Annotated in this window: 52 protein-coding genes and 1 tRNA gene (1 of these 53 cut by a window edge); 18 read left to right on the forward strand and 35 right to left on the reverse strand. The window is 58.7% G+C overall.

Features of this window, described 5'->3' with window-relative positions; all coding sequences use genetic code 11:
* Positions 1-87 precede the first annotated feature (87 nt).
* The 7 genes from DY251_RS10415 to cpdR all read right to left on the reverse strand — a co-directional run bounded on the left by DY251_RS10415 (position 88) and on the right by cpdR (position 3,815).
* Positions 88-582 (reverse strand): iron chelate uptake ABC transporter family permease subunit, encoded by a 495-nt coding sequence (locus tag DY251_RS10415; protein WP_342633561.1) that lies wholly within the window; start codon positions 580-582, stop codon positions 88-90.
* The gene (locus DY251_RS10420; protein WP_116623848.1) at positions 477-722 is read right to left on the reverse strand and encodes a hypothetical protein; all 246 of its coding nucleotides are present in this window, start codon (positions 720-722) and stop codon (positions 477-479) included. The genes DY251_RS10415 and DY251_RS10420 overlap by 106 nt, the downstream gene beginning before the upstream one ends.
* Before the next feature lie 243 nt (positions 723-965).
* Complete coding sequence (locus DY251_RS10425) at positions 966-1,526, reverse strand: thioredoxin domain-containing protein (RefSeq protein ID WP_342633562.1); 561 nt, start codon at positions 1,524-1,526, stop codon at positions 966-968.
* Positions 1,527-1,714: 188 nt separating this feature from the next.
* The gene (locus tag DY251_RS10430) at positions 1,715-2,434 is read right to left on the reverse strand and encodes a hypothetical protein (RefSeq protein ID WP_116623849.1); all 720 of its coding nucleotides are present in this window, start codon (positions 2,432-2,434) and stop codon (positions 1,715-1,717) included.
* A gap of 19 nt (positions 2,435-2,453) precedes the next feature.
* The gene (locus DY251_RS10435) at positions 2,454-3,122 is read right to left on the reverse strand and encodes a MarR family winged helix-turn-helix transcriptional regulator (RefSeq protein ID WP_116623850.1); all 669 of its coding nucleotides are present in this window, start codon (positions 3,120-3,122) and stop codon (positions 2,454-2,456) included.
* A gap of 163 nt (positions 3,123-3,285) precedes the next feature.
* Positions 3,286-3,360: transfer RNA gene (locus tag DY251_RS10440), tRNA-Val, on the reverse strand.
* A gap of 92 nt (positions 3,361-3,452) precedes the next feature.
* On the reverse strand, positions 3,453-3,815 hold the full coding sequence (gene cpdR / locus DY251_RS10445) for a cell cycle two-component system response regulator CpdR (protein ID WP_116623851.1): 363 nt from the start codon (positions 3,813-3,815) through the stop codon (positions 3,453-3,455).
* A gap of 196 nt (positions 3,816-4,011) precedes the next feature.
* Here cpdR and DY251_RS10450 point away from each other — a divergent pair, with 196 nt between their 5' ends.
* From DY251_RS10450 to DY251_RS10460, 3 genes are all read left to right on the forward strand, one after another.
* Entirely contained in the window at positions 4,012-4,902 is an 891-nt protein-coding gene (locus DY251_RS10450) for an N-formylglutamate amidohydrolase (protein ID WP_116623852.1), read from the forward strand.
* Between the two features lie 203 nt (positions 4,903-5,105).
* The gene (gene hisN, locus DY251_RS10455) at positions 5,106-5,879 is read left to right on the forward strand and encodes a histidinol-phosphatase (RefSeq protein WP_116623853.1); all 774 of its coding nucleotides are present in this window, start codon (positions 5,106-5,108) and stop codon (positions 5,877-5,879) included.
* 13 nt (positions 5,880-5,892) lie between these two features.
* Complete coding sequence (locus tag DY251_RS10460; protein ID WP_116623854.1) at positions 5,893-6,942, forward strand: threonine aldolase family protein; 1,050 nt, start codon at positions 5,893-5,895, stop codon at positions 6,940-6,942.
* Positions 6,943-7,009: 67 nt separating this feature from the next.
* On the opposite strand, the gene DY251_RS10465 is transcribed toward DY251_RS10460, so the two are convergent.
* The 3 genes from DY251_RS10465 to DY251_RS10475 all read right to left on the reverse strand — a co-directional run bounded on the left by DY251_RS10465 (position 7,010) and on the right by DY251_RS10475 (position 14,478).
* The gene (locus DY251_RS10465) at positions 7,010-8,464 is read right to left on the reverse strand and encodes a glutamate synthase subunit beta (protein ID WP_116623855.1); all 1,455 of its coding nucleotides are present in this window, start codon (positions 8,462-8,464) and stop codon (positions 7,010-7,012) included.
* Positions 8,465-8,533: 69 nt separating this feature from the next.
* On the reverse strand, positions 8,534-13,258 hold the full coding sequence (gene gltB, locus DY251_RS10470) for a glutamate synthase large subunit (RefSeq protein ID WP_116624042.1): 4,725 nt from the start codon (positions 13,256-13,258) through the stop codon (positions 8,534-8,536).
* A gap of 275 nt (positions 13,259-13,533) precedes the next feature.
* Complete coding sequence (locus DY251_RS10475) at positions 13,534-14,478, reverse strand: alpha/beta fold hydrolase (protein WP_116623856.1); 945 nt, start codon at positions 14,476-14,478, stop codon at positions 13,534-13,536.
* Between the two features lie 240 nt (positions 14,479-14,718).
* Between DY251_RS10475 and DY251_RS10480 the strand changes: the two genes are divergently transcribed.
* On the forward strand, positions 14,719-14,943 hold the full coding sequence (locus tag DY251_RS10480) for a hypothetical protein (protein WP_116623857.1): 225 nt from the start codon (positions 14,719-14,721) through the stop codon (positions 14,941-14,943).
* Complete coding sequence (locus DY251_RS10485) at positions 14,930-15,400, forward strand: Hsp20 family protein (RefSeq protein WP_116623858.1); 471 nt, start codon at positions 14,930-14,932, stop codon at positions 15,398-15,400. The genes DY251_RS10480 and DY251_RS10485 overlap by 14 nt, the downstream gene beginning before the upstream one ends.
* Before the next feature lie 85 nt (positions 15,401-15,485).
* On the opposite strand, the gene DY251_RS10490 is transcribed toward DY251_RS10485, so the two are convergent.
* The 3 genes from DY251_RS10490 to DY251_RS10500 form a co-directional block, all read right to left on the reverse strand.
* A complete protein-coding gene (locus DY251_RS10490; RefSeq protein WP_116623859.1) occupies positions 15,486-16,679 on the reverse strand; it encodes an SGNH/GDSL hydrolase family protein in 1,194 nt (397 codons plus the stop codon).
* A 13-nt stretch (positions 16,680-16,692) separates the two neighbouring features.
* On the reverse strand, positions 16,693-17,913 hold the full coding sequence (locus DY251_RS10495) for a lytic murein transglycosylase (protein ID WP_116624043.1): 1,221 nt from the start codon (positions 17,911-17,913) through the stop codon (positions 16,693-16,695).
* A 144-nt stretch (positions 17,914-18,057) separates the two neighbouring features.
* Positions 18,058-19,482 carry an outer membrane beta-barrel protein gene (locus DY251_RS10500; RefSeq protein WP_116623860.1) on the reverse strand — a complete coding sequence of 475 codons (1,425 nt, stop codon included), beginning with the start codon at positions 19,480-19,482 and terminating at the stop codon, positions 18,058-18,060.
* A gap of 136 nt (positions 19,483-19,618) precedes the next feature.
* Between DY251_RS10500 and DY251_RS10505 the strand changes: the two genes are divergently transcribed.
* Positions 19,619-20,608, forward strand: coding sequence for a KpsF/GutQ family sugar-phosphate isomerase (locus tag DY251_RS10505; protein ID WP_116623861.1), 990 nt, complete (start codon positions 19,619-19,621; stop codon positions 20,606-20,608).
* Here the strand turns inward: DY251_RS10505 and DY251_RS10510 are convergent.
* The 11 genes from DY251_RS10510 to DY251_RS10560 form a co-directional block, all read right to left on the reverse strand.
* On the reverse strand, positions 20,605-21,069 hold the full coding sequence (locus DY251_RS10510; protein ID WP_116623862.1) for an NfeD family protein: 465 nt from the start codon (positions 21,067-21,069) through the stop codon (positions 20,605-20,607). The genes DY251_RS10505 and DY251_RS10510 overlap by 4 nt on opposite strands.
* A gap of 12 nt (positions 21,070-21,081) precedes the next feature.
* The gene (locus DY251_RS10515; RefSeq protein ID WP_116623863.1) at positions 21,082-22,026 is read right to left on the reverse strand and encodes an SPFH domain-containing protein; all 945 of its coding nucleotides are present in this window, start codon (positions 22,024-22,026) and stop codon (positions 21,082-21,084) included.
* 83 nt (positions 22,027-22,109) lie between these two features.
* Positions 22,110-23,321, reverse strand: a complete 1,212-nt coding sequence (locus tag DY251_RS10520) for an NAD(P)/FAD-dependent oxidoreductase (protein ID WP_116623864.1) — start codon at positions 23,319-23,321, stop codon at positions 22,110-22,112.
* Positions 23,322-24,362 carry a ferrochelatase gene (gene hemH, locus DY251_RS10525; RefSeq protein WP_116623865.1) on the reverse strand — a complete coding sequence of 347 codons (1,041 nt, stop codon included), beginning with the start codon at positions 24,360-24,362 and terminating at the stop codon, positions 23,322-23,324.
* A 129-nt stretch (positions 24,363-24,491) separates the two neighbouring features.
* A complete protein-coding gene (locus tag DY251_RS10530) occupies positions 24,492-26,498 on the reverse strand; it encodes a 5'-nucleotidase C-terminal domain-containing protein (RefSeq protein ID WP_116623866.1) in 2,007 nt (668 codons plus the stop codon).
* Positions 26,499-26,605: 107 nt separating this feature from the next.
* A complete protein-coding gene (locus DY251_RS10535) occupies positions 26,606-27,853 on the reverse strand; it encodes a phenylacetate--CoA ligase family protein (protein ID WP_116623867.1) in 1,248 nt (415 codons plus the stop codon).
* Positions 27,854-28,002: 149 nt separating this feature from the next.
* On the reverse strand, positions 28,003-28,389 hold the full coding sequence (gene omp10 / locus DY251_RS10540; RefSeq protein WP_116624044.1) for an outer membrane lipoprotein Omp10: 387 nt from the start codon (positions 28,387-28,389) through the stop codon (positions 28,003-28,005).
* 93 nt (positions 28,390-28,482) lie between these two features.
* Positions 28,483-29,928, reverse strand: coding sequence for a homospermidine synthase (locus tag DY251_RS10545; protein ID WP_116623868.1), 1,446 nt, complete (start codon positions 29,926-29,928; stop codon positions 28,483-28,485).
* A 77-nt stretch (positions 29,929-30,005) separates the two neighbouring features.
* Positions 30,006-30,674 (reverse strand): aminotransferase class IV family protein, encoded by a 669-nt coding sequence (locus DY251_RS10550; protein WP_116623869.1) that lies wholly within the window; start codon positions 30,672-30,674, stop codon positions 30,006-30,008.
* Entirely contained in the window at positions 30,623-31,780 is a 1,158-nt protein-coding gene (locus tag DY251_RS10555; RefSeq protein WP_116623870.1) for an aminodeoxychorismate synthase component I, read from the reverse strand. Before DY251_RS10555 ends, DY251_RS10550 begins: the two co-directional genes overlap by 52 nt.
* A gap of 5 nt (positions 31,781-31,785) precedes the next feature.
* Positions 31,786-33,630 (reverse strand): M3 family oligoendopeptidase, encoded by a 1,845-nt coding sequence (locus tag DY251_RS10560; protein ID WP_116623871.1) that lies wholly within the window; start codon positions 33,628-33,630, stop codon positions 31,786-31,788.
* A 137-nt stretch (positions 33,631-33,767) separates the two neighbouring features.
* Here DY251_RS10560 and DY251_RS10565 point away from each other — a divergent pair, with 137 nt between their 5' ends.
* The 3 genes from DY251_RS10565 (at position 33,768) to DY251_RS10575 (ending at position 38,198) form a co-directional block, all read left to right on the forward strand.
* Positions 33,768-35,261 (forward strand): sigma-54-dependent transcriptional regulator, encoded by a 1,494-nt coding sequence (locus DY251_RS10565; RefSeq protein ID WP_116623872.1) that lies wholly within the window; start codon positions 33,768-33,770, stop codon positions 35,259-35,261.
* Between the two features lie 240 nt (positions 35,262-35,501).
* A complete protein-coding gene (locus DY251_RS10570; RefSeq protein ID WP_245415921.1) occupies positions 35,502-37,322 on the forward strand; it encodes a peptidoglycan L,D-endopeptidase MepK in 1,821 nt (606 codons plus the stop codon).
* Between the two features lie 144 nt (positions 37,323-37,466).
* Positions 37,467-38,198, forward strand: coding sequence for a Crp/Fnr family transcriptional regulator (locus DY251_RS10575; RefSeq protein WP_137113554.1), 732 nt, complete (start codon positions 37,467-37,469; stop codon positions 38,196-38,198).
* A 42-nt stretch (positions 38,199-38,240) separates the two neighbouring features.
* Here DY251_RS10575 and choX read toward each other — a convergent pair whose 3' ends face one another.
* Together choX and betC are read right to left on the reverse strand one after the other, a co-directional pair.
* Entirely contained in the window at positions 38,241-39,176 is a 936-nt protein-coding gene (choX, locus tag DY251_RS10580; RefSeq protein ID WP_116623874.1) for a choline ABC transporter substrate-binding protein, read from the reverse strand.
* A gap of 34 nt (positions 39,177-39,210) precedes the next feature.
* A complete protein-coding gene (gene betC, locus DY251_RS10585; protein WP_116623875.1) occupies positions 39,211-40,725 on the reverse strand; it encodes a choline-sulfatase in 1,515 nt (504 codons plus the stop codon).
* A gap of 118 nt (positions 40,726-40,843) precedes the next feature.
* Here betC and DY251_RS10590 point away from each other — a divergent pair, with 118 nt between their 5' ends.
* Positions 40,844-41,749: a choline sulfate utilization transcriptional regulator gene (locus DY251_RS10590; protein ID WP_116623876.1), complete on the forward strand. Its 906-nt coding sequence runs from the start codon at positions 40,844-40,846 to the stop codon at positions 41,747-41,749.
* 370 nt (positions 41,750-42,119) lie between these two features.
* Here DY251_RS10590 and DY251_RS10595 read toward each other — a convergent pair whose 3' ends face one another.
* Complete coding sequence (locus DY251_RS10595) at positions 42,120-42,764, reverse strand: 2-dehydro-3-deoxy-phosphogluconate aldolase (protein WP_116624046.1); 645 nt, start codon at positions 42,762-42,764, stop codon at positions 42,120-42,122.
* An 82-nt stretch (positions 42,765-42,846) separates the two neighbouring features.
* Positions 42,847-43,725 carry an N-acetylmuramidase domain-containing protein gene (locus tag DY251_RS10600; protein ID WP_116623877.1) on the reverse strand — a complete coding sequence of 293 codons (879 nt, stop codon included), beginning with the start codon at positions 43,723-43,725 and terminating at the stop codon, positions 42,847-42,849.
* 116 nt (positions 43,726-43,841) lie between these two features.
* On the opposite strand from DY251_RS10600, the gene trhO reads away from it, so the two are divergent.
* The 3 genes from trhO to DY251_RS10615 all read left to right on the forward strand — a co-directional run bounded on the left by trhO (position 43,842) and on the right by DY251_RS10615 (position 46,350).
* Positions 43,842-44,762, forward strand: a complete 921-nt coding sequence (gene trhO, locus DY251_RS10605; protein ID WP_116623878.1) for an oxygen-dependent tRNA uridine(34) hydroxylase TrhO — start codon at positions 43,842-43,844, stop codon at positions 44,760-44,762.
* Between the two features lie 88 nt (positions 44,763-44,850).
* The gene (locus tag DY251_RS10610) at positions 44,851-45,594 is read left to right on the forward strand and encodes a tellurite resistance TerB family protein (protein ID WP_116623879.1); all 744 of its coding nucleotides are present in this window, start codon (positions 44,851-44,853) and stop codon (positions 45,592-45,594) included.
* Positions 45,595-45,603: 9 nt separating this feature from the next.
* Positions 45,604-46,350 (forward strand): SDR family oxidoreductase, encoded by a 747-nt coding sequence (locus DY251_RS10615; protein ID WP_116623880.1) that lies wholly within the window; start codon positions 45,604-45,606, stop codon positions 46,348-46,350.
* Positions 46,351-46,410: 60 nt separating this feature from the next.
* Here DY251_RS10615 and DY251_RS10620 read toward each other — a convergent pair whose 3' ends face one another.
* Positions 46,411-47,595 carry a pyridoxal phosphate-dependent aminotransferase gene (locus DY251_RS10620; RefSeq protein WP_116623881.1) on the reverse strand — a complete coding sequence of 395 codons (1,185 nt, stop codon included), beginning with the start codon at positions 47,593-47,595 and terminating at the stop codon, positions 46,411-46,413.
* 83 nt (positions 47,596-47,678) lie between these two features.
* Here DY251_RS10620 and DY251_RS10625 point away from each other — a divergent pair, with 83 nt between their 5' ends.
* From DY251_RS10625 to DY251_RS10635, 3 genes are read left to right on the forward strand one after another with little or no spacing between them, the layout of a single operon-like run.
* Positions 47,679-48,365, forward strand: a complete 687-nt coding sequence (locus DY251_RS10625; protein WP_116623882.1) for a GNAT family N-acetyltransferase — start codon at positions 47,679-47,681, stop codon at positions 48,363-48,365.
* Positions 48,366-48,382: 17 nt separating this feature from the next.
* Positions 48,383-49,393: a cation diffusion facilitator family transporter gene (locus DY251_RS10630; RefSeq protein WP_116623883.1), complete on the forward strand. Its 1,011-nt coding sequence runs from the start codon at positions 48,383-48,385 to the stop codon at positions 49,391-49,393.
* 17 nt (positions 49,394-49,410) lie between these two features.
* On the forward strand, positions 49,411-49,608 hold the full coding sequence (locus DY251_RS10635; RefSeq protein ID WP_116623884.1) for a hypothetical protein: 198 nt from the start codon (positions 49,411-49,413) through the stop codon (positions 49,606-49,608).
* 10 nt (positions 49,609-49,618) lie between these two features.
* Here the strand turns inward: DY251_RS10635 and DY251_RS10640 are convergent, their stop codons facing one another.
* The 3 genes from DY251_RS10640 to DY251_RS10650 all read right to left on the reverse strand — a co-directional run bounded on the left by DY251_RS10640 (position 49,619) and on the right by DY251_RS10650 (position 52,237).
* Complete coding sequence (locus DY251_RS10640) at positions 49,619-50,629, reverse strand: nickel/cobalt transporter (protein ID WP_116623885.1); 1,011 nt, start codon at positions 50,627-50,629, stop codon at positions 49,619-49,621.
* Positions 50,611-51,267, reverse strand: coding sequence for a DUF1007 family protein (locus tag DY251_RS10645; RefSeq protein ID WP_116623886.1), 657 nt, complete (start codon positions 51,265-51,267; stop codon positions 50,611-50,613). Before DY251_RS10645 ends, DY251_RS10640 begins: the two co-directional genes overlap by 19 nt.
* A gap of 70 nt (positions 51,268-51,337) precedes the next feature.
* The gene (locus DY251_RS10650; protein WP_116623887.1) at positions 51,338-52,237 is read right to left on the reverse strand and encodes a LysR family transcriptional regulator; all 900 of its coding nucleotides are present in this window, start codon (positions 52,235-52,237) and stop codon (positions 51,338-51,340) included.
* Positions 52,238-52,782: 545 nt separating this feature from the next.
* Here DY251_RS10650 and odc2 point away from each other — a divergent pair.
* Entirely contained in the window at positions 52,783-53,919 is a 1,137-nt protein-coding gene (odc2, locus tag DY251_RS10655; RefSeq protein ID WP_116623888.1) for an ornithine/lysine decarboxylase, read from the forward strand.
* A gap of 99 nt (positions 53,920-54,018) precedes the next feature.
* A complete protein-coding gene (locus tag DY251_RS10660) occupies positions 54,019-54,570 on the forward strand; it encodes a GNAT family N-acetyltransferase (RefSeq protein ID WP_425373295.1) in 552 nt (183 codons plus the stop codon).
* A 165-nt stretch (positions 54,571-54,735) separates the two neighbouring features.
* On the opposite strand, the gene DY251_RS10665 is transcribed toward DY251_RS10660, so the two are convergent.
* The 3 genes from DY251_RS10665 to DY251_RS10675 all read right to left on the reverse strand — a co-directional run.
* Positions 54,736-56,208, reverse strand: coding sequence for a M20 family peptidase (locus DY251_RS10665; protein ID WP_116624047.1), 1,473 nt, complete (start codon positions 56,206-56,208; stop codon positions 54,736-54,738).
* 101 nt (positions 56,209-56,309) lie between these two features.
* A complete protein-coding gene (locus tag DY251_RS10670; RefSeq protein WP_116623890.1) occupies positions 56,310-56,591 on the reverse strand; it encodes an SCP2 sterol-binding domain-containing protein in 282 nt (93 codons plus the stop codon).
* Positions 56,592-56,862: 271 nt separating this feature from the next.
* Positions 56,863-57,406, reverse strand: the 3' portion of a protein-coding gene (locus DY251_RS10675; RefSeq protein WP_116624048.1) for an alpha-hydroxy acid oxidase. It continues 629 nt past the right edge of the window; only the last 544 of its 1,173 coding nucleotides appear in the window; its start codon lies beyond the right edge, outside the window; its stop codon occupies positions 56,863-56,865.

The following is a 57,406-nucleotide window of genomic DNA, read 5'->3' on the forward strand; positions in this document are numbered from 1 at the left end:
CCGCCGCTCACCGCTTTGGGGAAAGGTTCACATGGCTCAATTCTCAGTGGAAATTAGACGCCTACCCGGCTCACTTCTGGGTGGAAATCAACACATCACCGCCAGTGAGGCGCCGAAACCTGCTCCGGCCGAAACCCCCAATATATCTGGTGATACGATCGGGTTGCGGAACAGGTTCTGGTAGGCTGCGCCGGCCGCGGCCAGAGCTGCCCCAACCATAATCGCCGCGCCAATGCGCGGCAGCCTGACATTCAGGACGATGAGTTCCTCGCTCGAGGTCCAGTAAGGCTCGATAGGAAAGACCTTGGACGCCAGGATTGCCACAACGCGATCGGGCGGGATAGACACCCTGCCCATTCCGATAGATAGCACGGCCAGGGCTGCAAGCAGCAGGAGTAGCGCTGGTAGAACTGCGTGGTCGCGAGCGGCGGCCGGCAGGCTTCTTCTGCTCTCCAGACCTCGATCAGCAGTCCGGTCTAGCATTTGTCGACGTGGCTGACGTCGACTCCGTTTTCGGCGAAGAATGTTTCGAGGCGGGCGTTGGATTCGGCGTAGCTGCCCTTCTTCCAAACCATGCGCCATTCGCCAGCGCCATCGTCGTAGGCCGCTGTTGGAAACGCCTTCTGGAAGCGCTCAGCGAGGTCCCCATTGCGCGGCATGTCGATGCCATGCAATTCGCACATCTTGGTCAGCGTTACGGGGTTCGAGATAACGGTGTTCATGGGCAATCCCTCCACGTTATATTTGAAAGAATATAGCGAAGTGGATTTATACACGGCGTGTTGCGACTGACAAGCCGAAAACACTTGCGCGATCTATAGTGATCGAAAAGCCTGGTTGTGACCACCGAACGGGGTCAGTTTTCAGGTTTGCGCGGTCTTGAGGCGTGTTGCCGAATTGACCGTCACCCGCGATCAGGCCAAGCCTGAAGTGCCGTTTGAATGTGCGTGCAGGATGCGTTGCTCTTACCGTGTGCTCGTTGGAGCCTCACATCGGTCGTCGGTGCAACCTTCTTGATTTTCCGGTTCGCCGCCAGCCGCAATATGAGGGAAGGGGGCGGAGAGAGCCAGAGCAATGCGTGCACCGACTGCGATGTCGTCTTCGATCCCGAAGCTCTGATATCCGATCGAACCGTCGCGGCCGATGAGGACAGATGAGGGCGTGCCGCGCAGGCTGAATCTTCTCATCGTTACCGGCATATCGGAGGTGTCATCTGCGAGGTCGACACCAACCGGGTGCGAGATGCGATATTCATGCAGAAAGGCACGAAGGGTCACCGGCGTCATCGCCGCGTGGTGTTCAAACACGGTGTGGATGCCGATCACCTGAAGATCGGTATGACTGAAAATACGTTCGATACGCTGAACCTGCGGGATCGAACCCGTCACGCAGCCGGGACAGAGCAGCTGGAACGTATGGATGTAGACAGGCCGCCCGCGCAGCGCTGCCAGCGACATCGGGGCCGCAGTGTTGAACCACTCGCTGATTGCGAGTTCTGGTGCGAGGGTTAGAGCCGTATTAGGCATTGTGTCTCCTTACAGGGAAAGGCGGGGCGGAAAGCCGCCCACTCGGATCAGCGTACATTGGCGGCGCGTGTCCGGTCTATTGCCTGTGCCCGGTCGATAGGGGTAATTCTGCCCTCGTTCTTTCTCTCTGTTAGCCTGGAGGGTGAGGACATGCGGGCCCGACGATGGCTGTCGGCGGGCCCGCGCTTTCATTTCGAGGAGGTGACCTTGCCGGGAAGGCTGAGATCCCCCGAGGCGATCTTGAAAACGTCGCTCACACAAAGGAGCGGTGCGTGGAGGTTGCCGTTTACCTTCAGTCCCGCCGTCACGCCGTCATACGAGGCGCCGGCGATGCCGCCGATCAACGACAAGGGGATGGTGACGGCCACGGCGTCCGCCTTCAACGTGGTGGGGTAGTCAGGGCTGTCGATCAGCAGGGGAACGCCGGGCCAGGTCGGTGGAAGTTTGGGCTTTGTGCCGTCCGGAATGTCCATGACCTTAAGACCGCCACCACAGGCCTCGTCTTTCGCCAGCACCACCCAGTGCGGATGCCAGACATCCCGGTTTTTGCCACCCTTGGCCGCGTCGTCAAAATCCGGATGGAAAGTGACTGCCAGAGCGACGATGCCCTGATCGTTGTCGAAGCCGATTTCGCCGCTGTTCAGTGAGGTCGGCCAGACATAGGCGAAAATGCCAGAGCCCTCGAACTTGCCGATGGCCTCGGGTTTTTTCGAGCCTGCCTCGCCTCGGACGCGTGTTGTGAAAACCGCGGTGTCGTTGTTTGTCGTGATGGTCGTCTCGACAATGTCGAAGGAAGCCTGCACGGCTTCCTTTGGTTCAGACTTGATCGAATGCGCGGTCGCGCCGCCGGTAAGGCAAAGTGATATCATTCCGGCGAGAAGCCCGTCGGCTGCAAATCTACCAGTCATGATGGTTCGTCTCCTTCTCTCAACTGCCTGGAGGGCTTGACGCCGATCCTTGTCGAAAAGCGTCCCAGTTGGCTGACTGGAGCGCAGGATCGGCTGTTTCGTGGTCGTGGCAATCGATGCGAATGTCTCGTTGGCCGAATGCCGCGTCCACGAAATTGCAGTGATGCGGTCGCTCCGCATCGGTATGAGCGAATGGCACGAAATAGCAGCAGTTCACGCACATGCGTTGAATGGGGATGGCTTCGATCTCCTGGAGGTGCCTGATCATCTTGGCCAACATGAGCAGCATGTTCTCCTGTTCACCAGCGGCCAAGGCTGCGGCAGCCTGTTCGGCGACGCTGAGCGGAGCGTTATCCTTTTGAAGGGCGGATAACCCATCGTCGGTCAAGGTTATGTTCACCGCCCGTCGGTCGGCTGTTGAGCTGGTTTTGGTGATCAGGCCCTTTCGCTCCAGCGCAATAATCGAGTCGGTCGCGGTCGGTTGCGAAACGCCCAGGTGAGCGGCAATATCCTTCACGCTCATCCCATCTGAACGACCCTCGATTAGTTCCAGGATCGATAATTGCGTCGGATTCAGGCCAGCGGCCTTTGCTCGCTGCCAGTCATCGATTCGCATCGTCGTTGCCAGTCGCGACAGACCCTCGCGAATGCGACGATTGATGGATGATGGATTTCTGTGTGACGCCATAATGCAATAGTACATAGGAATCCTATGTATGCAAGTATCAGCCGGATTAACGCCCGGCAGAGACACAGGCGATCCCCAAATGGAGAAGCGCGCAGGCTAAGCGTCGGAAAGGTCGCCACTATTCAGCGTGGATGTGAAAATCGAAATTTAGCTGAGGTACGAATGGTGGGCGTGACAGGGATTGAACCTGTGACCCCTACGATGTCAACGTAGTGCTCTCCCGCTGAGCTACACGCCCATTCGCGCCGCGCATACAACACTTTTGTTTCGGCCCGTCAATAGCGATTGGCGGGGAAATCAGCGTGAATTGGCGATTGCGGCGTTGAGACCTTATGCGGCCTGCAACATCTTCTCAACTTCCGTAACCAGTTCGCGGAGATGGAACGGTTTTGAGAGGATCTTCGCATCACGCGGAGCCTTCGAATCAGGGTTCAGCGCGACCGCAGCGAAGCCGGTGATGAACATCACCTTGAGGTCGGGATCGATTTCCGTCGCGCGCCGCGCAAGTTCGATTCCGTCCATCTCGGGCATTACGATGTCCGTCAACAGCAGCGAGAAGGGCTCTTCACGAAGCCTTTCAAAGGCGCTGGCGCCATTGTCGAAGTCAATTACCTGATAGCCCGCGCGCTCCAAGGCTTTCACCAGAAAGCGGCGCATATCTTCATCATCTTCTGCAAGCAGAATGCGCGTCATTGCAATTATGTCCGTCCAGCTTCGATATTGGCGAAGCGTTCCCAAAATTAACCATCATTCATATGGCTGTGGGATGGTAAACATCAAGTGAATTTGGCCTAAAGCTCTTGCGGATATCGCAGATCGATCTCGCTGGACACCAGACAGCGCAAGTGGCAGTTTGAGCTATGTTTACAGCGACTTTTGGAGTTTTGGCGTGAGCGTTTCGGAAGATTTTTCTCCTTCCAGGGCGTTTGCGGTCAGCCGTGCAGCAGAACAGCGTGTTCCCTTTGTTTTCAATTCGCCCCATAGCGGGCGGCATTATCCGGCGCGTTTTCTGGAAATGTCGCGGCTGGATCCGATAGCGATTCGCCGCTCGGAAGATTGCTATGTGGATGAGCTTTTCAGTAGCGTCACCGCGCTTGGCGCGCCGCTGCTCTCGGCGCACTTTCCGCGCGCCTATCTCGATGTGAATCGGGAGCCTTGGGAACTCGACCCTCGCATGTTCTCTGATCCTCTGCCGTCCTTTGCGAATACCCGCTCGCCGCGCGTTGCCGGTGGGCTGGGCACCGTGCCCAGGCTCGTTGGCGAGGGGGCGGAAATCTACGCCCATCGCCTGCCGCTTTCGGAGGCGACAGACCGGATCGAGCGGATTTACCAGCCCTATCACGCAACGCTGAAACAGCTTTTGAGCGAGACGCGAAACGCCTTTGGTTATGCGGTGCTGGTCGATTGCCATTCCATGCCAGCTGGCATTCGCCTGGGCGACTCTGGCATGCGGCCTGATTTTATCATCGGCGACAGGTTTGGCAGTTCCGCGTCGCGCACACTATCCGAGGCTACGATCCAGCTTTTGGCGGATCGCGGGTTCAGCGTGGCGCATAACCGTCCTTACGCGGGCGGATATATCACGGAACACTATGGCAGACCCGCGCGCGGCGTTCATGCAATACAGATCGAGATAAATCGCGGTCTGTATATGGATGAGCAGACGCTGCAAAAATTGGCTGGTTTTGATGCTCTGGCTGTAGAAATTGCGAGTTTTGCGGCTGATCTTATGGCATTGCCAGACTATTGTTTTGGCGATTTGCCGCTGGCTGCGGAGTAATGGACGGCGAGCAATGGGGCAAAAAAGAACCGCACCGTTTGCGCGATGCGGTCAAGTCTAGGGAGGAAACGCCCAAGCTGGGCGCGGACAGATCGCTCCGTCCGAGAGTTAGACTATGTTGCGATGCACAAATGTCAAGCGTGCTGTATTGCAATCGCGGCAATTGTATCATTTGATCACAGTAAGTTCTTCAAGAGGTTACCTTGCAAATAGATCCAGAATTCATGCGCCGCATTGCGGCAGTGGCTGCGCGCGAGTCTTTGCCCCGATTTCGCCAGCAAGGGGCTGTCACCAACAAGCAGGAAGGCGGGTTCGACCCTGTTACCGAGGCTGACCGGCAGGCTGAGCGATCCATCCGCGCGCTCATCAACGAGCAATTTCCCGATCATGGTATTCTTGGCGAGGAATTCGGTTCGGAAAATGCCGATGCAGAGCATGTCTGGGTGATCGATCCCATTGATGGTACGCGTTCGTTTATATCCGGCATTCCGTTGTGGGGAACGCTGGTTGGTCTGACGCGCAATGGTGATGCCGTTGCCGGCATGATGGCGCAGCCATTCATTGGCGAGTTGTTCTACGCAACGGGGCACGGGTCGTTCTACGAGGGGCCGCACGGAGCCAACAAACTGACGACGCGCCCGACAGAATCCATCGCTAACGCCACCATGTGCACCACTACGCCGTTCCTGTTCAAGGATGCACAGAAGGATGCGTTCGAACGGCTGGAGAATGCGGTGCAATTGTCGCGTTACGGCACGGATTGCTACGCCTATGCGATGGTAGCGGCGGGGCAGGTCGATCTCGTGGTGGAAACTGCCTTGCAGCCTTATGACATTGTCGCGCTCATTCCGATCATTGAGCAGGCGGGCGGCAAGATCACCAATTGGGATGGCGGTCCCGCCGAGCAGGGTGGCGGCATTGTAGCCGCTGCAAATCCGCGCTTGCACGATGCTGCGATGAAAATTCTCCACGCTTGACGAAAGCCTTCTCATGTTTTTTGCATCTGACAATTGGGCAGGCGCGCATCCTGATGTTGCTGCGGCGCTCAGTGAGGCGGCAGGCGGCTTTGATCCGGCCTATGGCTCGGGCGCATGGGACAAGCGTGTAACGGCGCGGTTCAGTGAAATCTTCGAGCGTGAAGTCGCTGTGTTCTTTGTTTCCACGGGCACGGCTGCCAACTCTCTGTCGCTTGCGTCAGTCGCGAAGGTGGGCGGCGTGGTGTTTTGCCATCCGGAGGCGCATATCCGGGAGGATGAGTGCGGCGCGCCGGAGTTTTTATCTGGCGGCCTGCGGTTGCACGCCGTGGAAGGCGCGCGCGGCAAGATGGATCCGGCTTTGTTGCACGAAGCGATTGGACTTTTTCCGCCGGGCTTTGTTCACGGCGGGCGTCCCGCAGCCGTTTCGATCACACAGGCGAGTGAAATCGGCACCGTGCATTCACTGGCCGAAATTGACGCGATTGTAGATGTTGCTCGCGCGCATGGTCTTCCGCTTCACATGGACGGCGCGCGCTTTGCCAATGCGCTTGTCGCGTTGGGTTGCACGCCGGCAGAGATGACATGGCGGCGCGGCATTGATCTGCTTTCGTTTGGTGGCACGAAAAACGGCTGCTGGTGTGCGGAGGCGGTCGTGCTGTTCGATCCGTCCCGCGCGGGCGAGTTCGCCTTTCATCATAAGCGCGCCGCGCAATTGTTCTCGAAGTCGCGCTTCGTCGCTGCGCAGTTCGAGGGCTATTTCGCTGACGATTTATGGTTGCACAATGCTCGCCATGCCAATGCAATGGCGCAGCGTTTGGCTTCGATGTTTGAGGGGTTGCCAACTGCTCGCCTCGCATGGGAGCCCGATGCGAACGAGGTATTTCCGATTCTGAAGAAGAACACGGCAGATCGTCTGAAGGCCAACGGCGCGGCATTTTACGATTGGCGCGCACCCCATTGGTATGAGGGGCCGATTGGGGAAGACGAAGTGCTATGCCGCTTCGTCACCAGCTTTGCGACGCGCGAGGGAGACATCGCCGCGCTGTTCGGGTGCTTGGGCTGAGATAGTCCAGAGAAAACACCCCTCATCTGGCGGATGAGGGGTAACGCTAAGCGCTTTCCGCCCGCAATTACCGCGGCAGAACGGTCGAGCCCATCAGTGTTTCATCGATGGATGCCGCGGCCTGGCGACCTTCGCGGATCGCCCAGACCACCAGCGACTGACCACGGCGAACATCACCCGCGACATACAGCCTGTCGATGTTCGTGCGATAATCCCGATCGTTTGCGGCAACATTCTGCGAACGGCGCGTGTCCGTGATGATGTCCAGCTTGCCGTCCAACTCTGTCGTCACTGCTCCGCTGATCGGCCCGGCAAAGCCGATAGCAATAAATGCCAGATCGGCGCGGATCACAAACTCCGTTCCGGGGATAGGCTTGCGCTTTTCATCGACCTCGCAGCACTTCACGCCGGTCAGTTCGCCGTCCTCGCCGATAAACTCCAGCGTAGCGACCTGAAATTCGCGCTGTGCGCCTTCAGCCTGCGAAGATGACGTGCGCATCTTCGTTGCCCAGTACGGCCAAACGGCGAGCTTGTTTTCCTTTTCGGGCGGCTGCGGACGAATGTCGAGTTGCGTCACACGCACCGCGCCCTGCCGGAAAGCCGTGCCAACACAGTCCGATGCTGTGTCACCACCGCCGACGACGACGATATGCTTGCCGCCCGCGAGGATCGGCTCGGAAGGCCATGCTGACGACTGAATGCCCTCGCCTCCAACGCGCCGGTTCTGCTGCACCAGATAGGGCATAGCGTCATGCACGCCGTGGAATTCGGTGCCGGGAATACCCGCGGGGCGGGGCGCTTCCGAGCCGCCGCAATAGAGCACCGCGTCAAACTCAGCGAGCAAATCCTCAACCTTCTTGTCCACGCCAACATTGATGCCGCAATGGAACGTCACGCCTTCGCCGGACATCTGCACTACGCGCCGGTCGATATAGTGCTTCTCCATCTTGAAGTCTGGAATGCCGTAGCGCAGCAGGCCGCCGGGGCGGCTCTCGCGTTCATAGACATGTACCTCGTGGCCCGCGCGGCCAAGCTGCTGCGCCGCAGCCATGCCGGAGGGACCGGAACCGATTATCGCCACCCGCTTGCCGGTCTTTTTCTCGGCAGGGTAGGGGCGCACATAGCCGCTCTCGTAAGCCTTGTCGGCCAGCGCCTGCTCAACGGTCTTGATGGCAACCGGAATGTCCTCAAGGTTCAGCGTGCACGCCTCCTCGCAAGGTGCGGGGCAAACGCGGCCGGTGAACTCGGGGAAATTGTTGGTCGAATGCAGGTTGCGGATCGCCTGCTCCCAATCTCCATTATAAACCAGATCGTTCCAGTCGGGGATCTGGTTGTGGATCGGGCAGCCTGTTGGCCCATGACAAAACGGAATGCCGCAATCCATGCAACGTGCGGCCTGCTTCTCGACCTCTTTATCAGACATCGGAAGCGTAAATTCGCGGAAGTGGCGAATGCGGTCGGATGCCGGCTGGTACTTGTGCACCTGCCGGTCGATCTCAAGGAAGCCTGTTACCTTGCCCATTTCAGTTCCAGTTCTCTTGGGCGGAGCTTCAGCTCACGCCCTGGATTTCATATGATCGGAAGCGGATGCCTATTCCGCAGCGACGCCCATGCGCATACGCGCCATTTCTTCGAGCGCCCGTTTATACTCGACTGGCATGACCTTGCGGAACTTTGGCCGATAATCCGACCAGTTCTCAAGGATCGCCTTTGCCTTTGTCGAGCCTGTATAATGCACATGGTTCGAGATGAGCTGGTGAAGTCGCTCTTCGTCATGGGTGGTCATGTCGCCGGATACGTCGACTCGTCCCTTGAAGTCGATGTCGCCGCCGTGGTGGTGCAGCCGCTCAAGAAGCGCGTCCTCTTCCGGAACAGGCTCGAGTTCAACCATCGCCATGTTGCAGCGCGTAGCGAAATCGCCTTCTTCATCAAGTACATAGGCCACGCCGCCAGACATGCCCGCAGCGAAGTTGCGGCCCGTCTTGCCGAGAACGACCACAATGCCGCCGGTCATGTATTCGCAGCCGTGGTCGCCCACGCCCTCGACGACCGCCGCCGCGCCCGAATTGCGCACGGCAAAGCGCTCGCCTGCAACACCGCGGAAGTAGCACTCACCTTCGGTCGCGCCGTAAAGCACGGTGTTGCCGACGATTATCGAGTCTTCCGCCACGATCTTGGCTTCGTCCGATGGCCGAACGATGATCTTGCCACCCGACAATCCTTTGGCCACGTAGTCGTTGCCGTCCCCGATAAGGTCGAAGGTCACGCCCCGCGCCAGAAACGCGGCGAATGACTGTCCGGCCGTGCCGCGCAGCTTCACCGAAATCGTGTCCTCGCGCAGGCCCTTGTGCTTGTAGCGCCGTGCCACCTCGCCGGAAAGCATCGCGCCTGCAGAGCGGTCGACGTTCTTGATGTCGACCTCGATCTCCACCGGCTGACGTGCCTCGAGTGCAGGCTTGGCAAGTTCGATCAGCTTGCGGTCGAGCACATCGTCAATCGGGTGCTTCTGGCGCTTGGTCCAGTGAGTTTCTTCAACCGGCGCATCAGGCTTGTAGAAGAGCTTCGAGAAATCGAGACCCTTCGCCTTCCAGTGGTTGATCAGCTCGCGCTTTTCCAGAAGATCGACATCGCCGATAATCTCGTCCAGATGGCGGAAGCCCATCGCAGCCAGCAGGGCGCGCACTTCTTCTGCAACATAGAAGAAGAAGTTGATAACGTGTTCCGGCGTGCCCTTGAACCGCTTGCGCAGCACGGGGTCTTGCGTGGCGACACCCACAGGGCATGTGTTCAGATGGCACTTGCGCATCATGATGCAGCCTGCCGCTATTAGCGGTGCCGTCGAGAAGCCGAACTCATCGGCACCCAGCAGCGCGCCGATAACCACGTCGCGCCCGGTGCGAAGTCCGCCGTCTACCTGCAATGCAACGCGCGAACGCAGGCCATTCAGCACCAGTGTCTGGTGCGTTTCGGCAAGGCCCATTTCCCATGGCGAACCGGCGTGCTTGAGCGAGGTTAGCGGCGATGCGCCGGTTCCTCCATCATAGCCGGAGATGGTGATGTGGTCTGCGCGCGCTTTGGCAACGCCAGCCGCAACCGTGCCGACGCCAACCTCAGACACAAGTTTCACCGAAATATCGGATGAAGGGTTGACGTTCTTCAGGTCGAATATGAGCTGTGCCAGATCCTCGATCGAGTAGATGTCATGGTGCGGCGGCGGCGAAATCAGGCCAACGCCCTGCGTGGAGTGCCTTGTCTTGGCGATGGTCGCGTCCACCTTATGGCCCGGCAACTGTCCGCCTTCGCCGGGCTTTGCACCCTGCGCCACCTTGATCTGGATCATGTCGGAGTTGACCAGATATTCGGTTGTCACGCCGAAGCGTCCTGATGCCACCTGTTTGATCGCCGAGCGTTCCGGGTTTGGCTTGCCGTCCGGTAGCGGGAAATAGCGGTCGGGCTCTTCCCCGCCTTCGCCCGTGTTCGACTTGCCGCCGATGCGGTTCATGGCAATCGCCAGTGTGGTGTGCGCCTCGCGGCTGATCGAGCCGAACGACATTGCTCCTGTCGAGAAGCGCCGAACGATGTCCGCTGCCGACATCACTTCGTCGATAGGAACAGGCTTACGGCCAGTCTCTTCCGCCAGCTTGATCTTGAACAGCCCGCGAACGGTCTGCGCGTGTGCTGTCTCGCTGTCGATCTGCTTCGAATATTGCTGGAACGTATCCCACGACCCGTGCCGCACTGCGTGTTGCAGCGTAGCGACAGCATCGGGCGACCACATATGTGCTTCGCCGCGCATGCGGAACATATATTCGCCGCCCACTTCGAGATTGTGCGCGAGAACGGGATCGTTGCCGAACGCGTCCGCGTGACGGGATGCCGTTTCTGTCGCGACCTCTTCCAGCCCGACACCTTCGATGGTCGTGGCCGTGCCGGTGAAATACTGATCCACGAACGGCGTGGACAGGCCGATGGCGTCGAAAATCTGCGCGCCGCAATAGGACTGATAGGTCGAGATGCCCATCTTGGACATGACCTTCAAAATGCCCTTGCCGATCGACTTGATGTAACGGGACACGACCTCGTACGGATCGACCTCTGCCGGCATTTCGCCGCGCTGGTGCATATCGAGCAAAGTGTCGAAAGCCAGATAGGGGTTGATCGCCTCCGCGCCATAGCCTGCGAGACAGCAGAAATGGTGTATCTCGCGCGGTTCGCCGGATTCCACCACCAACCCCACAGATGTGCGCAGTCCCTTGCGAACGAGGTGATGATGCACGGCTGCTGTTGCCAGCAGGGAAGGGATGGCAATGCGGTCCGGCCCGACCTGACGGTCCGACAGGATAATGATGTTGTAGCGCCCCGCCACTGCCGCCTCTGCACGTTCGCACAGGCGTTCGATAGCCCCCGCCATGCCCGACGCGCCCTCGGTGGCCGCATAGGTTATGTCGATGGTCTTGGTGTCGAAGCTCTCCTCGGTGTGGCCGATGGAGCGGATCTTTTCCAGGTCGCCATTGGTAAGAATAGGCTGACGCACCTCAAGCCGCTTGCGGCGAGAGGTTCCCACCAGATCCAGAATGTTCGGGCGCGGACCGATGAAGGAGACGAGGCTCATCACCAGTTCCTCGCGGATCGGGTCGATGGGCGGGTTCGTCACCTGCGCGAAGTTCTGCTTGAAGTAGGTGTAAAGCAGCTTTGATTTGTCCGACATCGCCGAAATCGGCGTATCGGTTCCCATGGACCCAACAGCTTCCTGACCTGTAACGGCCATCGGAGCCATCAACAGCTTCAGGTCTTCCTGCGTGTAGCCAAACGACTGCTGACGGTCGAGCAGGGACACATCCCTGCGCAACGCGCGCGGCTCAACGGGCTTCAAGTCTTCCAGAATAAGCTGCGCGCGCGCCAGCCATTCCTTGTAAGGGTGCTTGTGTGCAATTTCCGACTTGATCTCTTCATCGGAAATGATGCGACCCTTCACGAGGTCGATCAACAGCATCTTGCCGGGCTGCAGGCGCCATTTTCTGACAATGTGCTTTTCTTCCACCGGAAGCGCACCGGCTTCTGATGCAAGGATCACGCGGTCATCGTCGGTAACAATATAGCGCGCCGGGCGCAGGCCGTTGCGGTCAAGCGTTGCGCCGATCTGGCGGCCATCCGTAAAGGCAAGCGCTGCCGGGCCATCCCACGGCTCCATGAGCGCCGCATGGTATTCGTAGAATGCCTTGCGGTCCTCATCCATGGACTTGTTGCCTGCCCATGCTTCGGGCACCAGCATCATCATGGCGTGGCTCAGTCTGTAGCCGCCCTGGAACAGGAATTCGAGCGCGTTGTCAAAGCACGCCGTGTCCGACTGCCCCTCATAGGAAATCGGCCAGATCTTTGAAATGTCGTTTCCGAACAGTTCGGAATCCACGGATGCCTGCCGCGCCGCCATCCAGTTGTTGTTGCCGCGCACGGTGTTGATCTCGCCATTGTGCGCGAGCATGCGATACGGGTGTGCCAGCTTCCATGACGGGAAAGTGTTGGTCGAAAAGCGCTGATGGACAAGGATAAGCGCGGTTTCGAAACGCGGGTCGGATAGATCCTTGTAATATGCGCCCACCTGATAGGCGAGGAACATGCCCTTATAAACGATCGTGCGCGACGAAAGCGAAACGCAGTAAGCGCCAATGTCCCTGTTGTTGTTCTCGGCATAAATGCGACCGGAAATCACTTTCCGCAGAATATATAGCCGCGCTTCATATTCCTCATCGTCGGTGATGTCCGGCGTGCGGCCGATGAAAACCTGGCGATGGAATGGCTCCGAAGCAACGATTTCGGGCGCCTTCGACAGCGAAGAGTTATCCACCGGAACGTCGCGGAAGCCGAGAACCGGCAGTCCTTCCGACTGTGCGCTTTCGCGGATGATATCGTCGATGTGGGCGCGCATTTCGGTGTCTTGCGGCATGAACCAGTGGCCGACACCGTATTGGCCCGCCGGCGGCAACTTGACGCCGAGTGCAGCCATTTCGTCGCGGAAGAATCGGTCAGGAATTTGCACGAGCACGCCTGCGCCGTCGCCAACGAGCGGATCGGCACCCACAGCGCCGCGATGCGTCAGGTTTTCGAGCATGAAAAGCCCGTCCTTGACGATCTCGTGCGACTTCACACCCTTCATCTGCGCAATAAAACCGACGCCGCAGGCATCATGCTCATTTCGCGGATCGTAAAGACCTCGTTTAGTCGGCAGGCCGGGAATGGTGGTGTTTTTGACGGTCGCCGCATTCGTCTGCGCGGCGAGCTTTTGCTCTGTCACTGCAGATGGCGTCATGTCCGTCATCGTCATTCCCTCCGTTCTGGCCCTTTCGGGCGACAATGGCCAAGGCATAACCCTTCAGCCGCTCAATGCAACCCACGCGAAACGCCGGACTGCGCAGATGCGCCCACCCGGCTATTCATGCGATCAAATAAGACAGCAATACTGTCCTAAATTTATATGTCAGAAATCCAGGCTGCGCACAAGAAGGATTCGAAAAGAAATATGCTCGTTACAGAAACAAAATGTCGCGGCACGGCTGTTTGCCGCAAGCTTATAAGCGAAACGGCCTGCTGCGCTTAAGCCGACGATCCCGGAATATAGGCGTCGAACGCGGCCCAGAATTGCTGGAGATAATAATCGCGCTCCTGCAAAATCTCGTGTTTTGCGCCGTCGATCGTCACGCAATAGCTGGATCGCAGGTGTCGGGCATAGCGCTCGATGGCTCGACTCGAAACGACTGTATCTGCCCCGGCGGCAACAAACAGAATCGGAATGTGCAGGCGCGCCATGTAATCGGGGTCGGATACGCGTCGCGCCGCGTGGACGGCTGCATGCATCCACCGAATCGTCGGCCCGCCTAGCGATAGTCTCGGGTGCGTGGTGAACAGCCTCACATTGCGCGCGTAACGGTCCGGATCACTCGTCACATTGTTGCGGTCAAACGGTGTTGGCTTCCATTTGCCCCCGGTCGCGTAAAAGCTGCCAAAACCGGCTAGCTTCAACAGATTGGCCAGTCGTCTCAGCGTGTTTGCGGAAAGCGGCATCCGTCCCACTTCCAGAAGCGGGGCGAGCAACACCATGCGCTCAACTCTGTTGCGCAGGCGCGGCGCGGCATCAAGCGCAATGAGCGCGCCCGTAGAATGCGCGACAATAAAATATGGCCCTCGGCAATCCGGCAGCACGATTTCGCTGAAAAACTGATCGAGATCGTCGGCGTAAACGTCAAAATCGGAAACGTCGCCGCGCAGCGGGTCCATCAATTCGCGGTCGGAAAGCCCTTGTCCGCGCCAGTCGAATGTCGCCACACCAAAACCACGCTCAATCAGCGAGCGTGTGGTTTCGAAATATTTTTCGATTGGTTCGTTGCGGCCCGGCAGCAATATGACCGTGCCTTTTATCGGGCGGGCGCTTGCCTTGAACAATGCGTAGCGCAAGCGCCTGTTGCCCTGTGCAACGATAAAGCCTGAATTTGCTCCATCGGGAATCTCATTGCCGGAGATTTCGAGCAGAAATTCTTTCATAGGGCCTTCGATTTGCCGCCACCGCGCACTCCCTACGGGTGATACCCGCACTGTCTGCAATTGCAAAGAGAAAGCGTCTGGTTACGGAAAAGCAAAGGCCGAAGGCACGTCTCCATGCCTTCGGCCAGTTGAGATCCCGGATGGAAGGGACGTTACGCCCGGAATCTGCCCACTTCAGCGCGCACCCCAACCGCCACGCGCCAACTATGAGTCGTGTGCATTTTGGTTAGAGCCGCATGAATGGAAGCAGAAAGGTTTGTTCATCTGCCGTTCATGTTCATTGCGATGACACAAGCCGTTGAAATCGATCGGGCCCTTGAAATCGATCGGGCCAAAACCCAGATCAGTGCAGCGGTCGCCGCAATCGGGACCGCTGATCCCACCGGAACGCCAAAATGGGTTCCGCAAGCGATCAAACGCAAGAAAACGTTGCTCAAAGGAGAACTAAAGCATGCGTCACGTTGATTTTTCCCCTCTTTACCGTTCCACCGTCGGCTTTGATCGGCTGTTCAATATGCTGGATGCTCACGCTGCCCCCGAGGGTGGTCCGAGCTATCCGCCCTATAACATCGAGCGCACCGGCGAGAATTCCTATCGGATTTCCATGGCGGTAGCTGGTTTCTCGGAAGACGAAATTTCGATTGAAGCCCATCGCAATGTGCTCACGGTGAAGGGCGAGCGCGCCAACGAGACGACCGGCGAAGGCTCCGAGATACTGTATCGCGGCATCGCTTCCCGTTCGTTTGAGCGTCGCTTCCAGCTTGCTGATCATGTCGACGTAAGCGGTGCGAACCTCAAGAACGGCCTGCTTCACATCGACCTTCAGCGCAACATTCCCGAAGAACTGAAGCCTCGCAAAATCGAGATTGCTTCTGCCGGTGCGAAAGCCAAGCAGATCGAAGCAAAGACGACCAAGCAGTAAGCTTGCTTTAGCTGTCTGAGTAAAAGAGCCCTCGGCATTGCGCCGGGGGCTTTTGCTATCTGGATTTCGAGCGGTATACTTGCATTCACCGCCGGATTGCAGTGGTCGTTTCGACCTGCATTGACGGCACCAGTTGCTGTTCACGCCGCAGCCAGGAAAAATCATCTGCCCGACCCGGTATCGGATGCGGCAACACGACAGGCTTGGGCGATTGCTTCGCAGGTGTCACGGCTGGCGCAGGCTGTGCGCCCAAAAGCTCCGTTCCGCCATCCATCTCCGGGTCATTCAGCGACATTGGCGGTGTGCGGTCGGGCTTTTCGGCGGGCGCTATCGGCCCGGCTTCGGGCAACTGATCTGTCGGCAAACCTGTTCCGGGCGCAGCCAGCCCCAAAATCTTGCGCAATGGCTTTTCGGCATAGAACGCGAACTTGGCTTTACCCTGCTTGGTCACGTTAATGCCATCGGCCGCGCGCAGCTTCACTGGTTGGCCGTTCACATCCGGCCCGCTTTGCACATAAGCACCTTGCTCGTCCGTGAAGCCATCCCAGATATCGATGAACTCGCCTTTGTTTGCCTGCGCCGCTGCGCGGTAAACATCGTTGAACGCGAGCATGTCGGAGGTCATTTTGGCGGTCTTGAACGCTGGCATACCCACCCAAAGGTAAGGCACTTTCCTTTGTTCAAGCAGATCAGCCAGCGCGCCGACGCGAACCTGATATTCCTTGAGCCACTTTTCTGACCGCACCTGCTCGCTGGTTCCATCGAGTTTCAATTGCTGGCGGTCGTTGGAACCCAGCATAACGATAACCGCTGCGGGCTTTTCCGCATCCAGCATTGCCGGAAGCTCGGTTTGCCAGTTGAAATAATCCTGCCGAATAAACCCGGAAGACCCTTTGCTGCGATCCACAATGCGAATTGCCGGGTCCTGCGCGAACTGCGCGTCCAGACCTTCTGCAAGCCCACCCGCGAGAAAGTCACCCACGACCAGAACGGAGCGCGCGTCGGGCTTCTTTTCAACGATCTCGACGTCCGGCTCTTTGGGCACGACAACGCCGCCCGAACTCTTCTTCTTGGGTCGCTTTACGGCGCGCGGTTGCTGTTCCGGAATTATGTAGTAACGGCGTGGCTGTGGGCGGAAAATATCGAATATGCTCCAGGGCTTGCGCACCACCTCCTGTGCGGCGGTGGGCACGACGCCGAAGGCCAACAAGCCTGAAGCCAGAACTCCCGACGTCACAAGCGCTGCAACGACAGGGCGCAGTCTTTTGAACGGCTGCAACCCGTGCTCCTTATTACTTACTCCGCAGGTATTTTAGGACTTCCATGCTCGGATTGCCATCCTGTTCGACACCAATCTGAGCTTGAAATGCCTTGATGGCATCACGCGAGCCTTGACCGATGCGGCCATCGAACTTGCCGTCATAATATCCATTTTCGGAAAGGCGCTTCTGCAATTCCTGTTTCTCGACGAACGAGAGCTTGGTGAATGGCCGTTGCCAGTCCTGCGCAAGCGATCCGTATCCGGCGATCTGATCTGCCAACAATCCCACGGCCAACGCGTATTTATCCGCATTGTTGTATTTCTTGATGACGTAAAAATTTCTGAGCATCAGGAACGCGGGTCCGCCGCGTCCATCCGGCACTTTCAGCGTTGCCTTGTCTGACATATTGCGGAACGGCTTGCCATTGGCGCGTGTCACGCCGAGGTTTTGCCATTGCGCCAGGGTCAACGTTCCCGCAGGCAATTTGCCGGGCGGCAAAGCCACCTCGTAGCCCCAGGTCTTGCCGGATTGCCAGCCATTCTTGCGCAGCAGGTTTGCGGCGGTTGCCAATGCGTCCGGCACGGAGTTCCAGATGTCGCGGTGGCCGTTGCCATCCATGTCTACGGCATATGCCTGATAGCTGGTCGGGATAAACTGCGTATGCCCCATTGCGCCTGCCCAAGAGCCGGTCAAATGACGCTCATCGATATCGCCCGTTTGCAAAATCCTCAGCGCGGCTATCAACTGGGTACGTGCGAATTTCGCGCGGCGGGGGTCTGCATAGGCCAACGTCGCCAGCGAACGCACGACATTGCGCATTGCCGCCGGGTTCTTGAGAATCTCTCCATAGTTCGATTCCATCGACCAGATTGCGAGCAGCACATAGCGATCGACGCCGAAGCGCGATTCGATGCGGTCCAGCCACGGCTTCCACTTGCGCGCCATCGCGCGGCCGTTGGCGATAGATTCCTCATGCACGCGGTTGTCGAAATAATCCCAGACCGGCGCGGTGAACTCGGGCTGATAGCGCGCCTTTTCCAGCACTTCGGGGTCGGCTTCCGTCACACCGCGAAAAGCGCGGTCATAGGTGCCACACGATATGCCAGCCTCGGCAGCGGTTTTGCGAAAGCCAGCCACCCAGTTCTGGAAACCGGCATCCGCAAAAGCCGGAGCCGCGCCGATCATCGACAGCGAGAGTGCTGCTGCAAGCGCGACGCCACCAACGCGGCGCATCACCTTGTGCACGATCATTTCATTCTCCATCCGAAACCTTGAAGAACAAACATCGCTCGTACTGGTAAGCATTTCGTTTACCATAGATTGGCGCGCGCGCAAAAACAGCGCGCTTCTTTAAGACAATCCGCCATTTGAGGCCGAAATCCGACGCCTTTCGAACTATTGCTGCGCTTTTATGCCCAAATAAATGCTGTTCGTGGTCGCGTCGCGTCCATCCATCGTGCTGTTCACGTTTTCGTGTCGCGCGCGGCCCGTTAGCCCGAAATGGCGATTCATCCACCAGGTTGCGGAAGCTTCCGCTGTGTAAATCATGTCGTGGTCGCCACTGCCTTGATAGTCGCGATAGCCGATTCCGCCCGCAATGCTGCCGGTCAAATCCGAGCGCATTTGCCGTTCGACGGTAAGCAGGCCGGAGTACAGAATGGAACCGCTCCACCCCGGCGTTGTGGTGCCTTCCACTAGTGTCGTTCCGAGAAAATTCACGTTTGTTCCGCGAAACGGCGACCAGTTGATGTCAGCGCTGGCGTTCAAACCCTCTATCGCATCCAGCCGGTCATCATCCGGCTTTTCACGAACATAGCCGAGCGCGAGTTCGCCCCAGAATTTCTCGCCGCGGTCAAATGCGATACCGGCCAGCGCCTCCTGATGACCTGCGGAGCGGTCATAACCTGCGCTGTCGATTTCCTCGTCATATTTGCGTCGCCCCGCGCGCACCTCAACGAATGGCGTCAGTGCTGGCGAAAACGAGTAGCCGGTCCGCAGTTTCGCCGTGGCCAGCGTGTTGTCGCGGTCGGCTTGCGAAATCACGCTGCCGTCTTCCAGTTTCGCGGCGCCATACCATTCGCGATCCACATCACCGCCGATGGCGAGGCGCAGCTTTCCCGTATCCTTCAGAATTTCGGCGCGCCCGGTCAGCGTTTGTTGGGTCGGCTGGTCTGCCGCGCCAGTAATTTCAACAGGCGAATCGAATGATTCCGGCGCAACGCCGTAAGAGGAGAAAACGCGAAGCCGGTAATCATTGGCGAGTTCATGAATGAAGGTCGCTTCGATCTGTGCTTCTGTTTGCTTCAGCTCTTCGCCGGAAATGGACTTTTCGAACGTGCTGAATGAGTTCAGCTCGAAACTGTCTCTTTCCCAGTCGGACACGACATTGGTTCTCATCGTGCTTTGCGAAACGATTGCGGCGCCGCCGCCGGGGCTGGAGGTGGCGTTCGAGGTTGCCAGCAAGCCCGTTTCGATGCTTGGACGCAAAATGAAACTGCCGGAACGAATGCCCGGCGAGGCAAACGCATCTTCCTCGTTGCGTCGCATCTGGCTCGTAGCGGCGCTTAAAGGCTGCGTTTTCGAAAGTCTGGGCTGTCGATCCTGCTTTTTGGCGGGCTCGACGCGGACATTGGGCTGGACGGTCGCGGATGGCTGCACGGGCTGAACCCTGACAGCTTCGGCTGCCTCATCGCCATTGTCAGGCAATACGGGCAATTCTTGTGCATCGGCGGCGGCGATGGCAATGGCGAAAAGCAGCGCGACCAGTGGCAGCGGCTTTCTCCAAGCTAGTCTTGAAGTTGAATTTTCAGGCTGTACCACAATGCAATCACCAATTGAACCTACGCCGTGCCGCACGCTAGGCTTACTCAACGGTAAACATGTATGGTTAATGTTACGTTAGGGTTTCATAACAGCAGGTGGACAGCAAACGCGCGACAGGATAAGCGCATTCGCCATGCTGAACGCCAAACCCTTTGATGCTCCCGCTTCGATCGAATCTGCGCTTCGCACGGTGCGAACCGAGCGTGCGGGTGTCGATGCTCTTGCGTATGCGCTGGAAAATGGCCTTGCATCGCCGTTCGCCAAAGCCGTCGAGTTTCTGTCTCGGGCAAAGGGCAGGGTGATTGTCACCGGCGTCGGCAAAAGCGGCCACATCGGCGCGAAAATTGCCGCCACATTGGCATCCACTGGAACGCCTGCGTTTTTCGTTCACCCGGCAGAGGCCAATCACGGCGACCTTGGCATGATCGCGCGGGACGATGTTGTGCTGGCGATGTCATGGTCTGGCGAAAGCACCGAGCTTCGCGGTATCGTCGCCTATTCGCGGCGTTTTTCCATTCCGCTCATCGCCATGACCTCATCGGATTCGTCATCGCTGGGGCGCGAGGCCGACGTGGTGCTGACGCTTCCCAAAGCCGACGAAGCCTGCCCGCATGGCCTGGCTCCTACAACCTCGACGCTGATGCAACTCGTGCTTGGCGATGCGCTGGCAATCGCGCTTCTGGAGGCCCGCGGTTTTACGCGAGACAATTTCCGCGACTTCCATCCGGGCGGCAAGCTTGGCGCCACGCTCACGCATCTTTCCGAGATCATGCGCAGCGGCGAGGATATGCCCGCCGTTCCGCTCGGCACAAAAATGCCGGAAGCCGTCATGGTGTTGTCGAATAAGAAGGTTGGTTGCGTATGCGTGCTGGGTGCCGATGGCAGCCTTGAAGGCATCATCACGGATGGCGATGTCGCCCGCAATCTCCATCGCAATCTGAAAGATATTGCGGTTGATGAAATTATGACCCGCCAGCCCAAAACCGCCAGCCCGGATATGTCGGCCGGTGCAGCGATCGCCTATCTCAATGAAAACAAGATCGGCGCGCTGGTGGTCATGGAAGGGCAAAAGCCTGTTGGCATCGTACACTTCCACGATTTGTTACGCATCGGCGCTGCCTAAGCCGCCTCAACGATCAATTCGAGGTCGATGTCCGACGCCTTGACGACGCGTACCCTCGCGCCCGCAGGCAAATCCGGCCCTGCAACACGCCACATCGTATCGCCCAGTTTCACGCGTCCACGCCCGTTTTCGATGGGCTCGATCAAGGTCGCAACACGTCCGATCAACTGATCGCCGCGGCGATTCAGCAGCGGCTGGTCCGATTGCTCGCTGCGCGAAGCCATGATGCGCTTTCCGACATAGGCCGATATCAGCGAAAGCGCGAGGAACAGCAGCATCTGAACATGCCACGTCCAGAAAGCCGCATCCCAAAGCGCGAGCGAAATTGCGCCGACGATCAGCGCTGCAATGCCGATCCACAGCAGAAACACGCCGGGCGCAAAGATTTCCAGCGTCAGAAGAATGACGCCGAAAACCGTCCAGTTCCAGGGGCCGAGTTCTTCCACGATGCTGGAAAGCATGGCCTTGCCTCGTTAATTCTGGTCAGGGTTTATGCGTGGCGGGCGCGGCGTGCGCGGCGCGCTTTGCAGTGCCTGATCGCCGAACACTTCCCTGGCTATTGCGCCAATGCCGCCAAGCGAGCCTATCAGCGATGAAGCTTCCATCGGCATCAGCACAATCTTGTTGTTGCTGGAAGAGCCGATCTTGGCGAGCGCTTCCGTGTATTTCTGCGCGACGAAATAGTTGATCGCCTGCACATCGCCCTTTGCAATTGCCTCGGAAACCACCTGCGTTGCACGCGCTTCTGCTTCGGCGGCGCGTTCGCGTGCTTCTGCATCGCGGAAAGCTGCTTCGCGGCGGCCTTCTGCTTCCAGCACCTGCGCTTGCTTCATGCCCTCGGCTTCGAGAATCTGCGCGCGCTTGTTGCGCTCTGCCATCATCTGCCGCGCCATTGATTCCACCAGATTTGCGGGCGGATTGATGTCCTTGATTTCGACGCGCGTAACCTTGATGCCCCACGGATGCGCGGCTTCATCGACAACGCGCAGCAGGCGCTCATTGATCGCATCGCGATTTGAAAGCAGTTCGTCCAGATCCATCGAACCCATAACCGTACGGATGTTGGTCATGGTCAGGTTCAGAATAGCATTTTGCAGGTTGGACACCTGATACGCCGCCTGCGGTGCATTCAGCACCTGATAGAAGGCGACCGCATCGACTGCGACGATGGCGTTATCCTTGGTGATGACTTCCTGCGTCGGAACGTCCAACACCTGTTCCATCATGTTCAGCTTGGCGCCAACACGGTCTACGAACGGCACAATCAGGTTGAGGCCCGGTGTAAGCGTCTTTGTATATCTGCCAAACCGCTCGACCGTATAATTATACCCTTGCGGCACTGTCTTGATGCCAGCCACAAGTATTGAAATAACAAGTATCGCGAGTACGATTACGATAATGTCCAAGCCGCCGAACATTCAGGCCTCCCTCAAATGATGCCGCTACGAATCACGTAAGTATCTTTCGATCCTCTTACAATCTTCGAGTAAAAATCTCTGTATCAGGCCGTAAGGGCAAAAAGATCGGCGTCGATGTCGGTCTTCCCGTCGAGCGTGGAGGCAATCAATTCGCTGGCTATGCGCGAAAACGTAATGCCGTTGCCGCCATATCCCATCACCGCAAAAATGCGCGGCTTTCGCGGAATTTGCCCAATCTTGGGCAACCCGCTTTCCGTGGTGCCAAACGCTCCCGCCCATTTGAATTCGGGCGTCGGATCGATGTCTGGAAAAAGCTTTCCGAGCTTTTGCGCAATGCGCGCCGATTTCTTTTCTATCAACGCGTCCCGCGTTTCCTCGTCGGTGAAAGGCTCATCCTCGCCACCGCAAATGATACGGCCATCATAGGTCGCGCGCGCATAGAGATATGGGTCCGACGCCTCCCATATGAGTGCTTCCTGCGGCCAGATATTGCGAGGCTGGGCACGCGTGGCGATTGCCCAGGTCGAAATCACCGAATGGCCCTTGGCTGGAACCCCATCCATCAGTTCGTATCCGGTCGCGAGCACGAGATGCTTCGCGCGGATGATCGGCCCATTCTTGGTTGAAACACTGACGCCATCCGCGCTGTGCTCGATCTTCATCGCTTCGACTGGTGAATAGAGCCGCGCCTTTTTCTGCATAGAGCGCAGCAGTAGCCCGCTTGTCAGCATACGCGGATCGAGCGCCAGATTATTGCCGCTCAAGATTGCGCCACGCCGAATTATCCCAAAGCTTTCGCGCAAATCTGCGGGCGCCAGATAGTGCGCTCCCAAGCCTGCGGCGCGGCGCGTCACTGCTTCCTCCTGCAACGCACCGGCACCCAGCACATTGCCGGCAAGGTAAAGTGAGGGGCGCGACGTCATCCGGCAACGCAAATCCGCCTGCTCGATATGGCTTTGCAGATTGGCAACGGCGAGCCGCGAGCGCCGCCAAGCGCGCTCGGCATTTTGCTTGCCAATCTTTCCGATCAGATGGGAAAGCGGTGTGTCGATTTCATATTGTACCAGCGCCGTCGTTGCAGAGGTCGAGCCAAGCAAAGGTCCGCGCCGGTCGATCATCAGCACATCGTGACCCTGTGCTGCCAGTGCATCCGCGATCATCGCGCCGCTGATACCCATGCCGGCGATCAGCACGTCGGTCTTTGCGTCTTGCGTGAGCTTTTGCGCCGGAACGCTCGGCGCACGGTAGGATTTCCAGACGGGTTGACCGCCCCTCAGATCAAGCTTTCGTTGCAGTTATAGCCATCCCATCAATTCGCGCCGCACCAGTGTTTCAATCACTGTCATCCCTTCCTCGCTGTCATTGAGGCAAGGGATATGCGCGAAATTGGTTCCGCCATTGTGCAGGAAAATTTCACCGACTTCGCCCGCGATCTCTTCCAGTGTTTCGATGCAATCTGCCGAAAAGCCCGGATTGATGATGGCGATGGCCTTCACGCCTTCCTTGGCAAGCCGCTCCACAGTCTTGTCCGTGTAAGGCTGCAACCATTCTTCGCGGCCGAAGCGGGACTGGAAGCAGGTCAGCAGCTTTTTCTCGTCCCAACCAAGCTTTTCGCGCAGCAGTCGGGATGTCTTCTGGCAATGGCAGTGATAGGGGTCGCCCGCCTCGAAATAGCGCTTCGGCAGGCCGTGATAGGAGGCGATCACCACTTCCGGCTCGAACTCCAGCGTTCCCAGAAACTTCGTCATAGAATTCGCCAGCGCGTCGATGTAAGTCGGCTCATCATAGTAGGGCGGCAGTGTGCGCAGCGCGGGTTGTACGCGCATTTTCATCAGCGCCATGAACAATGCGTCATTCGCGGTCGCGGTCGTGCTTGCGGCATATTGCGGATAAAGCGGCACGCACAGCATACGGTCGACACCTTGCTCAACCATGCGCTTGGCAACGCTTTCCGTGGATGGGTTGCCGTAACGCATCGCCCAATCCACCACCACGCGCGGATCATCGCGGAAGGCTTCGGCGAGCTTTTCGCCTTGCGCGCGGGTGATCGTGCGCAGCGGCGATTCATTTAGCTCGTAGTTCCAGATTTTCTTGTAGTTCTCGCCGGATGTTTTCGGCCTGCGCAGCAGCACCGGCCCGTACAGGATCGGATACCACTGAATTTTGGGCAGTTCGATCACGCGCGGGTCGGAAAGAAACTCGCGCAAATAGCGCCGCATCGACCAGTAATCCGTCCCGTCGGGCGTGCCGAGATTGACAAGCAATATGCCGATTTTGCGTTCAGGAACCGCCGGATGGCCGGCTGGAAGGTGAGTGCTAGCTCTGGCTTGGGTCATGGCCTGCTTGTGCACCGCTCGCCTTTTACCTGCAAGTGTACCCTTGGCCGCACCTGATGTTGTTGAACTCGTGCTTGTCATCCCTCATCCACCTGCCCGCAGGCGGATGAGGGGTAAGAGACGCAGCAATCAGTTTGCGGCAGGCACTTTCAGGTTCGAGCCGATGGGCAGGAAGCGCGGCTTGTAGTCGGGGTTCGCGTCCTGAAGCACATGCCACTTCTCGCCGTTGCCATAGAACTTCTCGGCCAGCTTCCAGAAATTGTCACCACGCGCAATCACATGCTCCTGCGCGCCGGTGGCTGCCGGAGCAGCCGTTGCGGGTGCCTGTGCCTGCGTCTCGGTTGCTGCCGGGGCAGGGGCAGTTGGCGCGGGTTCCGGCGCAATCGTCGGCGGGGTGTTGGCAATTTCATTGGAGGCTGCCGGCGGTTGCGGAACTGCAGGTTCAGCCGGAGCAGTTGCCGCCGGAGCAGTTGCCGCTGGCGCAGTTTCCGCTGGCGCTGTCGCTGCCGGTTCGGCTTGAGCGGTTGCACCGATTTCGGTGATGCGGCCATCGAGTTTCGGCGTATAAGGGCGGTTCTTTCCCAGATAATCAGCTACGACCTGTTCAAGGCTTGGGCCGTAATCATATGCGTTCTGGGCATTGTCGGCGAACAGCTTATAGCCGTCGCCGCCCTGCCGGACGTAGTTGTTTGTCGCGACCAGATAGGTCTTGTTCGGGTCGATCGGCGCCCAATTGCCGTTCTCCATCACTTCGACGGATTTGATGCGGCCTTCATTGGGTTTCACCGACTTGTCGAAGCTGTATTTCAAACCCGCAACCTGCGGGAACTTGCCCTTGCTTTCTTCGATTTCGCTCACACCGGCTTCGAGGGAGGCTACAATATCCTTGCCGGAAAGCTGGAAGGTGGCGAGCGTGTTCTGGAAGGGCAGCACCGTCAAGACTTCGCCCATCGTAACGACGCCCTGATCGATTGATGCACGCAATCCACCGCCATTCTGGAACACGATGCTCACGCCCTGACCCTTCACGCGGTCGAGAATGGCATCCGATACCATGTCGCCCATCTCGCATTCACGCGCGCGGCAATTATCGCGGCTGCCATCGATTGGCGCGGTGGTTTCCGAAACTTCGGTGCGCTTGAGCGCTTCGATCGGCGCGCCAAGTTCGGCGATGCGCTTCAACGCTGCCTCATCCGGCTTGACGTTGCTGTCGAGGAAAATCGGGTCGCCCTTGGCTTCCTTCACGACGCCATTGTCGTCAAACACCACCTGAAATTCGCCGAGATATTTGGAATAGGAAGCCGCCTGCGTGACCGGCACTTTATATCCGCCGGGATTGTCGATCATGGTTGGGTAGGGACCTTCGGCCTTCGCATCCGTGTTGGAAAGCAGAGAGTGCGAGTGGCCGCCCACGACCACATCGACACCGGGGATTTTCGCAATCATTTCCTTGTCGCGCGGATAGCCGACATGGGTCAGCGCGATGATCTTGTTCACGCCTTCGGCCTCGAGCTTCTTCACCTCAGCCGTAATCGTCGCAATGTCGTCCTCGATTGTGATGTTCGGGCCCGGCGATGCAATTTCCGGCGTGTCCGTCGTCACGGCACCGACAATGCCGATTTTCTGCCCGCCAACTTCGATTACGACGGAAGGCTTGATGCGGTCGCCCACCTTTGACGCTGCGCTAGCCTTGACGTTGGCGGAAAGCACAGGGAACTGGATCACGTCCAGAAATGGTGCCAATGCATCTTCGCCATCATCGAATTCGTGGTTTCCGACGGTCATGGCATCGAATTTCATCTCGTTGAGAAACTCGGCTTCCGTCTTGCCCTTGTAGGTCGTGTAGAACAGCGAGCCCTGGAAATTATCGCCGCCATTCAGCAGCAGCACGTTCTGGCCTTTAAGCTTGTCGCGCTCCTGATTGATTGCGGTGATCAATCGCGCCGCGCCGCCAATACACTCATTTTTGGTTTCTTCCTCGGCCGAGCAGGTCGATTCATACTTGTTGTTGGATTCAATGCGGCTGTGCCAGTCATTGATGTGCAAAATGTTCAATGTGTAGTCGGCAAAGGAGGCAGCCGTGGAAAGCCCGAGCGTGGAAACGGACAATGCGGCAATGGCGGCGAATTTTTTCATGGAGTTCTCCTGAGCGTTCCCTGCATGTGACGGGGCAGATATGTCGTGCGTGTGACGCGGTGGCCTATGTTTCCACCGCCGTTTAAGGCTTGCAAGCCAAATCGCGTTCACTTTGCATAGTCGCGCTCGTCGGCGATCACCTTGCCGTCATTCGGCAGCGCTTCAGCCTCGACAATCGACACCGTTCCGCCAAGCTTGGTCACGTCGCGCAGGCTTGCCTCAACATCCCTCGCCGCAACGTTGCCACCTGCACTTATCAGCAGGCTCATCGTATCCTGTTCGCCGTCACGGCGCACAACAAGCCGCGCCCGATCAATGCCGGGATGCCGTTTGACGATCTCCGCAACCTGTTTTGGGTCCACGAACATGCCCTTGATCTTGGTGCGCTGGTCTGCGCGTCCCATCCAGCCTTTCAGGCGCCTGTTTGTGCGCCCGCAGGGCGACGGCTCGTCAATGAATGCCGAAAGGTCGCCCGTGCCGAAGCGCACAAGCGGATAGGCGGTACTGAAACTCGTCACCACCACTTCGCCGACTTCATCCGCGCCAACCGGATCGCCGGTTCCGGGCCGCACGATTTCCACGATCAGCCCTTCATTCACCACCATGCCGGGGTTGGGCAGTCCATCTGCGCCCGCCGTTTCGTAAGCAATAATGCCCAGATCGGCGGTAGCATAGCATTGGAAAACATTGACGCCGCGCTCGAGATATTCCTGCCGCAGCGATGGAAACAGCGCGCCGCCCGAAACCAGCGCCAGCTTGAATGATGACAGGTCTTTGCCGAGTTCGCTCGCGCGGTCCAGCATGACTTTCAGATAGTCGGGTGTGCCCGAATAGACCTTGGGCCGCAGCGCCGCTGCTGCCTCCACCTGCGTGTCCGTGTTTCCGACACCAGCCGGAAACACCAGGCATCCGAGCGCGCGCCCGCCTTCGTCCAGCAGGAAGCCGCCGGGCGTCATGTGATATGAAAAAGCGTTGTGCAGAATGTCGCCTGCGCGAACGCCAGCTGCATAGAGCGCGCGGGTCGCGCCCCAAGGGTCAGGACCGAAACCTTGCGGCTCCCACACCGGGCCGGGCGACATGAAAACTCGCCCATGCGTGAGCGCCTTGGGATGCACGAAACCGCCGAATGGTGGCTCCGCGGCTTGAAATTCCATCAGTTCGGGCTTGCGAAGAACAGGAAGGCGAGCAAGCGCCTTTCGGTTATTGATTTCGTCGAAATGGAAGCCTGAAAGCCACTTTGCTAGCCCGGGCGCACCCTCTGCTGCCTCTCGCAGAAAATCGGGCAAGGCTGCGAAATGCGCTTCTTCGCGCGCTGCCGGAGGCTGGGTTTCCAGATTGTCGAGATGCTCGCCCATTCAGTTCCTCCGCATTGACGGAGGCACTATCTCAATGCCGCTTGCCCCATGCAACCCGACAGATGTGCGGAAGGGGTAAATAGCTCTAGGCGAAAACCGCCATAGACCCTCGGGTCAAGCCCGAGAGCAATGACCCGTATTTCACCGTATCAAGCCGCTGGTGCGCGGCGGTTCAGCGAGAAGTTCTGGCCGGTGGCGTTGGTGCAGTTCAGCTGCTGCGGCGTTGCCAGCAGGCAGTTGAACGCAATCGGCGTCTGGCGAATCAGCGAAGTGCCGGTAATCGAGATCATCTTGTTCTCGGTGAACCGATAGCTGCCTTCCGCCAGCTTGTTGCCCGTATCCGTAGCGTTGGTCGAGAACACGCCGCCCTGGAAGCGAGAAACGGCCACGCCGTCTGTGCTCAGCCATTCGCCGTCAACCGGGCTTGCCGCGGCAACGCGCGTCGGGCTGCTGCCGCCGCTGGTGGAACAACCTGCCAAAGCAGCGAGTGCTACCGCTGCGATCCCCATCGATGCAATTTTTGACGCAAAGGTCATCGTCATGTCCTCTCTTCGTCCCTCGAATCTCTGTTGCTTTATGACAAAGCAAAAAGCAAGCGCGGCGTAGCTGCGCCGCGCTCGTCTTGCGCGTTACCGCACCAATATGTTGCGGAACTGCCAAGGATCCTTCTTGTCGATGTCTTCGGGGAAGAGGCCGGGGCGTTCGTCGAGCGGGGTCCAATCGGTATAATAACCAGTGACCGGGCCGAGATAGGCCGACTGCACTTCGAGGCAGCGCTTGTAGTCGATTTCATCGGTTTCAACGATGCCCGCTTTCGGGTTTTCAAGCGCCCAGACCATGCCGGCGAGCACAGCGGAACTAACCTGCATGCCCGTCGCGTTCTGGTAAGGCGCAAGCGTGCGCGCTTCCTCCAGCGATAGCCGTGAACCATACCAATAGGCGTTCTTGTCGTGGCCGTAGAGCAGCACGCCCAACTCGTCGACGCCGTCAACGAGTTCGTTTTCGTCCAGCACGTGATGCACCGGCTGCGCCTTGCCCGCTGCGCCGAACATTTCATGCAGCGAAAGCACGGCGTCGTTGCAGGGGTGATACGCGTAATGGCAGGTCGGGCGGTACTTCACCTTGCCCTTCTTGCTGTGCACCGTGAAGAAATCCGCGATCGAAATCGCTTCATTATGCGTAACGAGGAAGCCATATTGCGCGCCCGGCGTCGGGCACCATGTACGAACGCGCGTATTCGCGCCCGGCTGTTCGAGATATATTGCAGCCTTGCTGCCTTCCTTGAATCCACGCGCGTTCTTGGGCATCCATTTTTCATGCGTGCCCCAGCCCAGTTCGGCAGGCTGCAAGCCTTCTGAAATGAAGCCTTCGACCGACCATGTATTCCAGAATACATTGAGCGGCTTCGGCTTCTTGGTGCGCTGCGTGTCGCGCTCCGCAATGTGAATGCCCTTCACGCCGGCTTTCTGCATCAGCTTTGCCCAACCTTCGCGGTCATTCGGTTTCGGCTCGGTGAATTTCAGATCAAGATCGTTGGCGAGGTTGACCAGCGCCTGCTTCACGAACCACGAAACCATGCCGGGGTTCGCGCCGCAGCATGAAACGGCAGTTGTGCCGCCGGGATTTTTGCGAACTTCTTCGCGTACGGTTTCGCGCAGCGCATAATTGGTGCGTGAGGCATTGTCTGCCTTGTCGTCGAAGTAGAAGCCGAGCCACGGCTCCACGACCGTATCGATGTAGAGCACGCCGAGCGAGCGGCACAGCTTCATCAGGTCAAGCGAAGAGGTGTCCACCGATAGGTTGACGCAGAATCCTTGACCACCGCCCTCAGTCAGCAGTGGTTTGAGCAGCTTCTTGTAGTTCTTCTTGGTAACGGCGTCTTGAATAAACCTGATGCCACGCTCGTCCAGCAGCTTGCGATCTGCATCGTTCGGGTCGATGACGACCATCCGCGATTTGTCGAATTTGAAATGGCGTTCGATTAGCGGGAGCGTTCCCCGTCCGATTGAACCAAAGCCGATCATCACGATTGGCCCAGTTATCTCACCGTATACAGGCCATTTTTCATTCGCCATTTTTTGCGGCACTCCGAGTTGTTGACGTCAATATGTGCTAACCACATCGGCGCGTCACAATAAAGGGGCGAATAGAATCAAGCTAAACGCGCCGGGATCAGCCCGCGCAGAGAATTGCCAAGAAAAATGCTCTTGGCGCGCGTCAATTCCGCAGTTGTGAGTATTTCTTCGCGCGCCTTGCCCGTCTCGATCAACCAGCCGCGCAGCACGCCCGCGAGCAGTCCGCAGTCGAGCGCCGGCGTCAGCAATGCGCCTCCGTCACCCATATCGAGAAACAGGCTGGTGATCGTGCCTTCACACATTTCGCCGCGCTCGTTGAGCAGCAGAACCTCGTCGGCTTCACCGGTCGGATATTCTGCGCGCGCCGCATCGTAAGCAGCCCGCCGCGAGGTTTTATGGCGCAGGAGAGGATCGTTTGATGCAAGTCGGGCCTGCGCGATTTTCGCGTTCCAAACCCTGTCGGCAGGCAGGGGTTGAAACGGTGCGGTCGTACATTGCGCTGCGCCGCTTCCATCCAGTGTAAGCCTGACGCGCAACATCTCGCTTTCTGCGGTGGCCACAGCGTTTGCAAGTGCGGCTTCCGCCGCGCCGTCAGTCCACGCAAACTCCAGCGCATCGGCAGAGGCGCGCATCCGCGCTACATGGCGTTCGCCGCGCAGGAATCCCGCGCCGCATTCCCAACGCAGCGTTTCGATCAGTTCGTAGTGGGCGCTGTCCCGGTCGCGAAGCGCGCTTTCAGCAGGCATTCCTGATACTCGCTCTCGGCGGTTGAATCGAAAACGATGCCGCCGCCTACATTGTAGACCGCGCGCCCGTTCTTGAAGAGGGTGATCGTGCGTATTGCCACATTGAAACGCATTTGCCCGTTTGGCGCGATCCATCCGATAGCCCCGCAATAGGCGTCGCGCGGTGTGCTTTCCAGCTCGTGCAGAATTTCCATCGCCCGGATTTTTGGCGCGCCGGTAATCGAGCCACATGGAAACAACGCCGCGAAAATGCGCTCTATTGTCAGATCGGGCAGTAATTTAGCCCGCACGCGGCTCACCATCTGATGCACTGTCGGATAGCTCTCGATACGGAAAAGCTCCGGCACATCCAGCGTACCCACCTCGCTGATGAGCGAAACGTCATTGCGCAGCAGGTCGACGATCATGCGGTTTTCCGCCTGATTTTTCTCGTCGTTCTGGAGAAATTTCTTCAGCCGCGCATCTTCTGCCTTGGTCTTGCCTCTTGGTGCAGTGCCCTTCATCGGGCGCGTTTCGATCCAGCCATCCGTGTCAATCTCGAAGAACAGTTCGGGCGAGCGCGAAAGAATGATCGGCTCCCCAAGGCAAACCAGCGCGCCATAGCTGACTGGCTGTCGCGCCGTCAGCGCATCGAAGGCTTGCCGTGCCGTGCCGCTCCAATGCGCTTCAATCGGAAATGTCAGATTGGCCTGATAGCAATCGCCAAGCCGCAAGTGCCGATGCAGCTTGTCGAACCGCTTTTCGTAGTCCTCGAACGTCCACGTTGCGCGGGCGTCGTATATCGGCCCGTTCGTATCGATTGCCTCGGTGCTTGCCGCCGCATCGTGCGGCCCCTCGAAAACGCCGAACGACAGCAACGGCGTGCGTCTGCCCTCTGGCAGCAGTGGCCGCAGCTTGGGTTCCAGCAGATAGCCCGCCTCATATGAAATATAGCCCGCCAGCCACTTGCCCGCGTTTTTCGCTTCCTCCATCGCTGCTAGAGCAGGGCGCAAATCGCCCGCGTCCCGTGCCTCGATAATCCTCGAAGGCTTGGCAAAAAGGCGCTCGGTTCCTTCCGCGTCATTGCGGAACAGAACCGTCGCGTCGGCGGATGGCGTGCGGGTCATGGATGTCAGGCGTCGAGTGTTTCCAGTTCGTCGATCAGGCCCTCAATGACGGCCAGCCCACGCTGCCAGAAATCCGGCTCCCTGGCATCAAGACCGAATGGCGCAAGCAATTCAGAATAATGCTTGCTGCCGCCCGCACGCAGCATCGCGAAATACTTCTCCTGAAAGCCGTGCTCCGCCTTGCTGTAAACCGCATACAGCGAATTCACGAGGCAATCGCCGAACGCATAGGCATAGACGTAGAATGGCGAATGGATGAAGTGCGGAATGTAGGTCCAGAATGTCTCATAGCCGGGCCGCAGCGCTATTGCGTCGCCAAGACTCTCGCTCTGCACGGCAAGCCAGATTTCGCCAATCTGGTCGGCGGTCAGTTCGCCACTGCGCCGCTCGGTGTGAATGCGCCGCTCGAACTCGTAGAAAGCAATCTGGCGCACGACCGTGTTGATCATGTCCTCCACCTTCTGTGCGAGCATCGCCTTGCGCTCCGCCTGGCTGCTGGTCTTTTCCAGCAGCGAGCGGAACGTCAGCATTTCGCCAAACACAGATGCAGTTTCCGCGAGCGTCAGCGGGGTTGATGCCATCAGCGCGCCTTGCGAACCCGCAAGCACTTGATGCACGCCGTGCCCCAATTCATGCGCCAGCGTCATCACATCTCGCGGTTTTCCGAGGTAGTTCAGCAGTACATAGGGGTGCGCGGAGGGAACCGTTGGGTGCGCAAAGGCCCCGGGGGATTTACCCGCGCGCACCGGTGCGTCGATCCAGTTCAGGTCGAAGAATTTGCGAGCAATATCCGCCATTTCCGGTGAAAACTGGCGATACGCTGAAAGTACGGTGTTGCGCGCGTCGTCCCACGGAATCGTCGCCTGCGGTGTCTGGGGCAGCGGCGCGTTGCGATCCCAATGGTTCATCTGGTCCATGCCTAGCCAGCGCGCCTTCATGCGATAATAGCGATGCGAAATGCGCGGATAGGCGTCGCGCACGGCAGCAGCCAGTGCATCCACCACTTCACGCTCGACACGGTTGGACAGATGCCGGAAGTCGGCAATGTCGCTGAATGACCGCCAGCGATTGGAGATATCCAGGTCCTTCGCCAGCGTGTTCGTCACCAGTGTAAACGTGCGCAAATGCTGGCCGAATGTTGCAGCCAGCGCTTCCGCCGCCTTGCGCCGCACCTCCGGGTTCTGATCTTGCAGCTTGTTGAGCGTCGGCTCGATCGGCAGTTTCTCGCCGTCGATTTCAAAACGCAGATCGGTGATTGTTTCGTCAAACAGCCGGTTCCACGCGCCGCGACCGGTCACCGACTTTTCATGGAAAAGTTGCTCCACGCGGTCCTCAAGCTGGTGCGGCTTGTCTTTGCGCAAATCTTCGACCCAGGGCCGGTAGTGTCCAAAGGCCGGGTCTGCATCCAGCGCTGCAGCCAGCGTTTCATCGGGAATGTTGTTCAGCTCCAGCCCGAAGAAAATCAGATGTGTTCCGGCGTCGGTCAGTTTTTCCTGCACGTCGCCGTAAAGTTTCACACGCTGCGGATCGGACGTGTCACCCGCGTAAACCAGCCCTGCAAATGAGCCGATGCGGCCCATAAGCTCCTCGATTGCCTCAAACTCCTTGATCGCAACACCCAACCCGCCATTTGCGCCTTTCAGCGCTTCGGCCTCTAGATTGCCGCGCCAACGCTTTTCGAATGCAACGGAAAGTTCGGCGGACCGGGCAATATCTGCCGCCAGTTGCGGCGAATCTATAGATGGGTATAGATCTGTCAGGTTCCATTCGGGCAGCGCGCCAAGGGCATTTTCTCCAGCCGCGGCGAGAACGGGTGAACGGCTAACGGTTTCGTGGATCGTTATATGCATTCGATTTTTCCTTGCGGCGCTTCCCGCTGCTGCCCTCTAAGCATCGGTGCAACGCCATATTGATGCAATGCGTTGAAGCCTTGTTTAGAACCCTGTGCCACATTGATCCAGACTGACTTTACAAAGCCCCGTAAATCATGCCCTCAACTGTACTTATTATAGATGACGATCCTGTCCAGAGGCGGCTGCTCGAAGCGGCTGTCATGAAATTCGGCCACACGGCGCGCGTGACCGATAGCGGCGAGTCGGGTTTAAAGGCACTGGACGGTCCGGGGTCGGGCGACATCGCAGTTGTGATTCTCGATCTCGTCATGCCGGGTCTGGACGGTCTTGCCGTGTTGCAGGCCATGCGTGAGCGCGGCATCGAAACGCCCGTTATCGTGCAGACAGCGCAAGGTGGCATCGAAACCGTCGTGTCCGCCATGCGACAGGGTGCGTTTGATTTTGTCGTCAAGCCAGCATCGCCGGATCGCCTCAACAAGGCCATCACCGATGCGCTGAAGGTCGAGTCCTATGGTGGCGTCAAGCGAGGTGCAAAAAGTCCGCTTACGCTCACCATCAAAGACCTGATTACCGAAAGTGCGGCGATGGAGCGTGTGGTCAGCCTCGCGCGCAAGGCGGCGGGGTCGAACATTCCGGTGCTGATCGAGGGCGAGTCCGGCGTCGGCAAGGAAATGATTGCCCGCGTCATTCAGGGGTCCAGTGAGCGGCGCGCCAAGCCTTTCGTCACGGTCAATTGTGGTGCCATCCCTGACAATCTGGTCGAAAGCATCCTGTTCGGCCACGAAAAAGGATCGTTCACCGGCGCAAGCGAAAAACATGCCGGCAAGTTTGTTGAAGCGCATACGGGCACGTTGTTTCTGGATGAAATCGGCGATTTGCCGCTGGACGTGCAGGTCAAGCTCCTGCGCGCCGTTCAGCAGGGTGAGGTCGATCCAGTGGGCGGGCGCGCAACGATAAAAGTCGATATCCGGCTCATTTCCGCAACGCACCGTGATCTTATCGAACAGGTCAAGATCGGGCGTTTTCGCGAGGATTTGTTCTACCGCCTCAATGTTTTCCCGATCATGGTGCCGCCGCTGCGCGACCGCCGAGAGGATATTCCGCATCTCGTCAGGCATTTTATCGGCCGCATCGGGCGTGAAACCGGCAGTCAGGTGCGCTCCGTCACGCCGCAGGCGCTCGCAATGCTTCAGGCTTACGATTGGCCGGGCAATATCCGTCAGCTCGAAAACGCCGTCTTCCGTGCCAGCGTGCTGAGCGAAGGCGATGCACTCACCGTCGAAGAGTTTCCGCAGATCAAGGCGCAGGTGGAGGGCGTCGTTTTCGTTCCATCCGCCCCGCGCGAGACGCCATCGCAACCTGTGCCCGTGCATGAGCCGCAACCAACGCTCGTGCCGGACATTGCCGATTTTCAACCGGGCCTGCTCAGCGCGCTGGACGAGAAGGGGAATATCCGTCCGCTTACCGAAGTTGAGCAGGAGTTAATTGAATTCGCTATCGCCCATTATGGCGGGCAAATGAGCGAAGTCGCGCGCAGACTCGGAATCGGACGCTCAACGCTCTATCGCAAGCTCAAGGAGTACGGAATCGACCCGGAAGCTGCGACAGGCAGCCGCAATGTCGGCTAAAAGCCCGCTAAATTATTTATTTACAGTAATTTAACTTCATTTGATTCGAATTTAGATTCGGGCAGTTTGCCCGATTCTTGCCATTGTGTTACCGCAATTGGTTTACAAAAGCGGTGGGCAATCGACCGCGATACTTCTATAAGCGATGGTTAACCATTAGCATTGATAGTCTGGGTGTGATCTTTTCGCACCCGGTACTGAGCCGGGGGACAGCACGCTGAGCGTACAGGGCCTATCGATTTGACGACCGTATTGAAGAACGACAGCCGGATTGCGGGTTATGTCTGGCCGACATGGATTGCGGCCGCGTTTTGCCTTTTCGGTGCTGTTTTTGGAGCAGCATCCGCGGCAAACGCAGAGACACGCTCGCTTAAGCTCTATTTCGTCCACACGGGCGAGAAGGCCGAGATTGTTTTCAAGCGCAATGGCCGTTTTGATTCCTCCGGCCTGCGCAAGGTGAACATGTTCCTGCGTGACTGGCGTCGGAATGAGCCCACCAAGATTGACCCGCGCCTGCTGGATGTCGTCTGGGAGGCCTACCGTCAGTCCGGCTCCCGCGCTTATATTCACGTCGTTTCCGCCTACCGCTCGCCTGCGACAAACGCCATGCTGCGCAGCCGCAGCCGTGGCGTTGCCAAGAAGAGCCAGCACATGCTCGGCAAGGCGATGGACTGGTATCTGCCCGATGTGAAGCTCAAGACCCTTCGCAACATCGGTCTGCGCATGCAGGCTGGCGGCGTCGGCTACTATCCGACTTCCGGTTCGCCTTTCGTGCATTTCGATGTTGGCAACGTTCGCCACTGGCCGGGCATCAGCCGTGCGGAACTCGCCTCCGTTTTCCCGAATGGCAAGACGCTGCATGTTCCGAGCGATGGCAAGCCATTGCCGGGTTATGAGCAGGCGATGGCGGCATATAAGCAGCGCGTGACCAATGGCGATCTCGCCATTGCCAGCCTCGCCAGCGGCAAATCCTCTACCAAGAAGCGCTCCGGTGGTCTTCTGGCTGCCTGGTTCGGTGGCGGTGCGGATGAGGAGGAGGATAATGGCGAGTCCGAAGGCCCGGTAAACGTTACGCCGAAGGCCAGCGTGCCGACAGCGTCGGACGATGATGCACCTGCAATTGTCGCGCCAAAGCCCGCTGTCCGTCAGCCTGAAATCACTATCCTGCCGCCTGAACTGGCAGCTCCGGCTAACACGCGTCCGCAACCGGCCGAAGAAATGCAGCCTGCGCCGCAGGAAGTTGTCGAGACGCCGGAAACGATTCTTGCCGCCTTGCCTGCGCGCAAGGTGCCGATGCCTGCCTTCGCGCCGCGCCCAGATGCGAATGTTGGCCCAGCGGCCGATGCCACCCAGGTTGCTGCTTTGATGGAAGATCAGGCAACGGCCCTGCCGGTTGGCGATGCCCAGCAAACCGCGATGGCCGATGGCCCTGTGCCGATCCCGGCTTGGCGTCCAGACTATAAGGCTGCGCCGGAAAATGATGATCCGGCAGCGTTGCTGGCCTTGGCAAGCGCTACGCCGCAGCCTGCCGCTTTCGCGCCGCTGCCGTCAGAACGCCCGACGCCAACGCCAATCATGGAAACCGCTCCTGTGGCGGATGCTGGCGCGGCGATCGAGAGCTTGCCTGAGCGCCGTCCCGGCACCGACGGTTCCATTAGCAGCGATACGCAGATCCGTGTTGCGTCCATTCCTGAGCCTGCCCAGAAAAGCCAGCGCGTCGCAGCCAAGGGCGCGAAGCCGGTTGCTGTCCCTGTGGCAGATACGGCTGGCGTCAAGACCACTGCCAAGTCTGGTCGCGTAACCACCGCTTCCACGACGAAGCCGCAATCCAAGCCGGTTGTCGTTGCTGCAGCTCCGCAGTCAGCTCGTTGGGCGCTGGACGAAAACTATGTGAAGAATGGCAAGGGCAAGTCTTCCGCGCCGTCCTTCGCGCAGAACATTGTCCGCACTGCTCCTATGGAAGTCTACACGGCTGGTTTCCAGTCTAGCGCTTCTGCCACCGATCCGAATCGCTTCACGGGTAAGGCCGTCGAATTCCTCTCGGTCGCCAAGTTCAACTAAGCGAATTTATCAAGTTCAAAGCGACGCCTTCGGGCGTCGTTTTTCATTTGTGCTTGCAAGCGGGATGGGTTCACTGCGAGATAAGGATCAATCACGGATTGAGGGCCGCGTACGGTGCTGGTTGTGCGCCGTTCGGGAGTGGAAATGAGCGAACACAGTTTGCAGACATTGATCGCGTTTTTCGAAGCGCGCGATTCGTTGACCGACAGTGAGCGCGAGACGCTGGAACGTCTGCCGCATCGTCGGCATTCCTTCCATCGCAATGAGGAGATGGTCGAAACGCACACGCGCCCCAAGGAAAGCTGCATCGTTCTCAAGGGCCTCGCAGCGCGTGCGGTTTATCTGAAAAACGGAGCGCGTCAGCTAACCGCTGTGCACGTACCGGGCGATTTCGTTGATCTCCACGCCTTTCTATTGAAGTTCATGGATCATAGCGTCATCGCGCTCGGCGAGTGCGACGTGGCTTTCGTGCCGCATGAGCAGCTTCTGCGCATCTCGGAAGAGCAACCGCATCTCACGCGCCTGTTCTGGATGTCGACGGTCATCGACGCTGCCATCCATCGCTCGTGGCTGACCTGCATTGGCCGCCGCTCGCCGGAACAGCATATCGCTCATCTGTTCTGCGAGGTTTATCTCAGGCTGGAAACAGTCGGCGCAGCCAAGGATATGACTTTTGAGTTTCCCGTCACGCAGGCGGAGATGGCCGATATGCTCGGCCTTTCCGTGGTCCATGTGAACCGCACCATCCAGCAATTGCGGGCCAAGGGCTTTGTAAATTGGGATGGCGCTACGGTCACGATCAAAGACTTTGCGCGGCTGTCGCAGTTCAGCGAGTTCGACCCGACTTATCTGAGCTTGATGAAAACGCCGCGCTAGGCGTGGGAAAAGCCGGTGCGCATCGCACACCGGCTTTGAGCGTCAGTTTGCCAGCGCTGCTGTCACCGCTGCTTGTGCGTCACCACCATCGAAGGTCGTTACGCCTGCGATCCAGGGCTTGATCGCGTCCGGATTTTCCTTCAGCCAGGCCTTGGCAACATCGTTGGGGTTCTCACCCTTCAGCACCTTGTCCATCATGCCGTTTTCCATCGACAGGTTGAACTTCAGGTTCTTGAAGAACGCGCCGGCGTTCGGACATTCGCTGGTGTAGCCCTTGCGCGAAATCGTGTAGACTTTTGCTTCGCCGAAACCTGCCTTTTCCAGACCGGTCAAATAGGTGATCGGCATTTCGCCCATGACCGGGTGCGGTGTCCAGCCAAGGAACACGACCCAGCCCTTATCCTTCATCGTCTGTTCGGCCTGTGTCAGCATTCCTGCTTCGGAAGATTCCACCAGTTCGAAGCCCTTCAGATTGTTCGCCGGGTCTTCAATCAGCGCCAGCAGGTTCTTGTTGCCGGAAGACCCGGCTTCGATACCGTAGATTTTGCCGCCGAACTTCTCGGCATTAGGGCCAAGATCGGCGAGCGATTTCACGCCCGCTTCGGCGACATAATTTGGCACCACCGGGCCGAAGCCAGCGCCTTCGAGGTTCAGCCCAACAACTTCGATTGAGCCCTCATCGGTGTAAGGTTTCAGCGCGTCGGTCTGTGTCGGCATCCAGTTGCCGAGGAACACATCGATGTCGTTTTCCTTCAGTGCGGTCAGCGTCACCGCAACAGACAATTGTGTAACTTCCGGCTCGTAGCCCAAGGCAGTCAGCAGGTTGGAGGCCACGCCCGTCGTCACCTGAATGTCGGTCCAGCCCACATCAGACAGCCGAACCTTCTTGCAGCTTTCGGGATCGCCGGCCTGAGCCGTGGCCAGACCGATCATCAGAGCGGTTCCCGCCAGAAGAGTACGCATTGCAAACCTGTTCATGTCAGCACTCCTGTTTTTAGTGTTTATTTTAAGTCTATTCCCCTCTCGGAAAGCGCTGGTTCTCCTCCAACACATTCAGATCAAGATGATTGCGCATGTAGCGCTCCGATGCTTTTTGCAGCGGTTGATAGTCCCATGGGTAATAGGCGCCGTTCCGCAGTGCGCGATACACGACATGTCGCCGGGCCTGACTCTCACGCACGGCGCTGTCGAAAGCCGCAAGGTTCCAGCGTGCATTGGCTTCGTTGGTCATTGCCTTCAGCCTGTCCGCATAGGTTGCGTCGTCGGCACGGTTGACGAGCTCGTCCGGGTCGCGCGCCAGATCGAACAGCATTGGTGGGTCTTGTTCGCAGAGCACCAGCTTCAGCGCGCCGTCGCGAAGGCAAACCAGCGGGGATACGGAACCTTCCGCCGCATATTCTGCCGGAACCGTGCCGCGCTGCACCTTTCCTGCCGCAACTGGCGCCAGGTCTTCGCCATCGGTCCAGGGCGCGAGTTCGCCCATGTCGATGCCAGCAAGACCGGCAAGCGTGGGGCAAACATCGAGTGTCGAAACAGGATCGTCGATCCGCCGTGGCGTCCATCCGGGCGCGGCGATCATCAGCGGCACACGCACTGATCCTTCGAAAAAGCTCATCTTGAACCACAAACCGTGTTCGCCGAGCATGTCGCCATGGTCTGATACGAATACTACCGCTGTGTTGTCCGACATGCGACATCTTTGCAGCGTGTCCAGTATCTCGCCCACCTTGTCGTCAATGTACGAGATGTTGGCGAAGTAGCCTTGGCGCGCTTGCCGAACGTGCTCTGCTGTTATGTCGAACGCCCGATGGTCGCAGGCATCCATCAGCCTGCGCGAATGCGGGTCCTGCTGCTCGTAAGCAATCGGCGCGACATGTGGTTCCAGTGCATCCGAGTTCGCATAAAGGTCCCAATACCGACGCCGCGCGACATAGGGATCGTGCGGATGCGTGAAGCTCACCGTCAGGCACCAGGGCCGCGCATCATGTCCGCGCGCGAGATCATAAAGCTTGCGATTGGCGTTGTAGGCAACCTCGTCGTCATACTCCATCTGGTTGCTTATCTCGGCAACGCCAGCGCCGGTCACGGAGCCGAGATTGTGATACCACCAGTCGATGCGCTCGCCCGGCTTGCGGTAATCCGGCGTCCAGCCGAAATCCGCCGGGTAAATATCGGTCGTCAGCCTTTCTTCAAAACCATGCATCTGGTCGGGACCGACGAAGTGCATCTTGCCCGAAAGGCAGGTCTGATACCCGGCGGCCCGCAAATGGTGCGCGAAGGTCGGAATGTCGGAGCAGAATTCCGCGGCATTGTCATAAACGCGCGTGCGGCTGGGCAATTGGCCCGCCATGAAAGAAGCGCGCGCCGGTGCGCAAAGCGGGCTAGCTGTATAGGTATTCGCAAACCTCACCGAGCGCGCTGCGAGCGCCGAAAGGTGCGGCGTGTGCAGAAATTGCGCCGGTCCATCTGGAAACAGCGTTCCGTTCAGTTGGTCCACCATAATGATCAATATGTTGGGCCGGGTCATCGAACCTCTTTTTGCTGCAGCATGGCTGGTTTTCTTGCCAGACTCCTGTCAACATTAAGAAACGCGATGCAGCCCGCGTAAACCTGTTATTTTTCAATGATACCGATAGAAAAATTTTATGTCTGAGCGCAAAGTTGACCTCGGCTGGATGCGCATCTTCGTTGAAACGGTGCGCTGCGGCAGTTTTTCGGCGGCGGCAACCTCGCTCGGCCTCACTCAACCGGCGGTGAGCTATCAGATAAGGCGCATCGAGGAGCAAACCGGCCAGCCTCTGCTTCATCGTCGCAGCCGTGGCGTGGAGCTTACCACGCAGGGCAGACGGCTCTTCGAAATTGCACGAAACGCGGTGGACGAAACCGACGCTCTGATGCGCGAGTTTCAATCGTCGAGCCGCGCACCCGTGCTCAGATTGCGCACGGACTACGCGTTTTCGACGCTTTGGCTAATGCCGCGCATCTCGGCATTTCGTGTGGTCAATCCGGGCATCGACATCCAGATCGTCGCGTCGCAGCGTTTCGATCCCGCTGAAATGGAGCCGAGCGACATCGCAATCGCATTCGGTGCGCGAGAGGATTTCGAGCCCGGCGCCGCGTTGCTTTTGCCCGAAACAGTGTTTCCCGTCTGCACACCAGACTACCTCGACCGCAATCCGGAACTTAAAACCGGCGACCTCGCCAAAGCGCGGCTGATCCATCTGGACGCGGCAAAGCCAAGCCCGTGGTTTGACTGGAGCGACTATTTCGAGCGCTCCGCCATTCCCGCACGCGCAGGGCAGGGCGGTCTGCGGTTCAATACCTATAATCTCGTGATTCAAGCCGCCGTCGAGCATCAGGGCGCTGCGCTTGGCTGGGTCGGTTTGACTGACAGTCTCGTGCGGGCGGGTGTGCTTGTTTCGGTCGGCGCACCGCTCAGCGCGCCAGAGCGCGGCTATTTCCTTGTGCCGCCGAGGGTGACGGCGCGTGATAGCGAACGGCTCATGTCATGGCTGGCTCGCGAAACGGCGACGCCGGAGATTGCCAGCTGAAAGCAAGCTGAACGCGGCACTTTCCACAGCATAACACTACATGCGTTGACAAAAAGCAGTGGCGCAGGTCAACTCGTTTACAGTATTCCCCAACAGGTTGATGGTTTGTGTCGCGTGATCTTATAGATCAACTGCAGGAAAATGGGCGCGTTGCTGTCGAGACGGCTTCTGTTGTCACGAAGTTGCTTTCTGCGTCTCTGCTAAATCAGGCGCATCGTGAGCGCTTTCGTGTTGCAGTCATGCTTCGGCATGGTGAAATTGTGGACCTGAAGGACCGTGTTGCCGCCACAAGCGCCGATCCCGACCTAAGCCGGGTTGTGTCTCTTCTTGAAGCACTGTGGAATCAGATCGCCGATCAGGTCAGCGAACATCAGGCCGGTTTGCCGAGCGTCGATGCCTCGCGCGCCAGCGCTTCGATTTCGCCCCAGCGCCCTTCATTGACCATGTTGTCCGGCGCAACCCACGAGCCGCCAACACAAGCCACATTGGGCAAGCGCAGATAGTCCATCGCGTTTTTCGCGGAAACGCCGCCGGTTGGGCAGAAAATCACGTCCGCAATCGGCGACGCCAGCGCCTTCAGGAATGATGCGCCGCCAGCCTGTTCCGCCGGGAAAAATTTGAGAAAGTCGAGGCCAGCATCGCGCGCGGCCATGATCTCGCCGGGGGTGATCGCGCCGGGAAGCAGCGGCACTTCGCTGCCTGCCGATTCCGCCAGCAGGGCAGGGGTTATGCCGGGGCTGACGATGAACTTTGCACCCGCCTTTTCCGCTTCCTCAAACTGCTTCGGGTTCAGTATCGTGCCAGCGCCCACAATCGCTTCCGGCACTTCCGCCGCCGCGCGCCGGATCGCTTCAAGCGCGTGACCGGTCCGCAGCGTTATCTCGATTGCAGGAAGGCCGCCGCGCGCCAGCGCTCGCGCCAGCGGCACGGCATGTGCTACGTCCGAAATCTTCAGCACAGGGATCACAGGCTGCCCATCCAGCAACGCCAGCAGCGCTTTTGTCTTCTTGTTCACAGGCCGAGCCCCCTTGATTGCCATCAGCTTTTCAATCGATTTAATTTACCTAGCAGAGCCGATCTTGCCTGTCCATCTGCGGCTACATTCGACCATAAACATTCGACATCCACATGAACGGATCGGCAAACGAAAAGCGTGATTTGCGTTCCAACTTAGGCGTTGCTGAAAGCTTGGCAAGGGTTGCCGCGCCAACAATGCCATCAGCCACCAGCCCGGCCTTTTTCTGGAACGCGCGCACCGCCGCATCTGTCGCGAAGCCGAATTGCCCATCCGCATTCATTGAATATCCGGCGGCGGTCAGCGCTTGCTGCAGCCGCACAACTTCGTCGCCGCTTACCCCGCGCTTGAGTGGGGCCGAAATCGTCAAAGTCGCGTCCTTTCCATAGCGCCGATAGGCCGCTGCCATGCGTTCATGATAATTGTTCCGCTCGTACGCCGGCCCATTATAGCGCAGCGCGAAGCGCTCCCACTGGTGGTTGTTCAGCAGGTCGCGCATTCCGCTTTTTTCAATAAAGCGCAGCATCAGCCGAACCTGTCCGCTCGCGCCGGCGCGCGCATCCTCCACCAGCGCTTCGATTGATTTGTAGCCGAGCCAGTGAAAATGGTCGCCCATCACCTGCCCAAGCCCCCACGAGGTCGAGCGCCACGCCGCCTCGCGGTCGATCATCGCGGCGCGGTTCAGCAGCTTCCAGCGCCCTTCCTGTGTGCGCGGGTTCGGAACGTCGCCCGCCGATGGTGAAGCCAGCCCCGCACGCACCGCAACCGCGCGTTTTTCCTCCGCCAGCAGGCGGTGAAAATAATGTCCCTCGAAGCGGATCAGCGGTTCGTTGCGGCCACGCACCTTGGCGAAAACCTGTCCTCCGCTTTCCACCTCCGCGACCGTGAGCAGCGCTGCGGGTTCCACGCCGGCGGCTCGTGCGGTTGCAATGATTTCGTTCTTTACTTGATCGGAAAACATGCTTGCCTCATCGTTTATACTGACTGTCTTTTGAGGCAAGTTTCAGAAGGGGTGGACAGATTTTGTCGCGCCCCCGCCACTTGCGATGTGGGCGATGAGGCGATAGGCCAGCGCGCATGAAATCGGATGCGAATACGATAAAGGTCGCCGCGCTGTACCACTTCACGCGGCTCAAAGACCCGGCTGCGTTGCGCCAGCCGCTGGCCGCTTTTTGTTGCGTGCGCGGCATCAAGGGTACGCTGCTTTTGGCGAATGAAGGCATCAACGGAACCGTTGCCGGCTTGCCTGCCGCCATCGATGAATTGATGGCGCATCTTGCGGCCATGCCGGAATTTGCTTCGCTGGAGGCAAAGTTCAGCCATGCGGTTGAAATGCCGTTCCATCGCATGAAGGTTCGTTTGAAAAAAGAAATCGTCACGATGGGCGTGCCCGATCTCGATCCGGCAGACACTGGCACTTATGTCGCGCCTTCCGATTGGAACGAACTGATTTCCGATCCGGAAACGATCATCGTGGACACCCGCAATGATTATGAGTTCGCGCTCGGCACGTTCCGCAACGCCATCGATCCGAACACTACCAGCTTTACTGAATTTCCGGAGTGGGTGAACCGCCATCACAATGAGCTGGCGGGGCGCAAGGTGGCGATGTTCTGCACCGGTGGCATCCGCTGCGAGAAGGCCACGGCCTATCTCAAATCGGTCGGTCTGTCCGACGTCTACCACCTGCGCGGTGGCATTCTGAAATATCTCGAAGACGTTCCTGCGTCTGAAAGCCTTTGGGACGGCGAATGTTTTGTTTTTGATGAGCGCGTCTCGGTAAAACACGGTCTGGAAATCGGTGAAGCCGAACTTTGCCGTGCTTGCCGTCATCCGCTCACCCCGGAAGAGCGAAAGTCGCAGCACTATGTAATCGGCGTTTCCTGCCCGCATTGCGTATCAGAACGCAGTGATGCGGATCGCGCGCGCTATGCCGAACGCCAGAAGCAGGTTGAACTCGCCGAGCAACGCGGCGAGCGAAAGCATATCGGCTCCTGAGCGGTAAAAATCCCGACAACTCATTGCAATAGAGCGAGGCTATTCCTAGGTTCGATCCTGAATTCAAACCCGATGCGGAGGTTGGTTTATGTTCGATCCGAAGAAGTTGCTTGATGAATTGCTTGGCTCGAACATTCCGGGCACCACCGGAACGGTGCGCGATCAGGCGGGCAAGGCCGTGCAGATGGCCAAGGACAATCCGCTCGCTGCGGGTGCTTTGGCTGCAGTTTTGCTCGGCACCGGGGCAGGACGTCAGGTAACGGGCAGTGCGGTCAAGCTTGGCGGTCTGGCCGCAATTGGCGGCCTCGCTTACAAGGCCTACCAGAACTACAAGGCGGGACAGCAGCCATCGGTCGAGCCAGTCGCGAAGGAGCCGGAGCTTCTTCCGCCGCCATCGGAAACGCCTTTCCATCCTTCCCAGGCGCCGCAAGGCGAGTCCGAATTTGCGCTCACGCTTATCCGTGCCATGATTTCTGCGGCGAAGGCTGATGGGCACATCGATGCCGAGGAACGCCAGAAAATTCTTGGCCGTATCGGTCTTGCCGGGCTGGATAATGATGCCAGCGCGTTTCTGGACAAGGAACTCGCCAGCCCGCTCAATCTCGATGATCTTGTCTCGCAGGCAAAAACCGAAGCGCAGCGCGTCGAACTCTATACCGCTTCACGCCTCGCCATTAACGCGGATACGCGTGCCGAGCGTGGCTATCTCGACCTTCTTGCGGGTCGCCTGAACTTGCCCGACAGCCTGATCGATCATATCGAGGCAACCATTCAGGGCGCTACGGTTCCGGTCGCGGCAAATGCTGCCGATGCACTCAAATCGCCGTGGTAAGGTGATCTTATGGCGAAGGTAGCCGTCGTTACGGGGGCCGGGTCTGGCATTGGCAAGGCCGTTGCGACGGCCCTGATTCAAGCCGGTTGGAACACCGTCTTTATCGGGCGCAATCGCGAAAAGCTTGATGCGGCGATTGCGCAGGCTTCAAAGAATGCCGAGGCGTTGGCCATTGCCTGCGATGTCAGCCAGCCGGATCAGGTGGACGCCGCATTCGCACAAATCGTCCAGCATTTCGGTCGTGTTGATCTGCTGTTCAACAATGCGGGCATGGGCACCAAGCCCATGCTCATCGATGAAATTCCGGTTGAGCTTTGGCACGAAGTCGTCGGCGTAAACCTCACCGGCGCGTTTTTGTGCGCTCGCGCGGCGTTCAGCGCCATGCGCAAGCAGCGGCCGCAGGGTGGCCGCATCATCAATAACGGCTCGATTTCGGCCTACGCACCGCGTCCCGGCTCGGTGCCTTACACGGCCACCAAGCACGCAATCACCGGTCTTACAAAAACCCTCGCGCTGGACGGGCGGCCATTCAGCATCGCGTGTGGACAGATCGACATCGGCAATGCGCTCACGGAGATGGCGAAAGCCATGCCGCTCGGCGTTCCGCAGGCCAACGGCACCATAGCGCCCGAACCTGTCATGGATGTGCAGCGCGTCGCGGAGGGCGTCGTCTACATGGCCGGCATGCCGCTGGACAGCAACGTGCTGTTCCAGACGATCATGGCCACCAACATGCCGTTTGTCGGTCGCGGGTAGGGCGCCAGAACTCGACGCTTTCATCCCCTCCCTTGAGGGGGGGTATATAGCCTCCGAGCCTTACCGCGCCAAATACTCAGCAATGCGCTCAATCGCGCGCAGAATGTTCTCTTCGGAGTTCGCGTAAGACAGCCGGATATAACCCTCGCCGAGGACGCCGAAATCCGGCCCGCCGATCAGCGCCACGCCCGCATCGTCCAGCAAGGCCGATGCAAGCGGCTTAGCCTTCCGGCCCGTACCCTTGATATTCGGAAACGCATAAAACGCACCCTTGGGCGTGATGCAGGAAACGCCGGGCAGACTGTTCAGCCCCTCCACCACAATCTTGCGGCGATTGTCGAATGCCCGCATCATTTTCGCGACGTCATCCTGCGGACCGTCAATCGCCGCGATACCCGCATATTGCGAAGGCGCGTTCACGCATGACCAGCAATTCACCGCCAGCTTGCGCACCTTGTCATAAAGGTTTCCGCCCTTGTCGCCGTTCGGCCAGATCGACCAGCCCATGCGCCAGCCGGTCATCGCCCAAGTCTTCGACCAGCCATTCAGCACGATCAGCCGGTCGCGCACTTCGGGAAACTGCAGCAAAGACGTGTGCTGCTCGCCGTCATAGGTCATGACGTCGTAAATCTCGTCGGAGAGGATCGCGACGTCCGGGTGCTTTTCCAACCCCTTCACCAGCTTTTCGATCTCCGCGCGCGGCGTCACACCGCCGGTCGGGTTGGCTGGCGAGTTGAGGATCAGCAGCCGTGTCTGCGGCGTGATCAACGCCAGCGTTTCTTCCGCCGAAAACGCAAAGCCGTTTTCCTCGCGGATCGGTACGGGTATGGGCCGCGCGCCGGTAAACTCGATCATGGATCGATAAATCGGAAAGCCCGGATCGGGATAAAGAATATCCACGCCGGGCTCACCAAACATGACGATGGCCGCATACATTGTCGGCTTGCCACCGGGCAGGATCATTACATTCTCCGGCGAGACTTCCACGCCCGTCGTCGTCAGCGTACGCCGTGCCACGGCCTCGCGCGTCGCGAGCAGTCCGGTGGCGGGGGTGTAGCCATGATGCCCGTCGCGCAGCGCCTTGATTGCAGCCTCAACGATGTGCTGTGGCGTGCGGAAATCGGGCTGGCCGATTCCCAGATTAATGATGTCCTTGCCCGCTTGGGCGAGCGCGGTTGCGCGGGCTAGCACGGCGAAAGCGTTTTCTTCGCCCAATCGGTCGAAAGCCGGTACGGTTTGGATCATTCTATTGGTCCAGGCTGGAGCTTCTTCGAATTGTATGGTTTTGAAAGGGTCCGGCTCTGCTGTCAAACCTCTATGGAGCATGCGTGACCGAAGATCTGAAAAACTGGACGCCCCGCTCGCGTCCTGAACGCAAGGTGTTGGAAGGCCAATATGTGCGGCTGGAGCCGCTTTCTGCGGCCAGGCATGGCGATGGCCTGTATGAAGCCGCCACCGTTGGCAATGCCGATGAACGCTTCCTCTGGCTTGGCGAGTATACGCCGGAGAGCCGAGCCGCATTCCAGCCGTGGCTGGAAAAGGTGGAGGCGAGCGAAGACCCGCTCTATTTCGTGGTCATTGACAAGCCAACCGGCAAGGTTGTGGGACGCCAGACCCTCATGCGCATCGATGCGCCGAACGGCGTCATCGAGATCGGCAATATCCACTGGGGACCGCTGATGCAGCGCAGGCCCGCCGCCACAGAGGCGCAGTATCTGTTCATGCGCTATATTTTCGACGAACTCGGCTATCGCCGCTGGGAGTGGAAATGCAACAATCGCAACGAGCCCTCCAAAAGTGCGGCGCTCCGTTTCGGTTTCAAGTCTGAAGGCCTGTTCCGTCAGCACATGATCATCAAGGGCGAAAACCGCGACACGGCATGGTTCTCGATCATAGACAAGGAATGGCCTGCGCTCAAAAAAGCGTATGACGGCTGGCTCCACCCCTCCAATTTTGATAGCGGTGGTATTCAGAAGCGGCGGCTGGAAGAGTTCCGCAAGGATTTCGGCGCGTAGCGGTTCGGAGTAGGCAGATGGCGCATTCCCATGAACATGACCACGGCTCGCATGCCGGTCACAGCCATGATCTTGGGAATGCCGACAAAAATCGGGTTCTGATTGCCGCGCTGTTAACGGGCGGCTTCATGATTGCCGAGGCGATTGGCGGCTTGCTCACCGGTTCGCTCGCGCTGCTGGCAGATGCCGGCCACATGTTGACGGACGGCGTCGCTCTCGCCTTTGCATGGTACGCTTTTCACCTTGCGGGCCGCGCTGCCACCAGCCGCATGACCTATGGCTTCCATCGCGTCAAAACCTTGGTCGCTTTCGTGAACGGCCTTGCCGTGCTCGCCATCGGTCTGTGGATTACTTACGAAGCGTGGGAGCGTTTCAATACGCCGGCGCCAGTGCTTGGCGGGCCGATGCTCGTCATCGCGATGCTCGGCCTCGGCGTCAACATCGCGGCGTTTTATGCCTTGCATGGCGGGGACCGCGACAGCCTGAACATGCGCGGCGCGATCCTGCATGTGCTGGGCGATATGCTCGGCTCGGTCGCGGCAATGATTGCTGCTGCGGTGATTATCTTCACGGGCTGGACGCCGATTGACCCGATCCTGTCCGTGATCGTTTCGCTGCTGATGTTCCGCAGCGCGTGGTTCCTGGTCCACGAGTCGGGCACGCTGCTGCTGGAAGGTTCGCCAGCGGCGCTGGACCGCGATAAAATTGCGGCTGATCTGGTCGCGCATGTGTCGAGTGTGCGCGAGGTCCATCATGTCCACATATGGTCGCTGGATGGTGCGCGCAATGTCGCGACCTTGCACGCTTGCCTCGAGCGCAGTGCAGAGCCTTTCGCAGCCATCAAAGCTGTCAAAGCTCGGCTGGCGACGGCGCATGGCATCACTCACGCGACTGTCGAGCCCGAAATCGAAGAATGCGCGGATTACGGCAAGGCGCATGGTTGCCACGATGGCGAGCACAGTCATGAAGACGATCACAAGCACGCGCATGCGGGCCACACGCACAATGGCTCGCGCCATTTGCATTAGAAGAGAGCTGACCGGAAATGGATAAGGAAACGCGCAGCGCTGCAATTGCCGCTGCCTGCATCATGTTTGGGTTCGGCCTAACGGCTTATTTTATGCCGAACATCATGTTGGCTGTTGGCTCAGTTTCGACTGCCGCCGCTGGTGTTATCGCAGTGGCTTTCGTCTGCGCCTTTTTCCTCATCTTCTGGCTCCGTGGCAAAAGCCGCGGCGGATGAAGGATAATCTTTAAGCGCTGAGGCTTGCTGTAAGCAGCAACAATCCCAGAAGCATGACAAACGCCGCGCCGCCGATTTCAATCGCCGCGTGAACGGTATTGCCGACGCGTCCGTCGCCTGCTGCTGAAACGGCCCAATTCTTGGCAGTCACGGCAAGAATCGCCAGCATCGAAACGGTGATCGCGGTCCCCATCGACATTGCCAGCACGGACAAAATTCCGCCCAGCCAAAGCTCGTTGAGAAACGCAAATGAGAGCACGATGATCGCGCCGGTGCATGGCCGCAGGCCCACTGCCGCCACTGCGGCCCATGCGGTGCGCCAGTCGAACCGCTCGCCGGAAATCATGGCGGGGTCCGGCGCGTGCGAGTGGCCGCAACTTTCGCACACAAAGCCTGAACTGACCGGATGCACACAAGCCGCCGAATGGACATGATTTTGCGCAGATGAAAGGCTCACCGCCGGCCTGCCGCCGAACATCCCTTTCACCCTCGGCGCGGCCTTCTTCCAAAGCAGCCACGCACCGAACAGCGTTATCATGGCGTAGCTGGCAATCTCCAGCGACCATGTCGCGTCGGTCATGGAAAAGGACGTCTCGCGCAGGATCAGAAACACCAGTCCCATCATTACCAGCGCCGTCGCGCCTTGCAGAAAAGCAGACACGAACGACAGCAGAATGCCGCGCCTCAGGGCGACCTCATTGGCCAGCATGTATGACGAAATCACCGCCTTGCCATGACCCGGACCGGCTGCGTGGAAAACGCCATAGGCAAATGAGAGCCCCACGAGCAGCCACATCTTTCCGCCATCGTCGCGCATGGCCTTCAGCGCGCCCGTCAGCGAGCGATAGAATTGCTGCTGATAGGTGTTGATCCACTGCATCCACCCGGCAAACAGGCCGGTTGAGGGCGTAATCGCGTCGTTTGTGCCGATGCCCAGTGAACTCTGCGCATGCGCAATGCCGCAAAACGCAAGCGTCAGCAGCACCACCTGTGTGGCTACGATCAACCTTGGGCGGGACATGTAAGCTCCAGCCGCGTGGCGAATATCTTGCTCATGTCGGTGCCAGCCGGATCGCTCATAAAGGCATCCGTCAAGGTTTTCTGGTTTTGAGCGATGATCTGGTCGGGGTCGGGCCGCACAACCTTGCGCGTGCAATCAGCGGGCAGCGCTGCCACCGCCATCTGGTCGTCTTCGGTGAAATCGATTGCCGTGTAGAAGGTCGAGTCATACACGCCGAAATCGATTGTTCCCGATAGCTTCAGCGGATCTTTCGGCTTGGTCTCGAACATGATGATGAGCTGATTATTGTCGAAGATTGCCGCAAACTCGTCGGGCTTTTGCATGGCAACGTCTTTGCCATTGGCGGTCACAAGCTGGAAATAATTATAGTCGCCGAGCGATTTGTAGACCGTATCGCGCACGGCTGCGAGTTCGGTGTCGTCCAGCTTGTTGTCGCCGTTCTTGTCGAACTCCACCAGCACGGTGCTGGAAAACACGTCGTCGAAGCGCCACAGATGCCGCAGCGATTGCACGGAGCGGCCGTCAGGAGCCAGCATCACGTCCAGCCGCGCTTCGGCAAAGACATGCGGGTGCGCCGCGGCGGAAGCCGTGCCCAGCGCCAGAGCGCCAAATGCGCAGATCAGCCGAATCGATTTCATGCAGCCTGTGGCGTCCCGGTGAAGCGACTGTTACCTATCAGAAAATCGGCGAAAGTGGGACGCGCAACGTTCACGATTTCTCGCGCTGCTTGAACCATTTGGCGATGAAGTCCACGAACACCCTGATTTTGGCCGGCAGATAGCGCCGGTGTGGGTAGACCGCATAGATGCCGCCGCCTTCCAGCAAATAATCGTCCAGCATGCGGAACAGTCGCCCGGCGGCGATATCTTCCGTCACGATAAAATCGGGAATGATTGCAAAGCCCAGCCCCGCCAAAGCGGCGGCGCGCACGGCCATCGGGCTGTTGACTTCGATGGGGCCGGAAACCGGCACCGTAAATATTTCACCCAGTTCGTTGCGGAACTGCCAGCTTGAAAGCCAGCGCGAGTTCGAGTCCACGATACAGGGCAGCTTTGCGAGGTCTTGAGGTTGCTCCGGCTTGCCTCGTTTGGCAATCAGGGCAGGGGATGCGCACAGGCGCATCCCGAAAGGCGCAAGTCTTTTCGCAATCAACGACGAACTTTCAAGTCGCGATATGCGGATCGCGACGTCGTAGCCTTCCTCGACCAGATCCACGAAGCGGTCGTCCAGATTAATGTCGAGCACGATGTCCGGGTGCGCGAGCGCAAAATCGATCAGGCACTGCCCCATCGCGGCATCCGCAAAGGTTCGTGGCGCTGAAATTTTTATGCGGCCACGCACGTCGCCGGACGTGTCGCGAACCGAATCGGCCAGCGTGTCGATTTCACGCAATATCTCCGATGCGCGCCGATAATAGGTGTGTCCGGCTTCGGTCAGCGAAAATTGCCGAGTCGTGCGGTTCAGCAGCAGTGCGCCGAGGTCGTCCTCCAGTTCCTTGACATATTTTGACAGCAGCGCCTTGGAGCGGCCAATCTTGCGCGAAGCGGCAGAAAACCCTTCTGCTTCAACAACATCGATGAATGCGCGCATTCGGGTCAGCGTGTCCATTGTTCACTCCGGTGAAACATAAGACGCAGAATTGTTCAGTATCGGAAAAAATTCAATGTGGCTGTCGATTTTTTAATTGATTGTGACGGGCACGTTCCTTATATGCGCGCTTGCCCAAAGTCGCACGTGCCTGTGGGCGTCCCCCGACCCTCGAATGGTGAGGTGATCGGGACGGTACCCGGGAGCTAACAAGCCCGGTCGGTTCAGCGGCCAACCGCCGATCCGAGGACGTCTTGAAGCAACGACGGTGCGGGCCTTTCTGGTGTCTGCCGGTTGTCCATAAACCGGGGTTACTGAAGAGGCACACCTTCATTGCCGGCAGTGCGGAACGGGTCTCCCAATCCAAGCCAAGGCAGACAAAGCGAGCGCAGGCCGCAAGGCCCTAGCAAGCCGACGCGCGTGACGCGTATTCATGGCACTGGCCTTTCCACCGGCTGGCGTCATGGGTGCAACTCTCGCCCCTTTGTCCACCGCGGATGAACGCCCAACAGGGCGGTCCGCACCTTGCATTCGTGCGCGGAAATCCGCGTGACGGGAGAGATAAAATGGCCGCTACCCAGCGCATCCTCGACTTCCTCGCCACCCGACGTCCGGACGGGCCTTGCCTCATCGTAGACCTTGAGGTCGTTCGCGAGAATTATAAGGCGTTTGAAAAGGCGCTGCCGGACAGCCGCATTTTCTATGCGGTCAAGGCAAACCCTGCGCCGGAAATCCTGCGCCTGCTCGCTTCGCTCGGCTCCTGCTTCGACACCGCTTCTGTAGCGGAAGTCGAAATGGCGCTGGACGCGGGTGCCGCGCCGCATCGCATTTCCTATGGCAACACCATCAAGAAGGAGCGCGATATTGCGCGCGCCTACGAGCTGGGCATTCGATTGTTCGCGGTGGATTGCGTCGAAGAGGTGGAGAAGATTGCTCGCGTTGCACCGCAGGCGCGCGTGTTCTGTCGCGTGCTGACCGATGGCGAAGGTGCCGAATGGCCGCTGTCGCGCAAGTTCGGCTGCGTTCCTGCCATGGCGGTGGAGGTGCTGCGTCATGCGCGCAAGCTCGGCCTCGATGCTTACGGCGTGTCCTTCCATGTCGGTTCGCAGCAGTGCGATCTGTCTGCATGGGACCGCGCTCTGGGCGATGCGAAGAAGGTTTTCGCGACGCTGGCCGAAGAGGGCATCACGCTCAAGATGGTCAATATGGGCGGTGGCTTCCCAACCCGTTACCTGAAGGACGTGCCTGTTGCGCGTGCCTATGGTGAGTCGATTTTCGAAGCACTGCGCAAGCATTTCGGCAATGCGATCCCGGAAACCATCATTGAGCCGGGCCGTGGCATGGTTGGCAATGCGGGCGTCATCAAGTCTGAAGTCGTGCTGATTTCCAAGAAGGCTGACAACGACAATGTGCGTTGGGTCTATCTGGATATCGGCAAGTTCGGCGGTCTTGCCGAAACGATGGATGAGGCGATCCGCTACCCGATCCTGACGCCGCGTGATGGCGATGAGAAGGCGCCTTGCGTGCTGGCAGGCCCGACCTGTGACTCCGCGGACGTGCTGTATGAAAAGACGCCGTATCCGCTGCCGCTTTCGCTGACCATCGGCGACGAGGTGCTGATCGAGGGTACGGGTGCCTACACCACCACCTATTCTGCGGTTGCCTTCAACGGTTTCGAGCCGCTCCGATCCTACGTGATCTGACAATCTACGGATTGTCAGATCCATGCGCCGCCGGGGTTTCTCCGGCGACGCATTCGCTTGTGGAACAAACTCTGCGGGTGAGGGATTCTCAAAATGACGATGCAGGCTGAACTTAAAACCATTACCACTTCCATCGGCGTCGAGCGTGACGACGAAATCCATGCGCGTGAAGCGTTGCTCGACCGCGCCATGGGGACGAACCGCAAGCGCAAATCATCCGAAAAGCTGCGGCGTGGCCGCAAGCCCTCGGAAGGTCTAGCCTTTTCCGCGCGCGATCATGACGGCACTCTGCTCGGCACGGTTCGCCTGTGGGATGTCGATGCTGGCGGCGTGCGCGCGCTTCTGCTTGGACCGCTCGCGGTCGATCCGGGATTGAAGAGCGGCGGCATCGGTTCGGCGCTCATGCGTCACGCAATCGCAGAGGCTGCGCGCCTTGGCCATCGGATAATTCTGCTGGTTGGCGATGCGCCTTATTACGCGCGCTTTGGCTTCTCGGCGGACAAGACCGGCATGCTCGCAATGCCCGGTCCTTATGAGCGCCATCGCCTTCTTGCGCTTGAACTCAGCGAGGGCGCACTCGACGGCGCAAACGGCATTATCGCGCCTGCGGGCCGCCGCCTCAAGCAGCGCCGGCTTCGTGCTGCCGCCTGATAGTTTGGCGGAGGGCCGGGGACGATTTTGCCCGCTGCGCAAGGGCGCGGTGTTTGTCGTGAATGCGTTTCCGGGGTGGCGGCGCATTCCAGATGCGACAAGAAAGGTGAATCGTCCCCGGTGGTTACCGGGGATTGCTGCAAATCTGATTCCGCGTCTTGAAGTTCAGCGCGAACCGGCAGTCGCAATCAGGCTTCCGTAAAAATCCGTCATGCGCTTGAGGTTGTCGAGTGTCATGTGCTCGTTGATGCCATGGATCATCGACGTTTCCGAAAGGCTCAGTTCGATGGGCTGGAAACGGTAGACATCGGTTGCAACCGGCGTGAGCTGATAGCTGTCGGTCGCGGCCAATACGAGCCCCGGCGCAACTGGAATCGCGTTTTTCTGCGAGGCCAGCGCCGCCACGATCTTCCACGGCTCGGAGGTGGTGGAAGATATGGGAGAGGGGTCTTGCGCCTCTTTTCCGAGCTTGATCGTAACGGGTAGATCGCCAATTCCGGTCTGAGCGCGCTCGATCACATTGGCCGTCGTTTCACCGGGAATGATCCGGTAGTTGATGATCGCGCTGGCGGTGTTCGGCAGCACATTTTCCTTCGGGCTGGCGCGCAGCATGGTTGGCGCCATAGTCGTATGCAGCAGCGCGGCACCTGCCGGTGTGGCCGCCACCTGGTCGATCAACAGCGGCTTGAAAAGCCACTCATTCGCAATTGCCATGCGTGTCAGGAACGGCGCGTAAGGCGCGATCACGCGCAGTGTTTCTGCGCCCGGTCCTTTAATATCCATCGGTCCCGGATTGTTGGTCACAGCCAATATCGCCTGCGCCAGCGTTGCCACCGCCGTATCGTCCGGCGGCATTGAAGAATGCCCGCCCGGCCCACTCGCGGTCAGTTGCAGCGTTGCATATCCCTTCTCGGCAATGCCGACCAGCGCCACCCTGTCCTTCAGTAGCGGGAAGTCGGTGATCGTCACCAGCCCCTCGTCCAACACGAACTCGGCCTTTATGCCCTTGTCGCGAAACCAGGCTGCGGCAGCTGTTGCGCCCTTATGCGGGCCTTCCTCGTCATGGCCGTTGACGATGATCAGCGTGCGCTTCGGCTTGAAGCCGGATTTCAGCAGCGCCTCGACGCTTTCGAGGATGGCGATCATCGAGCCCTTATCGTCAACCGAGCCGCGTCCCCACACTGCGCCATCCGCAATCAAACCGTCAAAGGGCGGATGCTTCCATTGGCTCTCGGTCGAGTCCACCACCGGCACGACATCCTGATGCGCCATCAGCACGAACGGCTCCAGCGATTTGTCGCTGCCGTCGAGTGTAAAAATCAGCGTGTAGCCTGCCACCTTTTCGAGACGCAAATTGGCGTGCACCAGCGTATATGTGCGGGCGAGCCATTCATGCATCGCGTCCCATTGCGACAGGTCCTCCGCACCGTCGTCCTGTTCGGTGATCGTCCGAAAGCGGATTGCCTCGGAAAGATGCGTCGCGGCTTGCTCGATATCCACGGCCGGGGCGGGAGCCAGATTGATCTCGGTATGGTCAGCAGCAGGCGATTGATAAGTCAGCGTGCGAACCACAAGGAATGCCGCAAAGGCAAGCAACAGGCTCAGCAAGACCGCCGCGATTCTGACAATCAACTTCATCCTGCTCCCCCACGTGCCGCCGTCAGTTTGGTTCGGCTCGCCCAAAACTACAACACCGGCGCTTGGGCCGGTGTCGCATATTCATCCGATTGTGATCGCTCTTAGAGTATCTGGCTCAATGCCATTGCGACCGACATGTCGCCTTCGATTTTGAGCTTGCCCTGCATGAACGCCATCGTGGGGTTCAACTCGCCGGCTACCAGCGACTCAAGATCGTCCAGCGAAAGCTTGATGGTGCAATCGGCAGGTGCGTCGGTGGTGGAAATGGTTGCGCCGTCGATCACGATAACGCCGTCTGAACCGGTGTCGAACTTCACGGAACGGTCGAAACCCGACTCTTCCACACGCGGTTTTATCTGGTCGGCGATTGTCTGAATGCTCATGTCTGACTCCAGTAAATTGGTTGGGGCAAAGCCCGTTTGGCGGCAATCTAGGTAGTGTTGACTTTTACGTCAACGTTATAAGCTTCGCCCGGCTGTTATGCCGCGTGTCTCACCCCTAATCCCGCTGCCGCGACCTTCTCCCTCAAGGGGAGAAGGGGGCGATAGCAACGCCGATTTCAATCGAAAGCGTTGCAAACGAGCAAATGCATATCCGTTATCCCCGTTCTCCCGTTGAGAAGGTGCCGCAGGCGGATGAGGGGTAATGAATCCCTTACCGCTTCTTTTTCGGCCCCACGGCAAAGGGATTTTCCGCGAGGATATTCGCGTCCACTTTTTCGATGTCGCGCAGGCCGCAGAAGGCCATTGTAATGTCCAGTTCGTTGCGGATGCAGCGCAGTGCTTCGCTCACGCCAAACTCACCCATCGCGCCCAGCCCATAAAGAAACGCGCGCCCGATATAGACCGCCCGCGCACCGAGCGCGCGCGCCTTGATAACGTCCTGACCGGATCGAACACCGCCGTCCATATGCACTTCGATCTTGTTGCCCACCTCGCGCACGATCGGGGGCAGGGCGGCGATTGACGAGATTGCGCCATCCAGCTGGCGGCCGCCATGATTGGAAACGATCAGCGCATCTGCACCGCTCTTCGCGGCAAGTGCGGCATCTTCCGGGTCCAGAATGCCCTTGATGATGAGCTTGCCGCCCCACCGATCCTTGATGCGTTTCACAGCATCCCAATCCAGCGCCGGGTCGAATTGCTCCGCTGTCCACTTGCCGAGCGAGCGCAAATTGTCCGCACCTTTTGCGTGCCCG

Source organism: Mesorhizobium denitrificans (assembly GCF_003403035.1).
GTDB lineage: Bacteria > Pseudomonadota > Alphaproteobacteria > Rhizobiales > Rhizobiaceae > Mesorhizobium_G > Mesorhizobium_G denitrificans.

Bases quoted from the DNA above. Each gene is read 5' to 3' on its own strand.
- omp10 (WP_116624044.1), bottom strand. From the start codon at position 28,389: ATGACCTTTGCGTCAAAAATTGCATCGATGGGGATCGCAGCGGTAGCA.
- DY251_RS10590 (WP_116623876.1), top strand. From the start codon at position 40,844: ATGTCTGAGCGCAAAGTTGACCTCGGCTGGATGCGCATCTTCGTTGAA.
- DY251_RS10555 (WP_116623870.1), bottom strand. From the start codon at position 31,780: ATGACCCGCACGCCATCCGCCGACGCGACGGTTCTGTTCCGCAATGAC.
- DY251_RS10475 (WP_116623856.1), bottom strand. From the start codon at position 14,478: ATGAAAGAATTTCTGCTCGAAATCTCCGGCAATGAGATTCCCGATGGA.
- DY251_RS10660 (WP_425373295.1), top strand. From the start codon at position 54,019: ATGCAGGCTGAACTTAAAACCATTACCACTTCCATCGGCGTCGAGCGT.
- DY251_RS10635 (WP_116623884.1), top strand. From the start codon at position 49,411: ATGGATAAGGAAACGCGCAGCGCTGCAATTGCCGCTGCCTGCATCATG.
- DY251_RS10640 (WP_116623885.1), bottom strand. From the start codon at position 50,629: ATGTCCCGCCCAAGGTTGATCGTAGCCACACAGGTGGTGCTGCTGACG.
- DY251_RS10560 (WP_116623871.1), bottom strand. From the start codon at position 33,630: ATGCATATAACGATCCACGAAACCGTTAGCCGTTCACCCGTTCTCGCC.
- DY251_RS10545 (WP_116623868.1), bottom strand. From the start codon at position 29,928: ATGGCGAATGAAAAATGGCCTGTATACGGTGAGATAACTGGGCCAATC.
- DY251_RS10620 (WP_116623881.1), bottom strand. From the start codon at position 47,595: ATGATCCAAACCGTACCGGCTTTCGACCGATTGGGCGAAGAAAACGCT.
- DY251_RS10415 (WP_342633561.1), bottom strand. From the start codon at position 582: ATGGCGCATGGTTTGGAAGAAGGGCAGCTACGCCGAATCCAACGCCCG.
- DY251_RS10515 (WP_116623863.1), bottom strand. From the start codon at position 22,026: ATGTTCGGCGGCTTGGACATTATCGTAATCGTACTCGCGATACTTGTT.
- DY251_RS10600 (WP_116623877.1), bottom strand. From the start codon at position 43,725: ATGTTTTCCGATCAAGTAAAGAACGAAATCATTGCAACCGCACGAGCC.
- odc2 (WP_116623888.1), top strand. From the start codon at position 52,783: ATGGCCGCTACCCAGCGCATCCTCGACTTCCTCGCCACCCGACGTCCG.
- DY251_RS10505 (WP_116623861.1), top strand. From the start codon at position 19,619: ATGCTGAACGCCAAACCCTTTGATGCTCCCGCTTCGATCGAATCTGCG.
- DY251_RS10670 (WP_116623890.1), bottom strand. From the start codon at position 56,591: ATGAGCATTCAGACAATCGCCGACCAGATAAAACCGCGTGTGGAAGAG.
- DY251_RS10650 (WP_116623887.1), bottom strand. From the start codon at position 52,237: ATGGACACGCTGACCCGAATGCGCGCATTCATCGATGTTGTTGAAGCA.
- cpdR (WP_116623851.1), bottom strand. From the start codon at position 3,815: ATGACGCGCATTCTGCTTGCAGAAGATGATGAAGATATGCGCCGCTTT.
- trhO (WP_116623878.1), top strand. From the start codon at position 43,842: ATGAAATCGGATGCGAATACGATAAAGGTCGCCGCGCTGTACCACTTC.
- DY251_RS10495 (WP_116624043.1), bottom strand. From the start codon at position 17,913: ATGATCGTGCACAAGGTGATGCGCCGCGTTGGTGGCGTCGCGCTTGCA.
- DY251_RS10435 (WP_116623850.1), bottom strand. From the start codon at position 3,122: ATGGCGTCACACAGAAATCCATCATCCATCAATCGTCGCATTCGCGAG.
- gltB (WP_116624042.1), bottom strand. From the start codon at position 13,258: ATGACGGACATGACGCCATCTGCAGTGACAGAGCAAAAGCTCGCCGCG.
- DY251_RS10535 (WP_116623867.1), bottom strand. From the start codon at position 27,853: ATGGGCGAGCATCTCGACAATCTGGAAACCCAGCCTCCGGCAGCGCGC.
- DY251_RS10530 (WP_116623866.1), bottom strand. From the start codon at position 26,498: ATGAAAAAATTCGCCGCCATTGCCGCATTGTCCGTTTCCACGCTCGGG.
- DY251_RS10430 (WP_116623849.1), bottom strand. From the start codon at position 2,434: ATGACTGGTAGATTTGCAGCCGACGGGCTTCTCGCCGGAATGATATCA.
- DY251_RS10465 (WP_116623855.1), bottom strand. From the start codon at position 8,464: ATGGGCAAGGTAACAGGCTTCCTTGAGATCGACCGGCAGGTGCACAAG.
- DY251_RS10645 (WP_116623886.1), bottom strand. From the start codon at position 51,267: ATGAAATCGATTCGGCTGATCTGCGCATTTGGCGCTCTGGCGCTGGGC.
- hemH (WP_116623865.1), bottom strand. From the start codon at position 24,362: ATGACCCAAGCCAGAGCTAGCACTCACCTTCCAGCCGGCCATCCGGCG.
- DY251_RS10425 (WP_342633562.1), bottom strand. From the start codon at position 1,526: ATGCCTAATACGGCTCTAACCCTCGCACCAGAACTCGCAATCAGCGAG.
- DY251_RS10565 (WP_116623872.1), top strand. From the start codon at position 33,768: ATGCCCTCAACTGTACTTATTATAGATGACGATCCTGTCCAGAGGCGG.
- DY251_RS10610 (WP_116623879.1), top strand. From the start codon at position 44,851: ATGTTCGATCCGAAGAAGTTGCTTGATGAATTGCTTGGCTCGAACATT.
- DY251_RS10615 (WP_116623880.1), top strand. From the start codon at position 45,604: ATGGCGAAGGTAGCCGTCGTTACGGGGGCCGGGTCTGGCATTGGCAAG.
- betC (WP_116623875.1), bottom strand. From the start codon at position 40,725: ATGACCCGGCCCAACATATTGATCATTATGGTGGACCAACTGAACGGA.
- DY251_RS10550 (WP_116623869.1), bottom strand. From the start codon at position 30,674: ATGCCTGCTGAAAGCGCGCTTCGCGACCGGGACAGCGCCCACTACGAA.
- DY251_RS10420 (WP_116623848.1), bottom strand. From the start codon at position 722: ATGAACACCGTTATCTCGAACCCCGTAACGCTGACCAAGATGTGCGAA.
- choX (WP_116623874.1), bottom strand. From the start codon at position 39,176: ATGAACAGGTTTGCAATGCGTACTCTTCTGGCGGGAACCGCTCTGATG.
- DY251_RS10575 (WP_137113554.1), top strand. From the start codon at position 37,467: ATGAGCGAACACAGTTTGCAGACATTGATCGCGTTTTTCGAAGCGCGC.
- DY251_RS10665 (WP_116624047.1), bottom strand. From the start codon at position 56,208: ATGAAGTTGATTGTCAGAATCGCGGCGGTCTTGCTGAGCCTGTTGCTT.
- DY251_RS10510 (WP_116623862.1), bottom strand. From the start codon at position 21,069: ATGCTTTCCAGCATCGTGGAAGAACTCGGCCCCTGGAACTGGACGGTT.
- DY251_RS10485 (WP_116623858.1), top strand. From the start codon at position 14,930: ATGCGTCACGTTGATTTTTCCCCTCTTTACCGTTCCACCGTCGGCTTT.
- DY251_RS10460 (WP_116623854.1), top strand. From the start codon at position 5,893: ATGTTTTTTGCATCTGACAATTGGGCAGGCGCGCATCCTGATGTTGCT.
- DY251_RS10630 (WP_116623883.1), top strand. From the start codon at position 48,383: ATGGCGCATTCCCATGAACATGACCACGGCTCGCATGCCGGTCACAGC.
- DY251_RS10480 (WP_116623857.1), top strand. From the start codon at position 14,719: ATGGAAGCAGAAAGGTTTGTTCATCTGCCGTTCATGTTCATTGCGATG.